General features: G+C 64.2%; 59 protein-coding genes (1 of these 59 cut by a window edge). 16 read left to right on the top strand and 43 right to left on the bottom strand.

Translation table 11 applies throughout. The features are described from left to right. From repA to ACO2RJ_RS20410, 5 genes are all read right to left on the bottom strand, one after another. A protein-coding gene (gene repA / locus ACO2RJ_RS20430; RefSeq protein ID WP_245479734.1) for a plasmid partitioning protein RepA crosses the window boundary here: on the bottom strand, positions 1 to 709 show its 5' portion. It extends 500 nt beyond the left edge of the window; only the first 709 of its 1209 coding nucleotides appear in the window; the start codon lies at positions 707 to 709; the stop codon falls past the left edge of the window. 286 nt (positions 710 to 995) lie between these two features. After that, positions 996 to 2165 carry a site-specific integrase gene (locus ACO2RJ_RS20425; RefSeq protein WP_423269976.1) on the bottom strand — a complete coding sequence of 390 codons (1170 nt, stop codon included), beginning with the start codon at positions 2163 to 2165 and terminating at the stop codon, positions 996 to 998. 85 nt (positions 2166 to 2250) lie between these two features. Further along, the gene (locus ACO2RJ_RS20420; protein ID WP_128778414.1) at positions 2251 to 3474 is read right to left on the bottom strand and encodes a helix-turn-helix domain-containing protein; all 1224 of its coding nucleotides are present in this window, start codon (positions 3472 to 3474) and stop codon (positions 2251 to 2253) included. Next, complete coding sequence (locus tag ACO2RJ_RS20415; RefSeq protein WP_128778413.1) at positions 3471 to 4685, bottom strand: DUF3800 domain-containing protein; 1215 nt, start codon at positions 4683 to 4685, stop codon at positions 3471 to 3473. Before ACO2RJ_RS20415 ends, ACO2RJ_RS20420 begins: the two co-directional genes overlap by 4 nt. Before the next feature lie 123 nt (positions 4686 to 4808). Beyond that, entirely contained in the window at positions 4809 to 4976 is a 168-nt protein-coding gene (locus ACO2RJ_RS20410; RefSeq protein ID WP_164919627.1) for a hypothetical protein, read from the bottom strand. 38 nt (positions 4977 to 5014) lie between these two features. Between ACO2RJ_RS20410 and ACO2RJ_RS20405 the strand changes: the two genes are divergently transcribed. The 5 genes from ACO2RJ_RS20405 (at position 5015) to ACO2RJ_RS20385 (ending at position 10515) form a co-directional block, all read left to right on the top strand. Then, complete coding sequence (locus ACO2RJ_RS20405) at positions 5015 to 6502, top strand: hypothetical protein (protein WP_128778412.1); 1488 nt, start codon at positions 5015 to 5017, stop codon at positions 6500 to 6502. A gap of 33 nt (positions 6503 to 6535) precedes the next feature. Further along, on the top strand, positions 6536 to 7594 hold the full coding sequence (locus ACO2RJ_RS20400) for a helix-turn-helix domain-containing protein (RefSeq protein ID WP_128778411.1): 1059 nt from the start codon (positions 6536 to 6538) through the stop codon (positions 7592 to 7594). Next, on the top strand, positions 7591 to 8700 hold the full coding sequence (locus ACO2RJ_RS20395; protein WP_342633787.1) for an RHE_PE00001 family protein: 1110 nt from the start codon (positions 7591 to 7593) through the stop codon (positions 8698 to 8700). Before ACO2RJ_RS20400 ends, ACO2RJ_RS20395 begins: the two co-directional genes overlap by 4 nt. Continuing rightward, on the top strand, positions 8685 to 9212 hold the full coding sequence (locus tag ACO2RJ_RS20390; RefSeq protein WP_164919626.1) for a hypothetical protein: 528 nt from the start codon (positions 8685 to 8687) through the stop codon (positions 9210 to 9212). Before ACO2RJ_RS20395 ends, ACO2RJ_RS20390 begins: the two co-directional genes overlap by 16 nt. A gap of 64 nt (positions 9213 to 9276) precedes the next feature. Further along, positions 9277 to 10515, top strand: coding sequence for an abortive infection family protein (locus ACO2RJ_RS20385; RefSeq protein ID WP_206659562.1), 1239 nt, complete (start codon positions 9277 to 9279; stop codon positions 10513 to 10515). A gap of 93 nt (positions 10516 to 10608) precedes the next feature. Here ACO2RJ_RS20385 and ACO2RJ_RS20380 read toward each other — a convergent pair whose 3' ends face one another. The 9 genes from ACO2RJ_RS20380 to ACO2RJ_RS20340 form a co-directional block, all read right to left on the bottom strand. Beyond that, on the bottom strand, positions 10609 to 11625 hold the full coding sequence (locus ACO2RJ_RS20380) for a hypothetical protein (protein WP_128778409.1): 1017 nt from the start codon (positions 11623 to 11625) through the stop codon (positions 10609 to 10611). 483 nt (positions 11626 to 12108) lie between these two features. Then, a complete protein-coding gene (locus tag ACO2RJ_RS20375; RefSeq protein WP_164919625.1) occupies positions 12109 to 13176 on the bottom strand; it encodes a glycosyltransferase family 2 protein in 1068 nt (355 codons plus the stop codon). Positions 13177 to 13210: 34 nt separating this feature from the next. Then, positions 13211 to 13663, bottom strand: a complete 453-nt coding sequence (locus ACO2RJ_RS20370) for a GNAT family N-acetyltransferase (RefSeq protein WP_423269975.1) — start codon at positions 13661 to 13663, stop codon at positions 13211 to 13213. 127 nt (positions 13664 to 13790) lie between these two features. Further along, the gene (locus ACO2RJ_RS20365) at positions 13791 to 14789 is read right to left on the bottom strand and encodes a hypothetical protein (protein WP_128778407.1); all 999 of its coding nucleotides are present in this window, start codon (positions 14787 to 14789) and stop codon (positions 13791 to 13793) included. 4 nt (positions 14790 to 14793) lie between these two features. Then, positions 14794 to 16938, bottom strand: coding sequence for a cyclophane-forming radical SAM/SPASM peptide maturase YhhB (yhhB, locus tag ACO2RJ_RS20360; RefSeq protein WP_128778406.1), 2145 nt, complete (start codon positions 16936 to 16938; stop codon positions 14794 to 14796). Positions 16939 to 16947: 9 nt separating this feature from the next. Continuing rightward, a complete protein-coding gene (gene yhhA, locus ACO2RJ_RS20355; protein WP_128778405.1) occupies positions 16948 to 17127 on the bottom strand; it encodes a YhhA family cyclophane-containing RiPP in 180 nt (59 codons plus the stop codon). Positions 17128 to 17678: 551 nt separating this feature from the next. Beyond that, the gene (locus ACO2RJ_RS20350; protein WP_128778404.1) at positions 17679 to 18038 is read right to left on the bottom strand and encodes a hypothetical protein; all 360 of its coding nucleotides are present in this window, start codon (positions 18036 to 18038) and stop codon (positions 17679 to 17681) included. Between the two features lie 67 nt (positions 18039 to 18105). Further along, the gene (locus ACO2RJ_RS20345; protein WP_128778403.1) at positions 18106 to 18336 is read right to left on the bottom strand and encodes a hypothetical protein; all 231 of its coding nucleotides are present in this window, start codon (positions 18334 to 18336) and stop codon (positions 18106 to 18108) included. Between the two features lie 193 nt (positions 18337 to 18529). Then, a complete protein-coding gene (locus ACO2RJ_RS20340; protein WP_128778402.1) occupies positions 18530 to 18790 on the bottom strand; it encodes an ArsR family transcriptional regulator in 261 nt (86 codons plus the stop codon). Positions 18791 to 18889: 99 nt separating this feature from the next. Between ACO2RJ_RS20340 and ACO2RJ_RS20335 the strand changes: the two genes are divergently transcribed. Further along, the gene (locus ACO2RJ_RS20335; RefSeq protein WP_164919623.1) at positions 18890 to 19114 is read left to right on the top strand and encodes a hypothetical protein; all 225 of its coding nucleotides are present in this window, start codon (positions 18890 to 18892) and stop codon (positions 19112 to 19114) included. Between the two features lie 41 nt (positions 19115 to 19155). Here the strand turns inward: ACO2RJ_RS20335 and ACO2RJ_RS20330 are convergent, their stop codons facing one another. The 9 genes from ACO2RJ_RS20330 to ACO2RJ_RS20290 form a co-directional block, all read right to left on the bottom strand. Continuing rightward, positions 19156 to 19701, bottom strand: a complete 546-nt coding sequence (locus ACO2RJ_RS20330) for a DUF6036 family nucleotidyltransferase (RefSeq protein ID WP_128778400.1) — start codon at positions 19699 to 19701, stop codon at positions 19156 to 19158. A gap of 284 nt (positions 19702 to 19985) precedes the next feature. After that, positions 19986 to 20507, bottom strand: a complete 522-nt coding sequence (locus tag ACO2RJ_RS20325) for a hypothetical protein (RefSeq protein ID WP_128778399.1) — start codon at positions 20505 to 20507, stop codon at positions 19986 to 19988. A 33-nt stretch (positions 20508 to 20540) separates the two neighbouring features. Beyond that, positions 20541 to 21038 (bottom strand): DUF305 domain-containing protein, encoded by a 498-nt coding sequence (locus ACO2RJ_RS20320; RefSeq protein ID WP_245479732.1) that lies wholly within the window; start codon positions 21036 to 21038, stop codon positions 20541 to 20543. A gap of 6 nt (positions 21039 to 21044) precedes the next feature. After that, positions 21045 to 21329, bottom strand: a complete 285-nt coding sequence (locus ACO2RJ_RS20315; RefSeq protein WP_128778398.1) for a copper-binding protein — start codon at positions 21327 to 21329, stop codon at positions 21045 to 21047. 25 nt (positions 21330 to 21354) lie between these two features. Next, a complete protein-coding gene (locus tag ACO2RJ_RS20310) occupies positions 21355 to 21831 on the bottom strand; it encodes a cupredoxin domain-containing protein (protein WP_128778397.1) in 477 nt (158 codons plus the stop codon). Between the two features lie 26 nt (positions 21832 to 21857). Next, complete coding sequence (locus tag ACO2RJ_RS20305) at positions 21858 to 23261, bottom strand: multicopper oxidase family protein (RefSeq protein ID WP_128778396.1); 1404 nt, start codon at positions 23259 to 23261, stop codon at positions 21858 to 21860. Between the two features lie 14 nt (positions 23262 to 23275). Beyond that, positions 23276 to 24712, bottom strand: coding sequence for a TolC family protein (locus ACO2RJ_RS20300; RefSeq protein WP_128778395.1), 1437 nt, complete (start codon positions 24710 to 24712; stop codon positions 23276 to 23278). 361 nt (positions 24713 to 25073) lie between these two features. Beyond that, positions 25074 to 25502, bottom strand: coding sequence for a hypothetical protein (locus ACO2RJ_RS20295; RefSeq protein ID WP_128778393.1), 429 nt, complete (start codon positions 25500 to 25502; stop codon positions 25074 to 25076). Further along, positions 25499 to 25774 (bottom strand): metal-sensitive transcriptional regulator, encoded by a 276-nt coding sequence (locus ACO2RJ_RS20290; RefSeq protein ID WP_128778442.1) that lies wholly within the window; start codon positions 25772 to 25774, stop codon positions 25499 to 25501. The genes ACO2RJ_RS20295 and ACO2RJ_RS20290 overlap by 4 nt, the downstream gene beginning before the upstream one ends. A 661-nt stretch (positions 25775 to 26435) precedes the next feature. Between ACO2RJ_RS20290 and ACO2RJ_RS20285 the strand changes: the two genes are divergently transcribed. Next, positions 26436 to 26687 carry a hypothetical protein gene (locus tag ACO2RJ_RS20285; RefSeq protein ID WP_128778392.1) on the top strand — a complete coding sequence of 84 codons (252 nt, stop codon included), beginning with the start codon at positions 26436 to 26438 and terminating at the stop codon, positions 26685 to 26687. 56 nt (positions 26688 to 26743) lie between these two features. Here ACO2RJ_RS20285 and ACO2RJ_RS20280 read toward each other — a convergent pair whose 3' ends face one another. Beyond that, positions 26744 to 27475 carry a Crp/Fnr family transcriptional regulator gene (locus ACO2RJ_RS20280; protein ID WP_423269974.1) on the bottom strand — a complete coding sequence of 244 codons (732 nt, stop codon included), beginning with the start codon at positions 27473 to 27475 and terminating at the stop codon, positions 26744 to 26746. A gap of 534 nt (positions 27476 to 28009) precedes the next feature. On the opposite strand from ACO2RJ_RS20280, the gene ACO2RJ_RS20275 reads away from it, so the two are divergent. The 4 genes from ACO2RJ_RS20275 (at position 28010) to ACO2RJ_RS20260 (ending at position 31742) form a co-directional block, all read left to right on the top strand. Beyond that, complete coding sequence (locus ACO2RJ_RS20275; RefSeq protein ID WP_423269973.1) at positions 28010 to 30430, top strand: heavy metal translocating P-type ATPase; 2421 nt, start codon at positions 28010 to 28012, stop codon at positions 30428 to 30430. Between the two features lie 59 nt (positions 30431 to 30489). Continuing rightward, positions 30490 to 30834, top strand: a complete 345-nt coding sequence (locus ACO2RJ_RS20270) for a hypothetical protein (RefSeq protein ID WP_128778389.1) — start codon at positions 30490 to 30492, stop codon at positions 30832 to 30834. A gap of 13 nt (positions 30835 to 30847) precedes the next feature. Further along, positions 30848 to 31234: a helix-turn-helix domain-containing protein gene (locus ACO2RJ_RS20265; RefSeq protein WP_128778388.1), complete on the top strand. Its 387-nt coding sequence runs from the start codon at positions 30848 to 30850 to the stop codon at positions 31232 to 31234. Between the two features lie 91 nt (positions 31235 to 31325). Continuing rightward, entirely contained in the window at positions 31326 to 31742 is a 417-nt protein-coding gene (locus ACO2RJ_RS20260) for a hypothetical protein (protein WP_206659559.1), read from the top strand. A gap of 184 nt (positions 31743 to 31926) precedes the next feature. Here the strand turns inward: ACO2RJ_RS20260 and ACO2RJ_RS20255 are convergent, their stop codons facing one another. From ACO2RJ_RS20255 to ACO2RJ_RS20230, 6 genes are all read right to left on the bottom strand, one after another. Continuing rightward, a complete protein-coding gene (locus ACO2RJ_RS20255) occupies positions 31927 to 32133 on the bottom strand; it encodes a type II toxin-antitoxin system RelE/ParE family toxin (RefSeq protein ID WP_128778387.1) in 207 nt (68 codons plus the stop codon). Next, entirely contained in the window at positions 32133 to 32393 is a 261-nt protein-coding gene (locus ACO2RJ_RS20250) for a CopG family ribbon-helix-helix protein (RefSeq protein ID WP_128778386.1), read from the bottom strand. Before ACO2RJ_RS20250 ends, ACO2RJ_RS20255 begins: the two co-directional genes overlap by 1 nt. 265 nt (positions 32394 to 32658) lie before the next feature. Continuing rightward, positions 32659 to 33822, bottom strand: coding sequence for a nucleotidyltransferase family protein (locus tag ACO2RJ_RS20245; RefSeq protein ID WP_128778385.1), 1164 nt, complete (start codon positions 33820 to 33822; stop codon positions 32659 to 32661). 107 nt (positions 33823 to 33929) lie between these two features. Beyond that, a complete protein-coding gene (locus tag ACO2RJ_RS20240) occupies positions 33930 to 34742 on the bottom strand; it encodes a YdcF family protein (protein WP_128778384.1) in 813 nt (270 codons plus the stop codon). 129 nt (positions 34743 to 34871) lie between these two features. Continuing rightward, positions 34872 to 35258, bottom strand: a complete 387-nt coding sequence (locus ACO2RJ_RS20235) for a DUF411 domain-containing protein (protein WP_342633786.1) — start codon at positions 35256 to 35258, stop codon at positions 34872 to 34874. A gap of 73 nt (positions 35259 to 35331) precedes the next feature. Continuing rightward, positions 35332 to 35781, bottom strand: coding sequence for a MerR family transcriptional regulator (locus tag ACO2RJ_RS20230; RefSeq protein WP_128778382.1), 450 nt, complete (start codon positions 35779 to 35781; stop codon positions 35332 to 35334). A 66-nt stretch (positions 35782 to 35847) separates the two neighbouring features. On the opposite strand from ACO2RJ_RS20230, the gene ACO2RJ_RS20225 reads away from it, so the two are divergent. The 3 genes from ACO2RJ_RS20225 to lspA all read left to right on the top strand — a co-directional run bounded on the left by ACO2RJ_RS20225 (position 35848) and on the right by lspA (position 39062). Continuing rightward, positions 35848 to 37983 (top strand): heavy metal translocating P-type ATPase, encoded by a 2136-nt coding sequence (locus ACO2RJ_RS20225; RefSeq protein ID WP_423269972.1) that lies wholly within the window; start codon positions 35848 to 35850, stop codon positions 37981 to 37983. Positions 37984 to 38110: 127 nt separating this feature from the next. Continuing rightward, positions 38111 to 38557 carry a DUF411 domain-containing protein gene (locus ACO2RJ_RS20220; RefSeq protein ID WP_245479729.1) on the top strand — a complete coding sequence of 149 codons (447 nt, stop codon included), beginning with the start codon at positions 38111 to 38113 and terminating at the stop codon, positions 38555 to 38557. Beyond that, entirely contained in the window at positions 38547 to 39062 is a 516-nt protein-coding gene (gene lspA, locus ACO2RJ_RS20215) for a signal peptidase II (RefSeq protein WP_128778441.1), read from the top strand. Before ACO2RJ_RS20220 ends, lspA begins: the two co-directional genes overlap by 11 nt. Here lspA and ACO2RJ_RS20210 read toward each other — a convergent pair. The 13 genes from ACO2RJ_RS20210 to ACO2RJ_RS20150 form a co-directional block, all read right to left on the bottom strand. Next, positions 39059 to 42211 (bottom strand): efflux RND transporter permease subunit, encoded by a 3153-nt coding sequence (locus ACO2RJ_RS20210; RefSeq protein ID WP_128778379.1) that lies wholly within the window; start codon positions 42209 to 42211, stop codon positions 39059 to 39061. The two genes, lspA and ACO2RJ_RS20210, sit on opposite strands and share 4 nt — an antisense overlap. Then, positions 42208 to 43638 carry an efflux RND transporter periplasmic adaptor subunit gene (locus ACO2RJ_RS20205; RefSeq protein WP_423269971.1) on the bottom strand — a complete coding sequence of 477 codons (1431 nt, stop codon included), beginning with the start codon at positions 43636 to 43638 and terminating at the stop codon, positions 42208 to 42210. The genes ACO2RJ_RS20210 and ACO2RJ_RS20205 overlap by 4 nt, the downstream gene beginning before the upstream one ends. Then, positions 43635 to 44039 (bottom strand): FixH family protein, encoded by a 405-nt coding sequence (locus ACO2RJ_RS20200; protein ID WP_128778378.1) that lies wholly within the window; start codon positions 44037 to 44039, stop codon positions 43635 to 43637. Before ACO2RJ_RS20200 ends, ACO2RJ_RS20205 begins: the two co-directional genes overlap by 4 nt. A 138-nt stretch (positions 44040 to 44177) precedes the next feature. Beyond that, positions 44178 to 44549: a hypothetical protein gene (locus tag ACO2RJ_RS20195; RefSeq protein WP_128778377.1), complete on the bottom strand. Its 372-nt coding sequence runs from the start codon at positions 44547 to 44549 to the stop codon at positions 44178 to 44180. Between the two features lie 67 nt (positions 44550 to 44616). Beyond that, on the bottom strand, positions 44617 to 45054 hold the full coding sequence (locus ACO2RJ_RS20190) for a hypothetical protein (protein ID WP_128778376.1): 438 nt from the start codon (positions 45052 to 45054) through the stop codon (positions 44617 to 44619). Next, positions 45044 to 47098: a hypothetical protein gene (locus ACO2RJ_RS20185; protein WP_128778375.1), complete on the bottom strand. Its 2055-nt coding sequence runs from the start codon at positions 47096 to 47098 to the stop codon at positions 45044 to 45046. Before ACO2RJ_RS20185 ends, ACO2RJ_RS20190 begins: the two co-directional genes overlap by 11 nt. An 11-nt stretch (positions 47099 to 47109) precedes the next feature. Beyond that, positions 47110 to 48786: a hypothetical protein gene (locus ACO2RJ_RS20180; protein WP_423269970.1), complete on the bottom strand. Its 1677-nt coding sequence runs from the start codon at positions 48784 to 48786 to the stop codon at positions 47110 to 47112. 193 nt (positions 48787 to 48979) lie between these two features. Further along, positions 48980 to 50398 carry a tyrosine-type recombinase/integrase gene (locus ACO2RJ_RS20175; protein ID WP_128778373.1) on the bottom strand — a complete coding sequence of 473 codons (1419 nt, stop codon included), beginning with the start codon at positions 50396 to 50398 and terminating at the stop codon, positions 48980 to 48982. Between the two features lie 435 nt (positions 50399 to 50833). Further along, positions 50834 to 51070, bottom strand: coding sequence for a hypothetical protein (locus ACO2RJ_RS20170; RefSeq protein ID WP_128778372.1), 237 nt, complete (start codon positions 51068 to 51070; stop codon positions 50834 to 50836). Between the two features lie 324 nt (positions 51071 to 51394). Further along, on the bottom strand, positions 51395 to 51718 hold the full coding sequence (locus tag ACO2RJ_RS20165) for a hypothetical protein (protein ID WP_423269969.1): 324 nt from the start codon (positions 51716 to 51718) through the stop codon (positions 51395 to 51397). Then, positions 51715 to 52152 carry a YqaA family protein gene (locus ACO2RJ_RS20160; protein ID WP_128778370.1) on the bottom strand — a complete coding sequence of 146 codons (438 nt, stop codon included), beginning with the start codon at positions 52150 to 52152 and terminating at the stop codon, positions 51715 to 51717. Before ACO2RJ_RS20160 ends, ACO2RJ_RS20165 begins: the two co-directional genes overlap by 4 nt. Before the next feature lie 3 nt (positions 52153 to 52155). Next, complete coding sequence (locus ACO2RJ_RS20155; RefSeq protein WP_128778369.1) at positions 52156 to 53484, bottom strand: MFS transporter; 1329 nt, start codon at positions 53482 to 53484, stop codon at positions 52156 to 52158. Between the two features lie 7 nt (positions 53485 to 53491). Continuing rightward, positions 53492 to 53770, bottom strand: a complete 279-nt coding sequence (locus ACO2RJ_RS20150; protein ID WP_128778368.1) for a metal-sensing transcriptional repressor — start codon at positions 53768 to 53770, stop codon at positions 53492 to 53494. A 93-nt stretch (positions 53771 to 53863) separates the two neighbouring features. Between ACO2RJ_RS20150 and ACO2RJ_RS20145 the strand changes: the two genes are divergently transcribed. Both ACO2RJ_RS20145 and ACO2RJ_RS20140 read left to right on the top strand, forming a co-directional pair. Continuing rightward, a complete protein-coding gene (locus ACO2RJ_RS20145) occupies positions 53864 to 54259 on the top strand; it encodes a hypothetical protein (protein ID WP_128778367.1) in 396 nt (131 codons plus the stop codon). Between the two features lie 52 nt (positions 54260 to 54311). Continuing rightward, on the top strand, positions 54312 to 54739 hold a 428-nt coding region (locus ACO2RJ_RS20140), incomplete at its 3' end, for a HupE/UreJ family protein (RefSeq protein ID WP_423269968.1).

Genomic DNA, 54739 nt, shown 5'->3' with positions numbered 1-54739 from the left:
GCGTGAAGAACATGCCGCCGCCGGCGCCTTGGTCGAGAAGAGCCTTCGGCGTTTCGTGCTCGAACTCCATGAGCTCGAGGTTTCCCGGGACCAGGTCGAGATTGGCGAAGTAGGTCTTGCGGATGATGTCCTTGAGCTCGCGCCGCCCGCCGCCGTAGCGGATCGCGCCATAGAGCGTTTCATTTTCGCCGACGTCGAACTCGGGCTGCACGCCGTGCAGCGCCGACAGCGAAGCCTGCGGATCGAGGTCGACCGCCAGGACACGGTAGCCTCGAAGCGCTAAGTGCTGCGCGAGATGGGCTGCCGTCGTCGTCTTGCCGGACCCGCCCTTGAAGTTCACGACCGTGATGACCTGGAGGCGCTCGTCGCCCTGTCGTTTAGGCACGTAGCGCCGATCCGACTTCCCGCTGGCGTCGAGAAAAGCCCTGAGGGCATGAATGTCCTCGATCGCATAGGAGCGGCGTCCGTGCGCGCCGACGTCGACCGCAGGCCCCTTGCCGTCGAGCGAGAGCTTTCTCAGATAACCGTCGTTGACGCCGATCAGCTTGGCCGCTTCGCCGGAGGAGAACCGTCGAAGCGTTTTGCGCGAGTCCGGAGGGAACAGCTGATGGCGATGCGCCTGGAGCTTCGCTGACAGCTCGCGAGCATGAGCGCCCACGAGCTCGTGGATCGCCCGCGGCGCCGAAGACAAGGTTGTGGCTGTATCCACGTGGTTCTCGCGTAAACACGGCAAACGGCGCGTTCTCGCCCTTTTGCCGTGCCTAGAGTGCCCGATTCCCGATTCTGCGCAAGAAATAAAGGGTTAACGAGACGTTACCTGCTCGACTTGCAATCCATGTGTCCCGTGGATTGTAAGTCTCAGACGAGGGAACGCGGCTTGTCCGATCCTCGGGTCGCGATCAGCCAATCCATCAACCGCCCTAGTCGGGAGGTTGCCGGCCGGCAACTCGTGTGGCTCCCCCGCAATTCCCACGCCAGTTGCCGGACGGCAACTGTCAGCCAAGCCTGGCCGACTCGCCTCGCTCGATCTCGACCTCATTGTAATACGATGAGGCCTGCTGCATCGAGCGATGCCGGGTTTGCCGCATGGCTTCCTGCAGGGGCACGCCGCGCCGCGCGGCCTCGGTCAAATAGCCCGATCGCAGGCCGTGTGCCGAATAGGCGGCCGGGTCCAGTCCCGCCTGACGGCAGCGTTTTTTGAGGATCGCGTTGACGCTTTGCGCGTCGATCGCCCCCTCCCCGATCCGATCCCAGCGATCAATCCGACGAAAGATCGGCCCGGCGGCGATGTCCGCCGCCGCAAGCCATGACAGCAAGGCGTCGACCGGCCGGCCGACCACCACGACGCGTTCGTCCTGGTCGGCCCCCGCGGTCTTGGTGCGGCCAAGCCTCAATCCAAGCGAACGCAGCATGACGCCTTGAGCGTCGCCGCGGCGCGCCGGAACCGGCGATCGCTCCATCAGGTCCTCCACCGTCAACCTCGCGACCTCCGATCGCCGACGTCCGCCGGACCCGAATGCGATCAGAAGGAGCGCGCGGTCGCGGGCGTCGATCAGCCGCCCCCCGCCGCAGGTCGTCAGCAGCCTGTCGAGGATGTCGCGCGTGACGGCGCGTGCGCTTTTGCGGCCACGCGGCCGGTCCGTCGCCATGGCCGCAAGTCGCATGGCGTTGCGGATGTTGGGGCTGGAGAACGGCCCCTCCAGGCCGCGCCAGCGATGAAACGTCGCCCAGAGCGCCATTCGGCGCCGTACGGTCGCCACCGCATGGGGGCCGTCGGAGCGCAACCGGCCGGTCGCGGCGAGAGCCTGTCGGACGCTGTCGGGCATGCCGTGTCCGGCGTTCCGCGCGCGCTCGGCCGGATCCCAGAGATGGTGGGCCACAAACCGAAGAACGATCGCTTCCGGCGCCGGCCAGGGGAGGGCGAAGCCGTCAGAGGCGCGCGACCAGGCTTCGAGATAGCCGAGATCGGACGCCATCGCCCGGAGCGTGTTGGCGCCCATGCCCTTCTGCGCGAGGTGGCGCAGCGTCGAGATTTCGTCGTCCGACAGGATTTCCGCCAGCCGCTCGCGCCGATCGAGCGGCAGGATCGCCGACAGCGTATCAAGCGCGATCGACCGCGACGGCTCATGATCGCGCGGCTGGAGCGGGGCTGGAAGATTGGTCACCGGCAAACCCTGATCGCCGTGGCGTCGCTGGCCTGCGCGTCCGCGCCGCCGCCCGAAAAGCCCCCTCCGGGAGACGCGCCCATCGTTAAAGGCCCCAGGCGCGACGCGCCGGCGCGAGATCGAACACGACGTCCTCGGTCGGTCCCGCCTGTCCCCCAAGATTGTAGAAATCCCTGACCGCCGCGTTAAGCAGACGGTCGACGTCGCCGGCGTCCCCGAACAGTCCAGGATCAGGGGCCTGGGCCCCGACGCTCATGGCGCCGATGTCGCCCTCGTAGCGCTGCCCCGCGTTGAGCGTCACACGCTCGTAGTCACAGGCCAGGAAATCGCCCAGGGCGAATTCGAGCTGTGGCTCTGCGACGGCTGCGCGGATCTTCTCGCACCACAGGATGCGCGCAGCCTGAAGGCCAACCAGCCAGTTCAGATAGAATGAGACGTCCTCGCCGGCGTCGTGCCTGACGATCGTCAGCGGCGACGCGCGAAAATGGATCTCGCATGCGCCGTCGGCGTGCAGCGTCGAGATGCACTCAAGGTCCTTGCGCGACGACTTCATCTGGAGGCCGCGATAGATTGGCCGCCAGTCGCCGTTGAGATGCCGGAACACAACCGGGCCGAACGGACCTTCGAAATTGATTTCGCCGGCCTGCAGCGTGCGATCCGCGTCGAGCCTGCCAAGCGAGACCGGCGTGACAGGCGCGGCGCACAAATGGATCTGGAAAGGCGGGCGGCGCCTCTGAAGCGGCTCGCTCAGCCTGCTCTCCTGAACAGGGCTTCGAAGCGCCGCTATCCGCGCAAACACCCGCTCCGCCTGGCTCGAGGCCGCAAGCGTCATATCCTGGACCTCCCGCATGCCGACCGCGCGGGTTTCCAGACCGCGCCGGACGAAGACGAAGAGCCCGTCTTTCTCACCTTGCCTTGATGTCGCGTGCGGCCGGCGAGGGGAGGCCGGCACGCGGGCGATGACGACGCCGGCGTCGCCCTCGACCGGGACGCCGCGGATCCGCAACCCGACCAGCGGCGGTGTGAACGCGTCGGCGACGCTCTGGCCGAGACGGTTGGCCTCCTCGACGCAGTCGGGCACGAGCTGCAGGGCGACCGCGACATGCGCCTCCTCGACCACGCCGATTACAAACGTACCGCCATAGGCGTTGGCGAGGGCCGCGATCGAACGGCGACGGGCGAAACTCGACGCCTCCTGCTTGAACTCGAGGGTCTGGCTTTCCGCGACGTTTCGACCGGCGACAAAATCGCGGACGTCGTCGGCCGTCAGCTCCTCGATCGGCGTGGTTTCCAGCGCCAGCACCGTCATGCCCGGCCTTTCGGACCGCCGGGGCCATCCTGACGAGGCTTCCGGCCGACGCGTCCGGCCGGTCGCGAAAACCGCTTCAGGGCGGCGTAATACTCGCGGTCCATGCCCTTGAGCGGATCCTGGCGCAGTTCGGCGCGCGCCGCCAGGAGACGCAGGATGTGCATGTGCGTGCGAACCATCGGATTGCTCGGATCTGGCGCGACCGCGTCGGGCAGCATGTGATCTTCATGAAGATGCCGGGCGACGAGCGGGGCGAGCTCGCCCAGCCGGTTCTTCGCCGGATCGCCGTAGATCTCGTAGGTCGCGCCGGCCACGACGTCGGCAAGCTGGAGCCCGGCATGGTCTATCGAGCGTTCGAAGCGGATCGGCCCGGCCATATCGAGCTTGAGCTGCACGAACCGCCCGCCGGGTCCTGGAATCGGGACGGCGTCCGGACGGTCGATCCAGGCCTCGAAATAGTCGTTCATCGCCTCGAGAGGCTCGGATTCGTCACAGTAGACCTGAACCTTGCCGTGGCGGCCGCCGAGGCCGCGCGCCAGCAGCGACTGGAACGAGGTTGCGGCGAGGTCGAGTATCCAATGGGCGATCCCGCTCGCCTCGAGATGAACCGATCGGGCCGCGATCTGGTCGCGGTAGCCGCGCGCGAAGCGCAACAGGAGCCCGAGCACGGCGGCGTCTGGCGGCAGCGTCGGCTCATTGCGAAACAGCAACGGCGCGTCGGCCGGCTTGAATGACGTCATGAAGGTTCGAAGCTCGGCCGCGACCGCCTCCGCCGGGCCGCCGGCGTCGCGAATCGTGCGCCCGATCGCCTCCATGACGAAGATGTGCAGGCCGCGGTCGTAGAAGATCCTGCTGCGGTCCTCGAGAACGGGCTCGAAGATGTACTCGAACGCCTTGGCGGCGAGCGCGAGGCGCTTGTCCATGACGGTGACGAGGAAATGGCCGTCGAGGGCCTCTAGCGTCAGCCTGGCGATTTCGGGCCAGTCGTCGCGCTTGCGCAGGCCGGTCTTGCCGCGCGCCTTCAGCTCGACCGCCTGGATCGGGCGCACGCGCGTCGAGCGGATGCGGTCGACGAGCGCGGCCGACTGGTCGGCGGTGAGGTCGTGCGCGGCGTAGGTGAAGATCGGCTGATCGGTGTTGGTGAGGTCGTTGCCGGTCGACCCGGACTCGTCGCACCAGATCGGGTGAGGCGGGGCCAAGGATTGCGACATCGGCGACCCTCCAATCCCTCAGGACGTCCAAGGATTGCGGCTTGCGAGGCCGCTTCGCCCGCCATCAGGATCTGATTTGCGGGCTCCTGTCGATAGGCATCGATAAACTTTTGTTATCGATGATCAGCAGAAGGCCACAACAGGATTCGCAGTGACGGAAGCGTAATCCTTGTTTGCTTCCGTTACGTTGAGGGATAGCTTGATATCCTTGATTGATTCGCGATCGCGCAAACGCTCGGCCGAGCGCATTTCGCCGAAGAATTCGCCACCTCGGCCGGCCGCCACGACCATCCGCCGACGCTTGGCGAACGTGTCCGACGGACCAACGCATGATCATCTTCCCCGACACCAACCTGTTCATCCATTTCCGCGACCTGCGCGAGCTGGAATGGAGCGACGTCACGTCGGATCCGACTGTCACGCTGATCGCCGGACGGACGGTCCAGAAAGAGCTTCAGAAGAAAAGGCACGAGCTTCGCGGCCGGTCGCAGGATCGCGCGCGACGCTACGCCAAGGCGCTCGGCGACATCGTCGCCGCGGGCGCGCCGGAGCTGCTGCGCGACGCCGGTCCTCGGCTTGTGCTCGACTACGTGGCGCGTCCGGTCGGATGGACGGCGCCGCGCGATCTCGCCGAAGGCTGGGGCGACGATCAGCTCGTGGCGGACGCTCTCGCCTATCGCGTCCAGCATCCGGACGCCTCGATCGCGGTGCTGAGCGACGACGCGGAAGTGATGGCGGTCGCCTACGCCCACAACATCGCCGTGCTGCGGCCTCCGACGCGGTGGGAGCTCCCGACCGAGGCCACGACGGAGCAAAGGGAGATCGCCCGGCTGACGCGCGAGGTGAGCGACCTCAAGCGTCGCGGCCCGGCGGTCGACTGCGCCCTCACCCATGCGGACGCTGAGATCAAGAATTTCCTGTCGCTGATCATCACCCGACGGGATGCGCTCACGGAAACCGAGATCGAGACGGTTCTGGCGCGCGCGACGGCGGCCAGGCCCCTGGCGACACAGTTCGACACGCCTCACGGTTCCGATCCGGACGCCTATGATCCGCCGTCAGAGAAAACAATCGCCGCCTACACCGGAGCTTACGAGCGCTGGCGCGCCGAGCTGCGGGCGGAGATCGAGCGCCGCGGACAGCGCTCGAAAATTGCTGTCGCCCGCGTCAGTCTCACGCTGACGGTTCAAAATCTCGGCGTCGAGCCCGCCGAGAACATGCGCGTGGTCATCCAGGCGTCCGACGGATTGAAACTCTATGAGCCGACCGAAACCGCGCCGCCGCCGCTCGAACCGGCGGCGTTCCGCGACCCGCCGCGACCGCCAAGACCGACGCGCAAACGCGTCCCGGGTCAAGGCTTCGACCTCAGCGAACTGGAAGGGCTCGAGGATTACGAAGATCCGTCGGCCCGCCGCCGCTCCGCGTTTGAGCAGGTGATCGCCCAATCCCACACGATGCGCGATCTCGATTCACTTTCGCGCCACACCCTTATGCCGATCCGGCCAATATCGGCGGAGCCGCGCGACCCTCAGGCCTTCTACCGGCGCATGCCGCACGAGAACCGCAAGGGGGGATCCTACTGGGACTATGAATGCGAAAGCTTCCCGCACCTGGCCGATCCCGAACCGTTCGAGTTCGACGTGGTCGCGATGCTGGCCGAAGACGGCCCGATCACGGGCGAGATCGGCGTCCGCGTCACCGCGAACAATCTCAGGACGCCGGTCGAAGCCACGCTGCGCCTGCGCCTCGACGTCCGCCGCGACGACGCCGTCGCGGAGATCGCCAGGCTGCTTGATCTGGAGCCGTCAGGTTCTTGACCGCGGCTCCGCACACCGCTCCAGGACAGTCGCATGCCAGATAAAATCACGCGTGAGATGATCGAATCCCGGGCCGTCGTCGAAGGCCCGGAGCTCGACTTCAAGCGGGAGATCGATCTCGCCGACGAAAAGGCCCGGGTGGGGTTTCTCGACGATATCGTGGCGTTCCTGAACGCGCGTGGCGGGGCTCTCGTGGTCGGCGTCGCCGAGAAGAAGGGCGGTTTTGAGCACTGGCGCCCGCTCCACGCCGATCCCGACGAGCTCGGTCGAAAAATCCAGAGCCTTGTTCAAACCGGCGTCGACCCGACGCCGCTCGGCGTGTCAACCTATGAGATCGCGCTCGACGGCGACGGATATGCGCTTGTCGTGGCGATCGCCGAGCACCGGATGCAGCCCTATCAAAACCGCCTCAACGGCGCGTTCCGGGTCCGGACCGACAAGCAGAACAAGGTTCTGCCGCGCACCGAGATCGGCGCCTACTTCAAGCGCTTCGAGGACTATCGCGCGACACTGTCGGACCTGTCGCAGCGCGAGAGCGAGGCGCTTGCGCAACGCGGCGTCATGGTCGAGGGCGCGCCGCGGCTCACGATCTCGATCCTGCCGCGCGAGCATTTTGACGACCATGCGCCGCTGCGCGTCGAGGAGAGGGGCCGGCTGTTTCCAGGCCCGACTTATAGCGGTCGATCAGACGTCTTTCGCGGCGCTCCGGGCGGATATGAAATCCTGACGCCCACAATGAACGGCGCGAACTATCACCGCCTGTTCGTCGCCGACGACTGGTTCGTCCAGGCCTCGATTGTCCACGCGCTTTACTCGACCCAAGGGGAGGGCCGGCTGGCGCTCTACGAAATGCGAGAGGAACTGACGCGCTATTTCGAAGGGCTCGTCGAGCTCTTCGCCGACAACACCGTGAGTGGGCCGTTCGCAATCGAGGCTGCTTTCACCGATCTTCGGATCGAGCCGGGGCTTGGCCGGTTCTTTCGTCACGACGGACCGGCGCGATGGGTGCCCCGGCAGCTCATCGAAACGCTTGATCCGGGCGAACTCGCAAAGGCCCTCTACGAGACCGCCTATAAGGCTTCGATCTATTGACCGTCTTGCAGAGCGAACCGCGCTACGAACTGTCGGAACGCCTGATATGGAGCCGGCTGGCTGGCCCGACCGCGAAGGCGGAGGACGCCCTGGCGCGGCTCGACGAGCGGCTCGCCAAGAGCGAGCTCCGCCAAGGCTGGATCGCGCGGGCCGATTTCACCGACGCCTGCGCCAGTCTCTGGCTCGAAGGCGAACTCGTGCATGTCGAAGATCTCGTCCTGCATGACGCGATGATGGACGTGCGCGCGCCCACCGCCGAACTGGTGCGCGCCCACGCCGTGCTGCGGGCGAGGCGCCGTATCCAGATGGCCACGTCGGGCTGGGCGCTGAAGCCGTCCGGCCTGGACGTCCTGCGAGGACGCGCGACCATCGACGACGCGCCTCAGAGCAAACTCGGGATCGACGAGGACTGGGAAGAGCCTGACGCGGACGACGAATGGGCCAAAAGCCTGGCGGCGATCGACGCCGTTGTGGCGCGCTCGGAAAAGCTGCTTTCAGGCGAGCGCGTCGAGCCCCGAGCGAGGAGCGAGCGTCCCAGCCTGATCTACGATCTGGACTGGGACGAGGACGCCCGACTGGCGGAATGGCGCCAGACTGTGGACGCCACGTCGGCGCTGCCGCCGACGCTCGCGGCCGCCATCGCTCTGGACGCCTGGAACCATATCGAGCCGCTGCAGGCGCAACCCTATCTAGGGCGGCTGCTCGCGGCGGAGCTGTTGCGCGCACGCGCCAAAACGCGCGCCTTCAACGTCGGCCTCAGCATCGGCCTCAAGGCGACGCCCCAGGAGAAGCGCTGGAAGCGCGATCCTGCGATCCAGATCGAAGTCGGTCTTGCGGCGCTCTCTGCGGCCGCCGAGGCCGGACTGAAGGAACACGACCGTCTGGCGATGGCGCAGAATGTGCTGTCGTTACGGGCCCGCGGACGGCGGTCGAGCTCGAGCCTGCCAAACCTCCTTGCGCTGGCGATCGAGACGCCTGTCGTCACCGCATCCTTGATCGCCGCCCGATTGGGCGTGACGCAGCGAGCGGCGACAACGCTCGCGCTCGAACTCGGCCTGCGGGAAACGACCGGGCGCAAACGCTATCGCGCATGGTCGGCGGCCTGACACGCCGGCCGCGCAAAGGCACGTCACCTCACGGCCGCGAGCGCGCGGCCGACAAGGTCGCGGCGCAGCTCAGGCGACGGATGATCGCTCAAGTAAAAACCGATCGGCTCTGCGTCCGCGTCGCGCGCCTGCAACGCCAGAAAGCCGCGCGCCGTCAGCCCAACCCGCTCGATCACGCGCGCTCCAAGCTGACCCGCCTCGAAAACGATCAGCCCCGCGGCGCCGAGCCAAAGCACCGTAGCTTCGACAAAAGCCTCCGGGGTTGCGCCCGTCGGATTGGCGCCATCGAGGGCCTCGTCGGCCAACATGTCGACTTCAACGTCGACCGGCACCGGAAACGCCGCCCGGAGTCTGACAAACAGCGCCGCCGCGACGTCGGCGAACAGGTCGACATTGTCCGTCATCGCATGCTCTCGGCCACCGTCCGCGCCCAGGATCGCGCAGACGCGGCCACCTGTCGACGCTCGTGGAAGGACGCGTTCAACAGCCGATCGACCGGCTCCGGTCGATGATGACCGCAGGCGCTGCTACAGGTCGTATCTGCTCCGTCGCAGTAGAGCCGCTCTGCCGACTGGCATGATCGAGGACGTCGTTATGGCCGGCCCGAAGCTCGGTGATCTACGCAAAGCGATCGCCAGCACTCTTACGGAGGTGAAGGCATACGACCTGCCGACCGTGTGCGCCCGTGTCGGTCTCGACGAGGGATCCAGCGAGGAAGCTTTCTCGAGCAAGTTCACCTACGTCCACACCCGGCTGCTGCGACTTGAAAGGGATGCGCTGCTGGCCGTCGCCGAACGCGTCCTGAACGAGTTTCAGAGCCCCGGCCTCGAAGAGTGCGCCGCCGCGATCGACGAGGAGGTCGGGCGGCCCCTGACCCAAATTATACGGCGTCGTCTGATCGACTATCTCCAGACCATTGATCTCGCCGGCCAGCTTCGCGACGATCTCGAGCTGCTCGAGCCGATCTTTCCGCTCGAAGACATGCCGACGATCTATCCCGAGTTGCGCCGGTCCCAGAAGACGCTCAGGGCCGATATCGAGCGGCACCGGGTCGAGCACGACGACTGGACCAACGCCGAACTCCTCACCCATCTCGGCGTGACGACGTGCTCCCGCCGGCGCGTCTTCGCCCTGCTGGAACGGATCGTCGATCCGATGGTGCGAGCGGACGAGGCGCAGGCCGAGATCGTAGAGAGGCTCAACGAATTTCTGCAGCGCGACGGCTATGAACTCGCCCAGACGCGCAAGGTCTCGGGTTACGCGGTCTATGCCGTCAGGCTCTGTTCAGCGACCGGCGAGTCGCCGGCGGATCGAGAACTGACGGCGCAGTTCCAGAAGCTCGACAACGCCGGCGTCGACAGGCTGTGGGCGAAGGCGCTGGAGCGCCGCACCAGCGATCCCGAAGGCGCAATCACGATAGCCCGAACCCTGCTTGAGCGAAGCTGCAAGCATATCCTCGATGAAGCGCGCCTCGATTACACCGACAAGGACGACTTGCCGCGACTTTGGGCCCTTGCCGCGGAGCATCTCAACCTCGCCCCCAGCCAACACACCGAGGTCGCCTTCAAAACCATCTTGGGGAGCTGCCAGAACGTCGTGAACACGATTGGCACGCTCAGAAACCGGCTGGGCGATTCTCATGCTCAGAAAGGTCGGCCGGTGCGCCCCCAGCCCCGGCACGCCGAGCTTGTCGTCAATCTGGCGGGATCGATGGCGAAGTTCCTGATGGCGACGTGGCTCGATCAGGCGCGAGCGACCCGCTCCACCGCCCCCGACGCGGCCGCCGAGGACAATGCCGACAGCTCCGCCGGCTGAACGCACGTTCTCCGTTTGCGACGCCGGCGGGCGAAGACGCCGGTCCGGCGCCCTTGATTTTCGATAGAGCCGGGCCGCGTCGCCACTTTTGCGCTAGGGCGCTCGCGCCCCTTCATGCTGAGGAGAGCCGGCTTCGGCGTCGCGGTCGGTCAGTCGCACCGCCTGCAGCTTGGCCCGCCGTTCGCCTGACATGCCGGCGATCGATTTAGCGATCGCATCGCCTCCGGTCATCGCGGTCACCTCCGCTTCCACGGGATCGCGCCCCTGTTGGACAGTCTCGATACGGAACGACCGGTCGACCGCGCAGAGCGCCAGATGACGCGCGTCCACCCTGACGCCTGAGGCCTGGACCTTGGGCGCCAGCTGCGCGGCGTGATCGACGACCGACCCGAGATGGACGTCAATCAGGTCCAGAAGCTCCTCGGCCAGCGCGACGATCTCGGCGCGGCGGCCGACCTCGCGGTGATGATAGGCCTCGTTGCGGGCGTCTCTGACACGCTTGAACTTGGCCTTGAACGTGGCCGGCTCGACAGGCGAACCGTTTGAGAACTGCCCGCGGAGCTCCTTCTTGAAGTTTGGCCAATGCTCGAAAATCAGCTCTTCGATGTCCGACATTTTGGCCCGGGCGAGAACGCCGTGCCCGTCCGCCTGGGCGAGCACGCCACGGTCATAGCGGTCACCCTCGACGTTCTTGATCAGGTTCTGGAGAGCCCGCAGAGCGCTGTGCGTGACCGCGACGCCATTGACCTCGGTCAAGTCCCGATCATGGCGAAGTTCCGCCAGGATCGGCTCCCACCATCGATCGACGCCGTAGTGGTTCTCCAGCCAGAACCCGAGCTTGGCCCGGTAGGCTGATTCCAGAATGTGAAAAACGGGATAGAGGCTCGCCTGTTCGGCAAGCTTGCGATGATAGCTGCGGTGCAGCTGCTCGAGCAGTCGGCTCGTATCCGTTCTCTTTGCCGCGCCCCGCACTTCCTTTAACGAATGCCGCAGCAGCTCGATGTTCGCGCCGGGCATAAAGGCGAGGATCGCCTCGAAATTCGGCCGAGACAGTTCGCAGTTCAGATCGGCTTTGACGTAGGCCGTTAACGAACGTTCGCGAGAGGGCATGATAGGGACGCAACCAGGAAAGACAGTCAGCCTTATCAGTCTTGACTAGGCCGGCCGCAAGCGCCACACTCTGATCACTCCGGTCGCGATGCCCTTTGGGGGGCTGTGCCTTCACTCGTGAGGACGTGTCGGGAGTCTAAACAAATCGCACGAGCTTTGGGCCCCTTACGGGGCTCAATTCGTTTTAAGGCTCGACCCGGCTGCGCTTCAGCGGCGCGCATACGATCCACGGACGGCGCGTCAGCGCCGGCCGAGCCGGCTGAGCCTTCAGGCCTGCCAAAATCGCCTAGGGAACGCCTGGCGCGCCTACCGCGTGTTACGGAGCAGACGCGCGCTTGATGGCAGCCGACAGTTCAGGCGACACGCGCCTTGTTCGACAACGCGCGATCCGTAAAGCTCAGCCAGGTCATTTTCGTCCGAGCCGCAGCCGCGGTGAACGCCATTCCTTCAGATCAGACCGCCTGGCCAAACCCGCCGTCCAGACTAAAGCAGCGCGTCCCAGCCATCGATGGCGCCCAACGCAAGATCGAACACGGCAGCGACGTCGTCGGCGCGAGGCGGGGCGTGAAGCCCCAGAAAGAACGTATCGACCAGCGGATGAAGCCGTGCGCGCCGTCGCTCGATCTCGACCTGCTGCGGCCCGGCGACCAAGAGAGGCAGGGCGGACATCAACGCAAGCAGATGCGCCTTGCGCGTGGCGATGGCGCGATCGAGCGGCGGTCCCGGATCCGGCCCCTCGAACGCCGCCAGGTCGCGCGGCCCTTGATAGTCCCGGCTCCATTTCCGCCACCACGCCTCGTCACGTGGAAATCCGGCGGTGGCGAAATGACGAATCGAGTTCCTGAGAATCTTGCGTCGGGACGGCATAGCCTGAGCGAGAGGCGCCCGCACATGAGCCGCTCCCATGCGCTTTCCCCGCAGAAACAATCTTGAGGTCTCGGCGTGGATCTCCTTGCCGTCGGCACGATACTGCCGCTGGTGCCCGCCCCAGGCCACGTAACTCGCTAGGAAATAGCCGCTGACCTTGTCGTCGACGATCACGTCGAGAGAGTCGTCGACGAGAAAGGGAGCCATTTCGGCGTCGACCGTGTCCGCGAGACGCTGAAAGCCGGGATGGCCGTCCAGGAAGCGGCCCGGGGCATGCGTCAGCCCCTCAATAAGAGCAGGGCCGGTTGCGCTCTCCGCCGCCTGCCGGAACGCATCGACGTAACCCGGCTCGTATCGCGTGTCGGCGTCGGCCTGCAAGATGAGAACACGTTCAGGCGAAACGCCCATCGATCTCGTCAGCCGCGCGGCGACGGTCACGCCTTTGGCGCGCGGCGGGACATAGCCTCGCTCGGCCTCGCTCGTGACGACGACGGCGCCCTTGCGCGAGAACCCTCTGATCGCACGCAGCGACGCCGGCGTGCCGTCGGTCGAGCCATTGTCGACCAGCACGAGATGAGTGTCCTTCGGCGTCGTCTCCTCGCCCAGCCCGAAACCGAACGATTTCGCGGCAAGGAAAATCTCGTCGCGCTCGTTGAAGCAGGGGATCACGATCACCGTCAGCATGCCGGTCCATCCGTCGGATCGCAGAAGATGCCGGTCAGGACTTCTCAGGTTCGGTCGGCGGTGATTCAGGAGCCCGCTGAGCGTCGGACTTGGTTTGCGAAGACTGCAGCTCGACGGTCGGCGGCTCGACTGAAGCCGCCGCCGACTGACGTCGCCAGACGAGAAGCCGCTGCCGTTCCTCGGGAAGCGCCGCGTCGACGAACCCGGCCGCTTCCGCGGCGCGCGCGGACGCCAGATTGGATTTCTGCATGTGCGCATAGATGACGTCGTAACGGCTTTGCACACAGGCGAGATGATAGCCGAGACGTCCGATGCCGCGCCCCTGGCTCGCCTGATTCAGATAGATCTGGATCGAGGCGTGAGGTCCAACCGGCGGCTGATCGATCCGGTTGATGAAGACCTGGCCGGCGCGTCGCCCCTTATGTTCGATGCGCCAAGCCTCGCCGTCCGCGCCACCGCCGCGTCCTTTCGTTCCCTTCGTCGACACAAGCCGAACATCCTGCGCGGACACAGGGTCTCTAGCGACCCTCGGCTTGGGCGTCGTGGTCTTGGTCGATGCGGGCTTGGGCGACGAGCGCTGCTTGCGCCGGCGCTTCGCCGCGACCTTTCGGGCGTCATCCGCGGCCGGCATCGAGCCCGAGGCCTCGCGTCAGCCGCTCGTCCGTCCGCCCCCAGAACTCGGCTGGAAAGAAGCCGGGAGAATACGCGACCACTATGTCTTCGAGCCGGCCAATCAGCCCGCGCTTGTTAAGCGCGGCCACGACCTCGTCTACACGGCGCTCGATCGCTTCCATGGGCGGATCAAGAGGCAAAACCCGGCTCCGCCAGTCGCTGTCGCCATCGTAGCGGTTGCAGAAGTAATCCATGTCGACATGGAGCAGCAGACGACGGCCGTCGAGATCGCTCAGCCAGTCGTCGAGAGAGGGCGTCATCCGATATCGGCGAGGTCCCGTCCCCGCCCCGGTTGGGACGAGCTCTACCGCCGGCCGTGGCGCGCCCGGCTCGATGAGATCGTCCCCGACGACGCCGTGTCGGATCTCGAAATCGAGCGTCCGCTGTCCCTTCGGAGGCTGGATCAGATGCCGGACTTCAGCCTGCGGCGCAGCGGCGAGGAACGGCGTCATGAAACTGCCCATCCCGATCGCGCCGCTCTCGATCGCAGCCATAACGGAGCGCGGATCGTTCAAGTCGCAGGCGGCGCCCGAAATCAGGTCGCGCCACCCGTCTGCGCCTACGGACAGCCGCGGAGCGTCGAGATCGCGGTGATCGTCGACATGAAGGATCGTCACATGTTCGAGCGCTCCGGAGCCGCTACGCTCGAGCCATTCGGCCCAGCTCGCAAGCGTCCAGCTGTCGTAGAGACACCGCAGCAGCCTGGATGATCGCCGACGCGCCGTCGCCATCTCCTGGCGACGCAAATCCCCGCCCCACCAGGCGAGCCCCTCGTCGAGGGCAGTGTCGACATGTCGCTCGGGGTCGCTGGGCCAAGCAAGCTCCAACGCCCACCCTTCGAGCGTGCGCGTCGCCGTCGCGTCCTTGTCGCAAAAATAGCCGCGCAGCCGCCCGTGGCGCTCGGCCGCGTCCTCGGGCAGGAGGTCGGCCGCGACCAGCATGGCGTCAGGCGGCGACGGGCTGCTGGCGCCTCGCCCGGTCGAGCGTTTCGATCAACGCGTCGCCGAGCGGCGTCATCTCGCAAGTCCGCAAAGTCGAAAAACCAAGCTCGAGATTGCGCTCGGTGTCCCTGAGCTGGTTGAGCGCCCGATCGCGCATGTGGCGCGGACCGGCCTCCAGCACGTGAGCCCAATAGCGCTTCAGTTCGACGAACACGAACACCGCGTGCAGCAGGCCGGACGGCGGCCTGAGATCGGCGCGCCACGGCGAGACCACGCGCGGCGCCGTTGGGCTCACCGTCGGGCCGAAGCGCTCGAGCAGGTAAAGCTTCTGGTGGCGATATTCGTGGATCAGCGAGTCGGCGAGGTCGTAAGGGTCAATCAGGCCTTCGCCCTGCCAGACCGACACGAACAGCGCGCCGGGCACAGAATCGTCGCTGAACGACACGATTTTTGCGGGATCCGCGGATGGATCGCGCACGAACTGGATCGCGCGGCAGGTCTTGCGCATTTCCTCGTAAAGCGCCGGCCGCCACCGCTGCACGATGGCGAGCGCCTGTTCGACGACGGGCGCGGCTCGGCTGGCGACGTCCTCGCCCTCGAAATAGATCTGGTCTCCGAAGGGCCCCCTAAGCCAGGCGTCGTCGCCGGCCACGACGATGTTTTCGCCGGACAGCTCGCGGCCGGCAAGCACGATGAGATAGGCGGCGTCGGCGCGCAGCGGCTTGCCGTCGACGTCGTGCACCAGTCCTCCTGCCGCCTGCGCGAGCATCGCCCGCGTCCAGGCGGCGACGCCCGGCTCGATCGCCAGATCCGCAAGCTCTGCATCGGAGCGTCCTGCAAGGCTTTCGACAGCCTGCGCGACCGATCCGCCGACACCCGAGGCGGCCTCGAGCGCCGACCTGAACCGCGCCAGCGCGCCTGCGCGCGCATCCTCGCTCAGCAGTCGCGTGGCCTCGGCTGACGTTTCGGCCAGCTCGAACCGCGCCAGATCAAAATCCGCCGGCAGCCTCGAGCTGAGGTTCTCCCGTTCCCCTGCCAGCCCGTCTTCCAGGCGCGCCTTCACATGCGAGATCAGCGCGTAAAGCTCGCCGCAATAGACCGAGGGGTTTTTGAAGCCGTCTTCGCCGTGACGGTGAGGGACGGATCCGCCGCCACAGATGTCGACGACCGTGCAACTCAGGCACTTTGCGCAGAGGCCGTCCTTGCGCAACAGGGCCCGGTGCGCCTCCAGTCCAGGCGAGGCAGCCACCGCTGAAATCGCGGCGTCACGCACCGTCCCTGACAGCGCGGTCGCCCCGTCACGGACGATCTTGAGCACGTCGAGATCATGATAGCTGCCGTCGGTCTCGATCGACAGCAGGTTGACGTCCCCGAACCCAAACGCGTCGGTCGCCGACGGCAGGCCGGCCGCGACATCCAGAAGCGACTCGAACGTTCTGAGCGGCAGGTGAGGATAGCGATCGAACCAGAGGTCGAAGGCGCGGATCAGCCAGGCGCTGTAGCGCTCGGGTTCGGCGTCGCGACCGGGCGGAGGCCGGAGGTGGTGGGCGTCGGGTAGCAGAAAATCGAGCTTGGGCGGCTGGAGCTCGTCGAAGAAGGCGAAGAGGTCGTCCGGTGCGATCGAAGGATCGATTACGGCGATCACGCCGGCGAAGATCGCCGGCCGTTCCCGGAGCCGCCGGTAAGCCGCCATCACGCGGTCGAAGCTCGATCGCCCTTTCCTGCTGGTGCGATGGAGGTCGTTGGCCTCCCGCGGACCGTCGAGGCTCAGGGAGATCGAGATGTCGGCCTCTTCCAGAGCGTCGAGCGCATCCTCGTCCAGCAGCAGCCCGTTGGTCTGCATCGCGACGTCGAGCTTGACGTCCGGCCCGACAGCCGCACGAAGCTCGCGGGCGAACTCTACGAGCGGCTCGACGCCTGCAAGCAAGGGCTCGCCGCCGTGAAACACGACGACGGCGCGCTTGAGGTCGACCTCTCGCGCATAATCAGCAAGCCGAGATGCGAATGCGTTTCGCACCTCGGCCGACATCGTCTTGGGCATCGATCGCCAGCCTTGGTCGGCGTGGTGATACACGTAGCAGTAGTCGCAATCGAGGTTGCACCGGGAGGCGACCTTGACCAGGAACGACGTGATCCGAGCCGCCGCCAAGGGTTGGACTCAGGAGCGATTGTGCCGGTGGTGCATCCGGTCGTAGCTGGTGATCACTTCGCTCGCTTCGGCGCTGGCGAGAACACGGCTGCGAAGCCGCTGGATCGCCGGATTTACCGACTGGCTCCTCAAGACAGCGATCTTGAGCGCGTCCTCGGGCTGCGTGGCGGTCTGACTGACAGGGGGCATGGGAAAGCTCCTGTTTTCTGTTTGTTCTGATCAGATAAGGGAAATTTCTAGGGTTTGCAATCTTTGGATAGGCTATCATCCAGGATCGATGCGCACCTTACTTACCGTCGATTTCGGCGCCCGGCAGATGTTCCGCCGATCACCGCCCATCGCGGGCCGTAACCCCCGCCGCCAAGCGCGCCGTGAAATTCTCTCGACAGTATAGCCTGACATCGCTATCGCATGAATTAAGCTAAATCTTTAGCTATTCGTTCAATTGATCGAAAGAAACGAATATTATGCGCTTCAACTTGGCCTGTTTGTCTTAATTTAACTTGATCGACAGCAAATATCGCTGCGCCCACGATGATCGCAACGTAAGGCGATCACGACAGTGTGACATGAGCGGCCGGATGGAAATTCGCCGCCGCCGTCATCCCAGGCAGCCCAATTTATCGCTATCAACGCGAGCACCCTTCAAAAAGAGCCGGGTGAACATGGCGCACGGCTTCGATTCGATGGCGGACGGGCGCTCGCTCATGCGTGTTTAAGGCGTCACCGCTGGCCAGGCTTCACGGCTTGAGGCGCCAGTGTCGCTCCAGCGGGACCGGCGTCGCTTCACGGACTTGGATCACGGCGCACTTTGGCTTCATCTGATACCCCTTGAAGTTGTGACGAATCCAGTGAACCGATTGCTCGTGGCGGACCGCGGCGTCGTCGGTCATCGTCTTCACCACTACCCTTCTGGAGTCGTCGCACGACGGAGGCGTCAGCCCTATCCGTCTGAATGCCGGCTTTTGAGCTGCCGCGGCGCCATCCGTCGCCGCGGCCGGCGTATTCGCCTGTGTCGGCGCGACGAGAAGAAGACCCGACAGCCCCAAGCTGGCCGCCACCGCGGCGATCCTGAGCGGCATACCTGCGTTATCGCGCATTCCCTTGTCTCCAGATCGGCTCCGGCCCGGCCAGTCGCACCAGGCCGAAGCGCTACCGTCGTCCGCGTCAGCGAGTGACGACGCCGCGATGATCATGAGAGTTCTCGGACAGCTGACCGATCGCCTGGTCGCGGGTCTGCGACTCTCCGGTCAGCATCGAAAAATCGGGAACACTGGCGTAAAAGTCCGCCCGGTCTCGACCATGCTGGTTGGTGGAGTTCGGGATGGTGGCGTCGTCCGCAAGCGCCGCCCCCATTGAGCTGATCACGACCAAGCTCGCCACCAGAAGAGTCTTCATTTCATTCACTCCATCTGTTCTGCTCGAACTGAGCTGGAGTGAAGTTAAGGCATCACACGGTTCTGCGATGTGGCGGTCGCCACATCGACATTCACCGCTGGTGATGCTTGTCGACGATGTTCCAAAACCAGCTTCATCGACTGGGCGTCGCGTAACACCGTCTTTACGCAAGCGCCCGCGCACTGCGAACGTCTTATTCGGCCTTCAAGTCATGCAAGCTGATCGTGACACAGGCCGTAGCAAGATGCGGTCGTTTCGGCCTTCCCCCGACCAGTGACACCAGTCCGACCTTCCCGAGAGCTGCAAGCGAGCGCGAGACGTTCGACTGGGGCCGTCCTGCCAGGCTGCACAACTCGGTGACGCTGGATGGCCGATGCCTGTGGATGAGAGCAATCAGCCTGCAGTTCTCTGGCGTAAGCGCTCTTAGCACGTCCTCGCTCGACGGCGCGGTCATCGCTTTGGGAATGCGTCTTCGGTTGATGGGCAAATGCGCGAATGACCACTACTTTTTGCGTGGTCAGCACTTAAGCGCTGCGTCTCAGAGAGTTGTGGCATGCTGCTCGCTGAGACGCCGGACGATTTGATCAATGCGTTCTGGGGTCATTGCGCTCCAGCCGGCGACATGAAATCGCGTAACGGCCGCTCGCCAGCTTTGGAACAATGCAGGATCGGTCGCCGCAAGTTCAATCGGGGCATCGGAGGCCGCGAGCCGAGAGATTTCACGAAGCAGCTCCCAATCGCGACTATGGGCGATCCGAGCGGTTTCACCGCGCAATAGAACGTCGAGCGCAGACACATAAAGTTCTCTTGGAGACCTATTCATTTTCGTTCGCGGCCAGCAGTAAGTTCTACAAAAATGAGGTTCTCCGTTGCAGCCTCTCTATCAGACGGTCGCGGCAAATTCTTGATCGCCATCTCAATGTCGGACAGATCAATTCCTCTTTGATTAACCCACCATACGACGTCTTGGACATCAGTGGCGCTTGATCTGACAAGCTTTGCCGCAGCAAGTAAATCCGGCGTCGGCATCAAAACTGTAAGATTTCCATATCTACCGATAGTTTCCGTCTCGAACTCCTTCGGCAACTGAACAACACCAGGTCTAATTATCTGGATATATATCTTATCCGGAGCCACCTCTCCCTTTGGATCGTAGAGCACGCCAATCTGAGCGCAAACGCGGGATAGCTCAGCCGCGTCGAAATCAGAGCTGGCGAACCACACGTCGATGTCAGGCGTCTGACGCTCCTTCTGGCCGGTAGCGATGCCAGGAGTGCTGCCTATCACGCAAAGTGTCGCCGAGGTTTTCAGCGCCGCGCCGATCTCGGCGAAGAGAGCCTCTATCATCGATGCGTCAATCGGCATTCATCGCTCCTTCACTCCTAGCTATTTATATCATAGAATGATATTTTTCAACGTTGCTAATGGTGACGGCGGTCCGATAGCCTTTTCAGACATGACTGTATTTGAGCGCCTCGGTACGCGGGCCGCGATTGGGGTCGGCCCTTAATCCGCACAAGCTTACCCAACAGCGGTTCGAACCATCCACCTCCACCGAGGGCAAGCCGCGGGGCGCCCGATCAGGCAGCCGCCGGTCTCGACTCGCAGACCGGTCTTTGCGCTAATCAGACGGGACGCGACCCGACGGGCTATTGCTTGGCTCGGGAGAGCATCCGGTCATAGAGATCATGCCGGATGTCGTGTTGCGCCAAGATGCCCCTGACGAGCGGTTTGGCGGTGGTCTCGCACCAGGCGGCCATGCGCTGCTCCTCAGCCGCCGTGGACTCGTCTTGCATGACGTGGATCAGACCGAGCGAGACGGCTCGCGCAGCATTGGCGGCTCTGATGACGACGACGCCGGCGTCGCCTTCGTTCAAGCTCGAGAGGACCTCTTCCTTGATGTGCTCGGCGAATGTGCGGCCATCGCCCGCAGCGCTTTTCGTGTCCTCCAGAAACCATTGGTTCTGCTCCGCGCAGACACGGCTCAGATTTGCGGCGAGGAACGCGGTCGACAGCACGTTGGCGAGAACGTCGGTGTCGACCGCGCTTTTTGCCGGACCCGTTCCCGTCGCCCCGGCTGGACCAGTCAACCCTACGGCCATCAGGGAAGCTCCGATGATGACGCTTCGACGGCGGAATTGTCCTGGCGTTCGCGCCGTCGAACCGACCATGACTCCCTCCCTACCAGCGGTCTCTGAGCGGCTTTACTGACCGCGCTTGTTCGCCCAGGCCTCGAACTCCGCGATCTCCTTTTCCTGGTCCTCGATGATCTTTTTGGCCCAGGTCTTGGCCTGATCGTCCTTGCCGCTCTGCAGCTCGATCTTGCTCATCGCCACCGCGCCGCGATGATGCGCGATCATCCCGCAGACGAAAGCGAGGTCAGGGTCTTTGATCCCGTGCGTCGCCCTCATAGTCCGGTTCATCTCCTGCATAGCTTTCATCGACGCCATCTGGGGTTCGCCCATGTCCGACATCGAGTGAGCCGCCATGTCGCCCATCTCCATCGCCTTGCCCGTCACGCCCTGGCCTGGAGAAGCAACCTGGCAGGCCTTGGGGAGACTTTCCGTTCCCTGCGGAGGCGACTTGGCATCTTCGGCCATCGCAGCCGCCGTCGTGAGGATGAAGGCCGCCGTGAGCACGAGTTTAAGCATGTTCTTCTCCTGAAAGCTTTCAGGGCGGGCGCAGTGGCCGCGCCCGCCCATGACAACTTATTTTTTCTGGATTTTGGTGACGGTGATCTGACCGTTCACGCGATCAGCTTCGAATGACACCTTATCGCCGACTTTGACCGACTTCAGCATCGTCGGATCGCCGGCCTTGAAGACCATCGTCATTCCCTCGTCCATGCCGAGGTTCTTGATCGGACCATGCTCAAGCGTGACCTTGCCTGCGCTCTCATCGATTTTCTTGACGGTGCCTTCCGCCGCCGACGCTGCGGTCGCAGCGAGCAACGAGAGCGCGAAAGCGCCCGCGACGATCTTGAAAGTCTTCATTGTTCTCTCCTTCGGATTCTTGGGTTCACTTGACGGCGACCGAGCCGTCCATCCCGGATTCACGATGGCCCGGGATCAGGCAGGCGAAGTTGAATTCGCCAGACTTTGAAAATTTCCAGACGATTTCCTCGGTTTTACCCGGAGCGATGCGTCGTCCATTCGGGTCGTCGTGCTCCATGTCGGGAGCTTTCTGCATCGCAATTGCGTGCTTGTCGTTTTCCGCCCGCGTCGCAAGCATGAATTCGTGGTCGATCTGACCCTCGTTCTTGAGAACGAAGCGGATCTGTTCGCCTTTGCTCGCCGAAACCGAGTTGGGCTCGAACAGCATCTTACCGTCGTCGGTTTCCTTCATGACGATCTCGACCGTTCGAGTCGGCTTTTTCGGATCTCCGGGTTCGCCATAGGCACGCGAACCGCCGTGATCGTGACCGGCGTCCGCAAGAACGAACGTCGGAAGCAGCGTCGCGCCGAGAACCGCGGCGAACTTGAACATCTGTTTCATGCCCTATGGTCCAATCTTGTTGGGGATCAGTGATTTGCGTGTCCGCCGGCGCCCGCCTTGGGCTTCACGACGTTCATTTCCATGTCGCCTGATTTCGCCTTGGCGGCCGGCTGACTGGTCGCGGCCTGCTGCGGTCCTTTCCACTCGAAGGCGACCTGTCCTTCGGGATGCTTGAACCAGCCCGGATCCTTGTAGTCGCCGCGCACAAGCCCCTCGCGGACCTTCACCACCGTGAACATCCCGCCCATTTCGATGGGACCGAACTGGCCAAAGCCCGTCATCATCGGCAGCGTGTTGTCGGGGAGAGGCATCTCCATCTCACCCATGTCGGCCATGCCAGCGCTGCCCATCGGCATGTAGCCGGGGACGACCGCTTTGATCTTCTTCGCGATGTCCTTCTTGTTCACGCCAATGAAGTTCGCGACCTCATGGCCCATGGCGTTCATGGTGTGGTGCGACTTGTGGCAGTGGATCGCCCAGTCGCCGGGAACGTCTGCGACGAAGTCGAAGGCGCGCATCTGCCCGACCGCGCAGTCGATCGTCACTTCGGGCCAGGCGGCCGCCTCCGGCACCCAGCCGCCGTCGGTGCACGACACCTTGAAGTCGTAGCCGTGCATGTGGATCGGGTGGTTGGTCATGGTGAGGTTACCGAAGCGGATCCTCACCTTGTCGCCTTTGCCCGCGACGATCGGGTCGATGCCCGGAAAGACCCGGGTGTTCCAGGTCCAGAGGTTGAAGTCGGTCATCTCCGCGACGCGCGGCACGTAGGTTCCCGGATCGATGTCGTAGGCCGACATCAAGAACACGAAGTCGCGGTCGACGCGCCGGAACGCCGGATCCTTCGGATGAACGACGAAGAAGCCCATCATGCCCATGGCCATCTGGACCATCTCGTCGGCGTGCGGGTGGTACATGAAGGTCCCGCTCTTCCGGAGCTGGAACTCGTAGACGAACGTCTGGCCGGGCTTGATGTGCGGCTGGGTGAGCCCTCCGACGCCGTCCATGCCGGACGGCAGCAGCTGACCGTGCCAATGCACCGTGGTGTGCTCCGGCAGGCGGTTGGTGACGAAGATCCGGACCTTGTCGCCTTCGACGGCCTCGATGGTCGGGCCCGGAGACTGGCCGTTGTAGCCCCAGAGATGCGCGACCATGCCCGGTGCGAGCTCACGGATCACAGGCTCGGCGACGAGGTGGAATTCCTTCCAGTCGCCGTTCATGCGCCAGGGCGCGGTCCAGCCGTTGAGCGTGACGACGGGGTTGTAATCGGGGCCGGTCGTCGGAACGAGCGGCGGCTGCATCGTCGCGTCCTTCATGGTCGCAGCCTCGGGGATGGAGGCGGCCTGGACGCGGCCGGAGACGGCGGACGCCGCGACGAGCGACGTAGCGCCCGCCGCGGAGGCGGACAGGAACGATCTGCGTGAGACGGTCATGGTGCCTCTCCCGGTCACTGTGGTGATGCTGCAGACGCCGAAGCGGCTGAAGCGAGCTTGGGCTCGGGCGAAGCCTCCTCGGCGGCGGCGCCGCCGATCAGGGCCGCCTGGAAGTCCACGTCGGCGATGAAGAAGTCGCGCTTGGCCCGGATCGCCGCGACGTTGGAAGCGACGTTTTCGCGGGCGTTGGTGAGCAGCTCGAACGCGTCGACAAGCATGCCGTTGTATTGGAGCTGCGATTCGTCGGTGATGATCTTGCGAAGCGGAAGAACACGGGTCTGAAACGCTCGCGCGATGTCGTAGCGGCCGCGATAGGTCGCATAGGCCTCGCGCGCTTCAGAGCGTGCATTGACAGCCTTTTCCAGCAATCGGTTGACCGCGCCCATGTAGGTTTCCTGGGCCTTGACCGAACGCGCCTTTCCGAAGTCGAAGATCGGGATCTGGACCGCGACCTCGAACCCTTTCGGATTGGCCTTGTCGCCTTCCGCCGACTTTGAATGGTTGGCGATGCCGGTGACCTCGAGCATCGAGATCGCACGGGTCTGCTCCGTGAGGCCGTAGCTCTGCGCCAGTGCGTCGAGCTCGAACCGATCGCCGATGAGATCAACCCGCCGGCGAAGCGCTACGGCTTCGACGTCGCCCTGAGTTCTGAGCTTGGGAAACCCCGGAAGCCGAGACGGCAGCTTGTAGTCGAGTTCACGGCCCCACAGGCCGAGCTCCCGGGTTAAAGCCTCGCGCTCCTTCGCGGCGTCCAGCCGCGCCTCAGCGAGCTCGGTCGCGACTTCCGCATAAAGCGCCCCGGAGCGCGCCTGATTGAGCTTTGTGGTCGCGCCGGTCTCGCCCAGCTTTTTGGTCAGTTCGGCCGACGCCGCCGCGGAGGCCCTTGCCGTCTCCAAGAAGGCGGCCGTCTCACGCGCCGCGACCGCCTGGTAGTAAGCGCGTCGCGCCTTCGTCGCGGTCCGGAAGGTGGCCTGGATCGTTTTGTACTGCGCCGCGCGAAACTCGGTCTCGGCGATCTTGGCGCGCTTCGGCAGCGTGAGAAGCTGCAACAGGTCGGCGATCAGCCGGCGCTCGATGTCGAGCTCCCCCTGATAGGTCACACGCTCGATCGAGACCGTCGGCGACGGCGGGAGGCTGGCCTCCACATACTCCGCCTCGGACACGCCCAGGGCGTTGTATTCCGCCTGAAGGCCGCGATTGTTCAAAAGCGCGATCTGGACTGCGGCGTCAGCCGTCAGAGGCTTGGCGAGCAAGCGCGCGACGCGGGATTGGACGGCGGCCGCGTCGGCCGGCGTCACGATCTTCGCCGTCTCCTTTCCAAGATCGAGAGAGACGCGCGAGACGACGGGCGTCATGCCGCGGTCGGCGGAAATCGAGGCGCAGGCGCCGAGCGTGGCGGACAAGGCGACGACGGCCGAGACACGCAAGATGCGGGAGCGAGGAAGGTTCATCACATCCCCTCCATCGGCTTGGAGGTCACGGCCTTGTTCTGCTCAAGCCAAGGCTTGGGCTCGACAGGGCGGTAGTCAGCCATTCCGGCTGTGACCGGCACATATCGGGCCGAGGGCGCAGCGGCGGATGGATCGGCCGGATTTCGGCCTGCGATGGGCGATGGCGGCAGCGCCGAACAGGCGCTCAAGAGCGCAGCGAACGATGCTGCAACGGCCGGGACAAGCGGCTTCATTTAGTACCCCGAGATCTGACGAACGGACGCGATGGCGCTTGCGGCGCCGGCGAGCGCGGTCGATCAGACGTCTGGGGAACAGTTCACGATGTCCGGATGATCATCCGGGCGCGAACCTTCTCTTGGCGTCAGCCGACCAGCGCGGCGAGACGTCTGGGAGGGCGCTTGATGAAGATCGTCGGGCCCTGCAGTTCGGACGGCTCGGTCGCCGAAGACACGACCGCCAAGACAACCGACAGGGCTGCGGGAAGCGCAAGATCACTCGCCAAGACAGCGTGGCAAGTGTTGCTGCAGCAGGTTTTGCTGGATCCGTCCGGAGCCGAAGCGTGTCCGGCGCAGTCCGGCTCGGCCGCGCTTACTGTCGGCGGGGCCTGATGGTCGCCTTGGGCGACGTCTTGCGCCGCGAATGATGCAGCCTTCACCGGCTCCTGATGCGGCTGCGAGGCCATGGCGGCGTCGTGGCCGCCATGAGCCTGGCTCGGCGTGGTCCAGCCGACAAACAACGTCATCGCCAAAACCAGACCAGCCAACAGGCGGAGCAGCGTTTGGGGGCTCATCCGCGCACTCTTCCGAGCACATCGACGAGCTCTGCTACCTTCTTACGCTGCTCGTCCTTGTCGCCGCTTTCGATGGCGTGCTCCACGCAACAACCCACGTGATCTTGGAGGATGACCTCCTCGACCTTCTTCAGCGCAGCGCGCACCGCCGTGATCTGGGTGACGACATCGATGCAGTAGCGGTCCTCTTCCACCATGCGCGCAATTCCGCGAACCTGACCTTCGATCCGGTTCAGGCGCTTTGCGCAGGAGGTTTTGGTAGCCGCCATCATCGTCCCCATAATACCCAGTCCGGGTATCAATGCAACGTCATTCCACTGGACCGGGACGGCCGCCGCAGCGCATCCGTCCCGGTCCAGGGGCGGTCAGTGATCGTGACCGCTTGTCTGTGTCGGGGTGACCTTTTTGCCGTCGCCCGCCTGGTCCGCGGGCCGGCTGTCATTCGCTCCCTGTCGAGCAGGGCCGGCCTTGGAGGACGGGACTTCGACATGGGTCGAATTGCTCCCCGACTCGCGAGCCGGCCCATTGTTCTGGGTCGCGTTTTTGTCTTCTGCGTACGCCGCCGACGAAGTCGCCAAGCCGATAGCGAACACTGCGCCAAGGACCGCACGATTAAGGTGAAACACGTCAAACTCCTGGATCAGAACTGTTAAAACACACGCGAACCGCTTTGATCGCCGGCTCGGCGCTTTGCTTGCTCCCCCGTGTAGGCGTCGTCCCGAACCATCGAGACTGACCACCAGGGGCGTCTGTTCTTGGGCGTCCCGCAGCCTCAATCAGGCCATCGCATGAGACCGCGAGATCGCCCAAGGAACGAGGCCAAGGTATCGAGAGAAAAAGATGGGGCATGTGGCGATCGCCACATGCCGAACGCGTGATCCGTCAGATTCTCCCCCCACACCGGCGCAAAGCCGGCAGCTCGAGGAGAGGATCATGTTCAGGACTTTCGGTTTTGGCCTTTTTCTGGCAAGCGCGATGGCCGCGACCGTCTCCGCGCATCCTTTGACCACATCGCAGACCTGGCTATCGACGCCCGACGCCGATGGCCGCTGGGTGATGCGCACCATCCCGCCGAACAAATTGCCCACGAAGAGCTGGGAGCACGCCAAGGCGTCGTCTGAAGCGACTGGCGAGATCGACGCGATCAGAAGCGCCAGTGGAGCTTCTCACTGGGTGAAGAACTAATCTTCATCTTGTGAGAAAGAGGGCCGCGGCAACCCCCACTGTCGCGGCCCTCGCAGTCACAGCGCATCTTTGGACCAGGACGGCCCCACCAGAGCCAGCCGATGTCCCTTCCTGCGTATTGCGCCGACGCGTTCCAGCCGGCTGAGCTCCTTGGTCACGGCCTCGCGATGACTGGCGATTCGAACCGCAAGTTCCCGGTGGGTCGGGAGGTCGTCGATGTGATCTCCGTCGGCGCTTGACTGCGCCAGCCTGAGCAGTTCCGCCGCGAGACGGTCGGCGACATGCATGGTCACGCTTTCGGCCATGCGCAGGTTTGTGCGGCACTGGCGCCGACACATCGCGTCCATCGCCGCGACCGTGAACTCGGGGACGCTTGAAAGCGCGCGCAGATATGCCGTCCTTCGCAACGCCCAGACTTCCGTCTGCTCGACGGCGGTCACCGCAAGCGGAACGCTATCGTTACCCAATGCGAAGGCCTCGCCGACCATTTCGCCCGGGCGGACGTCGGACAAGAACGCTTCCTTGCCATCGACTGTCGGCGTGACGACGGAGAGCATTCCTTTGATCACGATGAGCACGCAGCATTCGCCGTCAGGTATGTCGACAGACTGGCCTCTTTGGAGAGTGCGCCTGCGCGCGCCGAGTTCGGCCGCACGAAGCTCGAGCAGATCCGGGATGAAGTTGACGCGATGCGGCGCCGCCGCCGCGATGCGTGACGATTGAATCATGACTGAAACCACTGACGGCGCGCGAAACGCGATCGCGTTTGGACGCTGTCGCCGCCCCAAAAAGGATGACCTCGCCGCCCCACCCGAGGGGTTGGTCGGCTGCGCGAACTGTTGCGGTCAGATGCGCCGGGGCGGCGGCGTCGCGCGATCCGTCATCGCGCCAAGCGCGTCAGTCTCCAAGACCGTAAACGTCAGCGCGTGGGTCAGAGCGAGACGCATCAAAACTTTTAGCTCTGGCGCCGGAATCGCTGCGCAGACGGAAGGGCCACAAAGCTCGGTCGCTCCGGCCCTCGCCTCGCTCTGGCATCCCGCGCCGTCTGAGGAAGAACACGCGGCCTCGGCGCTCTCGTCATGGTGGACCGCCCCGACGCCGGCGTTCGCGTGCAGTCCCATAAGACCGATCGCCATGAACGTCACGAACAACACCCGCGCCAGGCAAGCGAAAATGCCGGCCGGCCGGCGTTTTCCAATCCGACGTGAAGATGAAACAGCGTGCACGTGGCGCGGTCCGAATCCAGTGGCTTGCCAGCCTACCCCTACAGGGTATAGAGAGCAACACCACATATACCCCACCTTGGTATCTGGGAGATTAAGATGGCGGACCACGCGCATCACTCGTCAGGATCGTGCTGCGGAGGCCATGATGGTCGTCAAAAGGCCGCTCAGGTCGAGGGCGCACACGGCGCGCCTCTCCATCCGAGCGAAAAACATGACCAAGGCGCCGGCGCCGCCATTGATCCGGTTTGCGGCATGACGGTCCAGATCGCGACAGCAAAGCATCGGTCGGAGGCAGGCGGAAGCTTACATTATTTCTGCTCCGCCGGCTGCAAGGCGAAGTTCGAGGCCGATCCCGCGAAATACTCCGAGGGGCGCAAAGCCGACCGCGAAGAAGCGCCGGCGGGCGCGACTTACACCTGCCCGATGCACCCTCAGATCCGGCAGGACGGACCGGGCTCCTGCCCGATATGCGGCATGGCGCTCGAGCCGGAGCTGGTCAGCGCCCAAGCCGAGCCGAACCACGAACTGATGGATATGACCCGGCGCTTCTGGATCGGGTTGGCGCTTGCCGCGCCGATCCTCGTCCTGGAGATGGGCGGGCATCTCTTCCCCGCGATCCACCATGTCGTGCCTCCTGCGACTTCCATATGGATCCAGTTCGCCCTGGCGACGCCGGTGGTGCTCTGGGCCGGATGGCCTTTCTTTCAGCGGGGCTGGGCGTCGATCGTTTCGCGCAACCTCAATATGTTCACGCTCATCGCGATGGGCGTCGGCGTCGCCTATGCCTACAGTATCGTCGCGACGCTCGCGCCTTCACTGTTCCCCCCGGCCTTTCGCGGACAGGACGGCGTCGTGGCGGTCTATTTCGAAGCGGCCGCCGTCATAACGGTGCTCGTGCTGCTCGGTCAGGTGATGGAGTTGCGCGCGCGCGACCAGACCTCCGGCGCGATCCGCGCGCTCATCAATCTCGCGCCGAAGACCGCGCGCCGCACGCGTGCGGACGGCGCTGAAGAGGAGGTCGCCATTGACGACATCGCGGTCGGCGACGAGCTGCGCGTTCGTCCCGGCGAGCGGATCCCCGTGGACGCGGAGGTTACGGACGGAAGATCGAATGTCGATCAGTCGATGGTCACGGGCGAGCCGATGCCTGTGGCCAAGACGGCCGGCGACGCCGTCATCGGCGGGACCATCAATCAATCAGGCGCTTTGACGATCCGAGCGCAGAAGGTCGGCCGCGACACCATGCTCGCCCGCATCGTCCAGATGGTGTCTGAAGCGCAGCGCTCGCGCGCGCCGATACAGAAGCTGGCGGACCAGGTCTCCGGATGGTTCGTCCCGGCCGTGATCGCCATCGCGGCGCTCTCTTTCACCGCCTGGGCTGCGTTCGGCCCCGAGCCTCGCTTCGCTTATGCGCTCGTCGCAGCCGTCGCTGTGCTGATCATCGCATGTCCGTGCGCGCTCGGTCTCGCCACACCGATGTCGATCATGGTCGGCGTCGGCAAGGGCGCGTCGCTGGGCGTTCTAATCAAAAACGCCGAGGCGCTCGAACGCCTCGAAAAGGTCGACGCTTTGGTCGTCGACAAGACTGGCACCCTTACCGAAGGCCGTCCGGCAGTGACGGAAATCGCCCTGGCTGACGGCGTCTCGGAAACCGATCTGCTCTGCCTGGCGGCCGCAGTCGAGCGCGCCTCCGAACATCCGCTCGGCCGCGCCGTGGTTGAGGCGGCCGAAAAGAGGGGCCTGACGATCCCGCCTGTCGAGAATTTCGACGCGCCGAGCGGAAAGGGCGTTCAAGGTACGGTCGGTGACCGCAAAGTCCTGCTCGGAAAGGCTCAATATCTCGAAGACGCCGGCGTCAACCTTGGCGCGCTGGCGGACAAAGCCGAAGCGCTCCGTCGTTCCGGCGCAACCGCGATCTTCGTCGCCGTCGATGGTCGCGTCGCAGGCGTCGTCGCGATCGCCGACCCGATCAAGCCGAGTACGCTGTTCGCCGTCAAGGCGCTGAAGTCAGAAGGCATTCGGATCGTGATGCTGACCGGCGACAACCGGACGACGGCCGAGGCCGTGGCGCGGTCTCTCTCGATCGATGAGGTCGTGGCCGACGTCTTGCCCGACGAGAAGCACGCTGTCGTAGAACGGCTGAAGCGCGAGGGGCGCGTGGTCGCGATGGCCGGCGACGGCGTCAACGACGCGCCAGCGCTCGCGGCCGCCGACGTCGGGATTGCGATGGGAACCGGAACCGACGTGGCGATCGAGAGCGCAGGAGTGACGCTCGTGCGCGGCGATCTTATGGGGATCGTCAAGGCGCGCACGCTTTCCAAGGCCACGATGTCGAACATCCGGCAGAACCTGGCGCTCGCATTCGTCTACAACGCTGCAGGCGTGCCGATCGCCGCCGGCGTGCTCTATCCGATCTTCGGCCTCTTGCTGTCGCCGATCGTGGCTGCCGCAGCCATGGCGCTGTCGTCTGTGAGCGTCATCGGCAACGCCCTGAGGCTTCGCGCGACAAGAATCTGATGAGCAGAGCGTTTCAATGATCGACGCAGTTGTGTCTATACGCAATTTGCGCATATAATATGCGTGTCGAGATCACGATAGACGACGATGGAACGGAAGATTCCGTCGTCACTGCTCACATTGAGACGCCATTCGGCGAACTCTCCGTGATGGCCGATGTCGAGATCTCGGACCGAAGCATTCGCCTGGAAGGCCTCCATATCGGCGGCGTCGGCGCCAATTCATTTGGGCACGCCAGCCTGCGCGATCTGGTCCGGTCTATCATGGAGCAGCTCGATGTCGATGAAATCATCGTTGAAGGAGCGGTTCGGACCACGGGTGCAAATCCGGGACGTCGACCGCGTTCCCTCAGGTTCACCCGTGCGGTTCGTGCTGCGTCTTCGTCCTGGAACGAACAGTCCTAAGGCGGCGCTCGCCATGGCGCGGCGGCACCTTCCGTTGAGGGCCGCGCATGCGGCGCTCACTGAGCTCATGAGCAGCGGGCAGATCTGGATCGAGTTGCCGGTCGTCGAGGACATGCGGGCTGTGATCCGAGACCTGGCCGAGGTCGGCGTCGCAGCCAAGGTGTACGAGCCGACCGCGGTGAACGTGCGAAAGCTTCGCACGGAGCTCGGACTGTCGCAGGACGCGTTCGCGATCCAGTACGGGCTGGACGTGGCGACAGTGCGAAATTGGGAACAGGCCCGGTCTACGCCGGACCGAGCGGCGCGATCCTATCTTCAGACGATCGCCCGAAACCCGAAGGCTGTGCGCGCCTCGCTGGAGGTCGAGCCTGACGACGAGTTTTCCTACATCGGGAATTGATCGCCATCGGGGATAGGTCTGCGCGGCATCCGGCAGCAAACGCACCTCGTGATCCGTTCCAGGCTCCAGACTTCTGAGGCATCCTCAGGGCATGGAAACGACGATCTCGGACGGCTGCGACCACACCATTTCCGGACTGCTGAGAAAGCGTGCGGAGCTTTTCAACGAGGCCGAGCGAATCCGCGATCGGATGGCCGAAATCTGGAATGACATCGATGCTCTGGATCGGACGCTAGGGTCGTTCGGCTACATGGGCGACCTGGACGCCGTCATGCCGCGTCAGAAGCGACAGGTCATGTTTGGAACAGGCGAGCTCACAAGGGCTTTGATGCGCACGATCGCTGACGCTGGCGGGCCGATGACGTCTCGAGAGCTTGCCCAGACCGTGATCTCGCTGCGCGGCGACGACGCTCGCGATCGGAGGCTTCTGTCGGAGGCCACTCCGCCGGGCGTCAAAGGCCTTGCGGAAGCAAAGGGACGCTGGCCGCGAGCGCTCGGCTCCGGATGAGAACGGCAACCTGCTATGGTCGAACGCTGAGATCAGGTCAGACTTGGCTAGGTCTATGGTCCCGGCTTGTCTGATGAATTCTCTTCAAAATCGAAATCGTCTTCAATAGCGGGATCTAGAGGCCGGTTCCGGCCGTGCTCTATCGACGAGATGAATATTTCGTCGGCTGCAACATCGTAATTAATCAAATAATCGCCAGTGATGAGGCATTGAGAGCCCTTCGCCTGCAACGCGTGTCCTCGTGACCGATGTTCGGAAACTGCGCCAAATTACGGCGAGCGGCATTCATTCTCTCTTGGAACTCAGCTGCGGCCTGCGAGCTGTTCTTTTTGAGATATGCAGCTTCCTTCCGCAGATAGGTGCGCGCCATTTCCGATATGCGAACCTTCATCACGCGGCCTTGCCGCTGACGATGTCGGTGATCTCGCTGAGGACGTCATCGAAGTCGTGGACGTCGCCTTGGGCGATTTGCTCGCGTCCTTGCTTCACCGCAAGAATGCTGCCGCCTTCGTTGGCCAGGTAGATGCGAAGTGCTCGGACCATCACCCAGCTGCGCGAGCGGTCGGTGACCTCTGCGATCGACTCGATCTGAGCCAATACGTCGACTGGGATCCGCAGCGTGATGGGATCGGACAGCTCGGGTTTAGCCATTGTCATCGCTCCTTGCGTATAATGTAATACATAGTATTACAAAACGGCGATTGTCAATCTTCAGGTGCCGGCGCTTAGGACGGTCTGGGCGGAATTCTCGATTTTGATCTCTGCAAGTAGCCCTTCCAGATCGCTGACGGCTTGTGGCCGATCTCGGCCAGCGCCATCAGCAGAAATGAGGGGCGCAATGCACCGTGCGTTTGCTACCAGATGCCGGGTCTGCGCCTTCGACAGGTCGAGCGACTGCGATTACAAAAAGTGGATTCTAGGCGGCGCCGTCGCCTTTGTTTGAAGCAGGCGTCACCGGCTCGATCTGCCTTCGCCCTTGGTCCTCCAGGCCATATTCGGTCTCCTCACCGCCGAGAGCGCGCACGCCTGCGCCAAGGTTTTTTCGCAAGTGAGCGGCTGAGTCGGCGTCAAATGTCCTCATGCTTGCGAGGATCGCTTCTTTCCAGGCGGGCCCGCGGTCCCAGGCCTCCATGTAGGCCTCCGCTAGATCTTCCTTTTGGCGGAGCTCGATCATCGCGGTCATCAGCGTCATCGCCTGCAGGCGGTCCTTGGCGCTCTTCGCCGTGCCGTCTCGATCGACGCGGCGCCGTGAACCCACAATGAGCTTGTGGATCGCGAAGCGTTCCGGCGCCGGAACCAGGATCGGCACGCCTGCGCCATGCAGGAGCACCGCACGCTCGGGCTGGTAGATCAGAAAGTCGAGGAAACGAAGCGGTTGCGCAGAGGCTCCGCCAAGCGCCGGCATGGGGGCCGGCCCGCCGGAATTGTCGTCGGATCCGCGGTTCGGCGTCAGGAATTCAACCTTGTATCCAGATCTGGCGACGAACTGGGTCGTCATCCGCCCATCGTTCATATGGGGGATCTCGCGAAAGGTCGGATCGACGGCTTTCAGAACGTCGACGACGGGCGGAAGCTGGTCTCCCACCGCCGCCGAGATCGAATGAAACTGAGCGAAGTCGGCGTCGGACGTCAGCATGGCCGTGTTGTCGAGCCGAGCGCCGAGCATGGCTGAATAGGCCTGGAACGCAACGGTCCCGACAAGAACGCCTCTCAGCCTGAAGAAGCCGGCGTCAGCCAACGCCTGAACGATGTCGCCCGCCATCTTGTCGGGGCGCGGCAGATAGGCTTCTCGCGTCAGGGTCGACACGATTTTTCTTCGCTCACGGACGTCCGCCTTCAGATCCCTGAAGGCTTCGACGCGCTTGCTGATCTCCTCGTCGTCGGCTGGTCCGACATAACTGCGGTCCTGCCGGCCTGATCCGTCTGCCGCAGGGCGATCGAAGTACCAGTATTTCCGGTCTTTGACCGTTACGGGCACGAAACGTCCGTCCGCCGGGAAGTCGCTCGCAAAACGCGCGTCGAGGCTGCGTTGGGCGAGCTCGGAATAGAGTGTCCGATAAACGTGGCCGATGGTTTTCACTGGAAGATCGTTATACTAGTTTCGCGAAAATAATATAACTCGATTTTTGGTGCGGATCAAGATCGTTATACTAATTTTGCGATTTTAGTATATGGCCTGAAATCTCCTTATTTTGCAATGGCTTCATCGGCCGTGGGAAATGCCTCATTGGTCCGGCCCAAGGCCCAATACGCCAACAATCCAACCCACTCATGGGCGGCGAGATCAGACAGCTCAAGGCCCTCCGAAATCGACCGGGTCGGCCGAGATAGGTCCGCAGAACCCTGCGTCCGGTAGTCGACGGGATAGGGGATCACAGCGAACCCGGCGGCCCTAAACGACGCCACCGCTCGAGGCATCTGGGAGGCTGAAGTGACCAGCAGCCAGCGCTCTCCAGAGACCGGCTTGAGCGCCTCGGCGCTTCTGGCGCCGTTCTCAAGAGTCGTGCGCGACAGCTCTTCCGAAAAGATCCGGTCGGGTGGAACCCCGATCGCGACAAGAAGCTCACGCGCAATCCGGGACTCGGTCAGCGGTTGCGACTGAAGCAGATGATTGGCGCCGCCTGACAGAAAAATCTTCGCCTGAGGATGAAGGCGCGCGAGCGCCGCGGTGGCGGTCAGACGCTCGGCCCCTTCATTCAAGGCGGCGGCCCGACGATCGGCTGAAATATGCGTGTCGACTGCGCCGCCGAGCATGATCACGCCCGTGATCGGCTCCTCGATCCGCGGCTGCGGGAATCTGTTTTCGAGCACGAGTACGCCCGCAGCGCCGACCGGCGCCCAACCGAACGCAAGAAGCAAAGTCGCTGAGACAGCAAGCGCACCGACGCCGAGCCGGCGACGCCTCAAAACCAACATCACAAGCCCAAAAAGAGCGAACACGCCGACGATGTTCGACGGCAACAACAAAGACTCCACGAGCTTCGAAATCACAAAAAACATGATCGCCTCTTCATGGGCCTCAGGCGGCGTCGCAGCCGCGCTGTGTCGACGCGGGACGCTTGTCGGTACAAGAGGCTTGTACGTCGGCCCTGGTACCCGAAGTTGGGCCTTAGCCCATAAAGACGTCCTTTAGCGCAAGTGCGCGACGCCTCCGCTGAATCTCATAAAGGCCCTGGGTTCACCGTCGCCGAAAGCAATCACGTCGTAGGATTCAGGATCGCGACCCTCAACCTCCATGCCGGGCGAGCCGATCGGCATCCCGGGCACCGCGAGACCCCGCACCTTCGGACGCTCAGCGAACAGCCTCGCGATCGCAGTCGCAGGCACATGACCCTCGAGCACGTAGCCGTCGATCTCGGCCGTGTGGCAGGACCTCAGGCCCGGCGGCACGCCGAGCTTCGCCTTGATGGCGTTGATGGCCGCGACCTCGATGACCCGCGCCTCGTAGCCCGCGGCACGGACGTGCGCGACCCAGGCCTCGCAGCAGCCGCAGGTCGGATCCTTGTGGACGGTCATAATCGGCGCCGCGCGGACTGAGCCAGAGACGACGAAGGACGCGCCAACCACGAGTACGCCCAACGTTCTTCGGTCAATGGCTCGCATCAGAGGTCCCTCCAGTGGTTGCAGTTCCGGCGACGTGGTCCGGCGACAGCGTCTCGATAATGCGACAGTCGCGGACCACGCCGCTTCCACATTGGTGGATCATGGTCTCCAGTTCGCCTTTTAGCGCAGTGAGGTCGGCGATCTTCCGCTCGACCTCCGCGAGGTGTCCTCGCGCTATTTGGTCGACCGCCTCGCACGAACGGTCCTTCTGGTCCGCGAGACCGAGCAAGGCCCGCACCTGCTCAAGCGAGAAGCCGAGATCGCGAGAGCGACGGATGAAGCTGAGGCGGTTCAGGTGGGATCCGTCGTAAGCGCGGTAGTTGCCCGAGGTGCGGCGCGGGGCCGCCAGCAGACCGATGCGCTCGTAGTAGCGGATGGTCTCGACCTTGGTGTGGGTGGCCCGACCCAGTTCGCCGATCGCGAGGATGTCCGACATCGCTTGACCCTGTAGCTGCTACAGGGTCCATATCGGGCGTCACATCAGGTTTGTCGAGGTGACGACATGGCGGCCGCCAGCACGTTGAAGCTCCGAATCGAGGGCATGGACTGCGGATCCTGCGCCTCGAAGATCGAGACCGCGATGCGTCGCCTGCCGGGGGTCGCCGAGGTCGATGTCCGCGTCGCCGCTTCCACGATGTCGATCACCGTCGACGAGGACCGCACCAGCCGCGAGACAATTCGCACCAAGATCGACAGCCTTGGCTTCAAGGCGTCCGACTCGGCCTCTCCTGGCGAGACCTCCAGCGAAAATGACGGCCACGACGGCGCCTGGCACGCCTCCTCAAAGGGGAGGCTCGTGCTCGCGGCCGGGGCGCTGCTCGCCGCTGCCTGGGGCCTGTCGTTCGCCGAGCCCGGCTGGGCGGAATGGCCTTACGTGGCGGCCGCCGCCCTCGGCCTCGTTCCCATCGTCCGCCGCGCTGTCATGGGCGCGATCAACGGCACCCCTTTCAGTATCGAGACGCTCATGTCCGTCGCTGCCATCGGCGCCATCGCGATCGGCGAGGCGCCGGAGGCCGCCGTCGTGGTGTTCCTGTTCGCCGTCGGCGAGCTGCTCGAGGGAGTGGCGGCGAGCCGCGCGCGGGCCGGCGTCCGGGCGCTCGTCGACCTGATCCCGCGCTCCGCCCGGCGCATCCGCGGCGGCGCGATCGAGACGGTACCGGCCTCCGACCTCGAGGTCGGCGACCTCGTGCTGGTCCGGCCCGGTGACCGCATCCCGTCGGACGGCACGGTTGCGAGCGGGACCTCCGAGGTGAACGAGGCGCCCATCACGGGCGAGTCCCGGGCAGTCCTCAAGGAGGCTGGATCCGACGTCTATGCGGGCAGCGTCAACGCCAACGGCGAGCTACACGTGACGATCACCAAAGCGGCCGCCGACAACACGATCGCCCGCATCGTCCACATGGTCGAGGAGGCGCAAGGATCGAAGGCTCCGACGGCGCGCTTCATCGAGCGCTTCAGTCGCTGGTACACTCCCTCCGCCATGGCGTTCGCGCTCGCCGTCATCGTGGTTCCGCCATTGTTGGTGGACGGCGATTGGCAGACCTGGATCTACCGCGGCCTTGCCGTTCTGCTGATCGCGTGCCCTTGCGCTCTGGTGATCTCGACGCCTGCGGCGGTCGCGTCGGGTCTTGCTTCCGGCGCGCGGCGCGGGCTGCTGATCAAGGGAGGGGTGGCGCTCGAGGCCCTTGGGCGCGTCAAGACGGTCGCGTTCGACAAGACGGGCACGCTGACCGAGGGAAGGCCGAAGGTGGTCGACGTCGTGGCGCTGGATGGCGCGATGGAGACGGTCCTCGCCAAGGCCGCGGCGGTTGAGCGCAGCTCCAGCCACCCGCTCGGGGTTGCGATAGTCGAGGAGGCCGAGGCGCGGGCGATCGAGATCCCCCGCGCCTTCGGTGGCGGGACCGCGGTCCCGGGCAAGGCGGTGACTGCCCGGCTGTCGTCCGGCTTCGTCTCGGTAGGCTCGCCTCGGCACGCCTCCGAGCAAGGGCTCCTGACCCCCGAGGCGACCGAACGCGTCGCAGCTCTCGAGACCGAGGGTGCGACCGTGGTGGTCGTCAGCGACGGCAAGCGGGCGCTCGGCCTGATCGCGCTGAAGGACCGCCCCCGCGAGGACGCCAGGGAAGGCTTGGCGCGGCTGCGCGACCTTGGCCTGCACACCGTCATGCTCACCGGCGACAACGCCCGTGCAGCGGCCGCCATCGCTGCGGACCTCGGCGTGGCCCACAGCTCCGAACTCCTTCCGGACGCTAAGCTCAAGGCCATCGCCTCCCTGAGGGTCGGCGGTCCGGTCGCGATGGTGGGCGACGGCGTGAACGACGCCCCGGCGCTCGCCGCAGCCTCGGTCGGCGTGGCGATGGGCGGCGGCACGGACGTCGCGCTCGAGACCGCGGACGCGGCGCTGCTCAAGGATCGAGTCGGCGGCGTTGCGGAGCTCGTCGTCCTTTCGCGCGCCACATTGTCGAACATCTGGGTGAACGTGGCGCTGTCGCTCGGGCTGAAGGGCGCGTTCCTGGTCGCGACCCTGATCGGCGCCACCCCGCTCTGGATGGCGATCCTCGCCGACACCGGGGCGACGGTGCTGGTCACCGCGAACGCGCTCCGTCTGCTGCGCTTCGATCCCTCGGCGCCGGCTCGATGAGGGTGAACGCCGAAAAGACCTTCATGGGTTCGCTCGACCTGCACGAGGCCGAGGAAATTCAGATCCAAAAGCTGCGGCGGCTCATCGCCGACTGGACGACAGGGGCGCTGCAATGAAGCGGAGTGGATTGATCGCGGGCTTGGTGGTTGCGGCCGCGCTAAATCATGCCGCGGCGGCCGCCGACGAACTCGCCGTCAAGAAGACCTCCGGTTGCGGGTGCTGCATAGGCTGGATCCGCCACATGGAGGAGAACGGCTTCACGGTGAAGGCCGAAGATGTGCCGATGGGCGCCTTGATGCAGGACAAGCTCGCGGCGGGACTGCGGGTCGGTCAGACCTCGTGCCACACGGGCAGGATCGGGGGCTATATTGTCGAGGGACACGTGCCCGCCCGGGAGGTGCGCCGCCTTCTCGCCGAGCGTCCGGATGCGCTTGGACTGGCGGTCCCGGACATGCCGATAGGTTCGCCCGGCATGCCGGGGAAGGCCGAGGCATATGAGGTCCTGCTGCTAAAGCGAGGTGGCGACGCCGAGGTGTTCGCGAGCTATCCGGCGAGCCGCATCGATGGGGATTGACGGGCGTCGGAAAGCGCACGCGTTCGAACGTCGGCATGCAAAGATCGTCGGATCTGTTTTCGCCGCGGCCGCCTCGGACCTGCTACTGAAGGGCGTGGCGAAGGCCGGGATCGGCGATGGGTCGACGCCGTTCCTGCCATTCCTCAGTCTTCACCTGCAGGAGAACACCGGGATCAGCTTCAGCCTGTTTCCGGCGGAAGCGAATGGCGCCCTCCTGCTGCTGATCCTCGTCCAGTTCGCCGGAACGCTGTTCGTCGGCTGGCTTCTCGTAAGGGCGACCACCACGCCCGAGCGCCTCGGTTTCTCGCTGATCGTCGGAGGGGCGATCGGAAATCTGGTCGACCGCATCGCGAACGGTGCGGTGACCGATTTCCTTCACCTTCACCCCTTTGACGTCAGCCTCTTCACGTTTAATTTCGCCGACGTCCTCATCACCCTCGGCGTGTGCCTGGTCTTGTTCGACGCGGTCGCCGGACGAAGCCCAGCCGCCGACGGCGACGTCTAATCCAATCCTTGAGGCAGATGGGTCATGCGCCCAGCCTCCGTAGCGAGCCCATACCCCTTCACCAATCCATAGACCGCGGGAATCACCACCAGCGTCAGCACGGTCGACGAGACCATGCCGCCGATCATCGGGACAGCGATGCGCTGCATGACCTCGGAGCCGGCCCCGGTGCTCCAGAGGATTGGCAGCAGCCCGGCCATGATGGCGACGACCGTCATCAGCTTGGGACGCACACGCTCGACCGCTCCGACCATGATCGCCTCGGTCAGGTCGTTGCGCGTGAGCGCCTTGCCCTCGGCGGCGCGACGCGCCTTCAGCTCCGCGAGCGCGTGGTCGAGGTAGATCAGCATGATCACGCCGGTCTCGGCCGCGACGCCCGCGAGCGCGATGAAGCCGACCGCGACCGCGACCGACAGGTTAAAGCCGAGCCACCACATCAGCCAGAGCCCGCCCACCAGCGCGAAGGGGAGCGACAGCATGACGATCAGCGTTTCGGTCAGGCGGCGGAAGTTGAGGTAGAGCAGCAGGAAGATGAGGCCGAGCGTCAGCGGCACGACGATCTTCAGCCGCGCCTCGGCGCGCTCGAGATATTCGAACTGCCCGCTCCACTCGACCGACGATCCGGTCGGCAGCGTGACCTTCTCCGCCACGGCCTTCCGCGCGTCGTCGACATAGCCGCCGAGGTCGCGGCCGACGATGTCGACGAAGATGTAGATCGCGAGCCGGCCGTTCTCGGTGCGGATCGAGGTCGGTCCGCGGGTGCGCTTGATGCTCGCGACCTCAGCGAGCGGCACCGTGCCGCCTGAGGCCATCGGCACGAGCACCTCGCGGCCGATCGACTGCGGGTCGCTTCGCAGATCCCTGGGGTAGCGGATGTTGACGGCGTAGCGCTCGCGGCCCTCCACGGTGGTGGTCACGGTCTCGCCGCCGAGCGCGGTCGCGATCACGTCCTGCACGTCGCTCACCATCAGCCCATAGCGGGCGAGCGCCGAGCGGTCAGGCGTGATGTCGAGATAGTAACCGCCGATGACGCGCTCGGCGTAGGCGCTCGACGTCCCCGGCACGGTCTTGACCGCCTGCTCGACCTCGCGCGCGAGCTTTTCCATCGCGACGAGATCCGATCCGAACACCTTGATCCCGACCGGCGTGCGGATGCCGGTCGCGAGCATGTCGATGCGGGCGCGGATCGGCATCGTCCACGCGTTGGAGACGCCGGGGAACTGCAGCGCCTTGTCCATCTCGGCCTTGAGGCTCTCGGTCGTGACGCCCGGCCGCCATTCGGCCTTGGGCTTCAGGTTGATGATGGTCTCGGTCATTTCGCTGGGCGCCGGGTCGGTCGCGGTCGCAGCGCGGCCGGCCTTGCCGTAGACGGATGAGACCTCCGGGAACGACTTGATGATCCGGTCCTGCGTCTGCAGCAGTTCCGTGGAGCGCGAGACCGAGATGCCGGGCAGCGTGGTCGGCATGTACATCAGCGTGCCCTCGTCGAGCGGGGGCATGAACTCCGAGCCGAGCTGCATCGCAGGCCACCACGATGCGCCGAGCGCGGCCACGGCGAGCAGGATCGTCAGCGTCTTGGCCCGGAGCACGCCGCGGATGACCGGCCGGTAGAGCCAGATCAGCGCTCGGTTCAAGGGGTTCTTGTGTTCAGGCACGATGCGGCCGCGGACAAAAATCACCATCAGCGCGGGGACGAGCGTGACCGACAGCAGCGCTGCGGCCGCCATCGCGAAGGTCTTGGTGAAGGCGAGCGGCCCGAACAGCCGTCCCTCCTGGCTCTCCAGCGTGAAGATCGGCAGGAACGAGACCGTGATGATCAGGAGGCTGAAGAACAGCGACGGCCCAACCTCCTGGGCCGCCTCGATCAGCGTCTCCACCCGCGGCTTGCCCGGAGACGCGCGCTCGAGATGCTTGTGGGCGTTCTCGATCATGACGATCGCGGCGTCGATCATCGCTCCGACCGCGATCGCGATGCCGCCGAGGCTCATGATATTGGCCCCGATGCCGAGCGCCTTCATGGCTCCGAACGCCATCAGGATGCCGACCGGCAGCATCAGGATCGCGACCAAGGCGCTGCGGACGTGAGCCAAGAACACGATCGTCACCAGCGCGACGACGATGCTTTCCTCGACGAGCGTCGACTTCAGCGTCTCGATCGCGGCCTCGATAAGCTGCGAGCGGTCGTAGACCGGCACGATCTCGGTGCCGGCCGGCAGGCTTGGCATGAGGGCCGCGATCTTCGCCTTGACGTTGTCGATGACGTCGAGGGCGTTGGCGCCGAAGCGCTGCAGCACGATGCCGCTCGCGACCTCGCCCTCGCCGTTGAGTTCGGCGATCCCGCGCCGCTCGTCGGGCCCGAGTTCGACACGGGCGACGTCCTTCACGAGGACCGGCGCGCCGCCGTCGACCTTCAGGACCGCGTTCTCGATGTCGGAGACGCTCTTCAGGTAGCCGCGGCCCCGGACCATGAACTCGAACTCGCTGAGCTCGAGCGTCCGGCCGCCCGTGTCCATGTTGCTGCCGCGGACGACGTCGCGGACTTTTGACAATGGGACGCCGAGCGCCCGCAGGCGCTGCGGGTCGACCACCACGTTGTACTGCTTGGCGAACCCGCCGACGCTCGCGACCTCGGCGACGCCCTCGGCGGCCGACGCCCCGAAGCGCACCTGCCAGTCCTGGGTCGAGCGGGTCTCGGCGAGCGTCTGGTTCTTCGCCATGACGGCGTATTGGTAGACCCAGCCGACGCCGGTCGCGTCCGGCCCGAGCGTCGGCGTGACGTTCGATGGGAGGCGCGGGGCGGCGGCGCTCAGGAACTCCAGCACCCGGGAGCGCGCCCAGTAGGGGTCCGTGCCGTCCTGGAAGATGACGTAGACGAAGGACACGCCGAAGAACGAGAAGCCCCGCACGACCCTCGATTTCGGCACGGTCAGCATGGCGGTCGTGAGCGGATAGGTGACCTGGTCCTCGACCACCTGCGGCCCCTGTCCGGGGACTTCGGTGTAGACGATGACCTGGACGTCGGAGAGGTCCGGGATGGCGTCGAGCGGCAGGGTCTTCAGCGCGTACAGACCTCCGGCGACGGCGAAGGCGGTCGCGACCAGCACCAGCACGAGGTTGCGTGCCGACCACGCGATGAGCCGGGCGATCACTTCGGGTTCTCCGGCGCGGTCAGGCCCGAAAGCGCGGCCTTGAGGTTGCTCTCGGCGTCGATGAGGAAGTTGGCGCCGACCACGACGGTTTCGCCCTCGGCAAGACCCTCCCTGATCTCGACGAAGCCCTCGCTCCTCAGACCGAGCCTGACGGGTCGCGGCTCGAACCTGCCGTCGCTCGTCTCGACGAGCACGACCTGCCGGTCTCCGCTGTCGAGGACCGCGCTGTCGGGCGCCGCGAGCACCGCGCCGCCGTCTCCGGTCGCGATCTCGGCCTCGACATACATGTCGGGCAACAGCGCGCGATCCGGGTTCGAGAGCTCCACGCGGACGCGGGCGGTGCGGGTCTCGCGGTTGACGCCGGGGTAGATCAGGGCGACGCGCCCGGTCATCGTCCCGTCGGCGCCGCGCGGCCGGACGCTCGCCGGTTGGCCGACCGCCACCTTGGACAGGTCGCGCTCGGCGACGTCGAGCAGCGCCCAGACGACGGACATGTCGGCGAGCCGGAACATCTCGTCGCCTGGCATCGCCTGCATGCCGTCGACCGCATTGCGCGACAGGATCAGCCCGTCGCGCGGGGCCGGCCAGGCGATCGTCGCAGGCACCTTTCCGGAGGCGGCGATGGCGTCGATCACCGCGGCGGGCACGTCGAGGTTCTCGAGCCGGCGCCGCGCCCCGTCGACGACCGCGCGCCCGGCCCCGGAGGGCTGGCCGACCACGGACAGAAACTGCGCCGCGGCCGCCGCGACCTCGGGCGAATAGACCTGCATCAGGACCTGGCCCTTGCGGACGGGCTCGCCGGTCGTGACCTGCTCGACCTTCTGGACGAAGGACTGGGAGCGAACCGACACCACCGACACACGGCGCTCGTCGAGCTGGATCGACCCGCTCGCCCGGAGCGGCGCGCCGAGCGTCCGGCGCTCGAGCCTCTCCGTGCGCACGCCCGAGCGTTGCCGCTTGCCCTGGCTGACGATGACCGCGCCGCCATCGTCCTCGCCCTCCCGGACGGGGATGTAGTCCATCCCCATCGAGTCCTTCTTCGGAACGGGAGAGGTGTCCGGCAGGCCCATCGGGTTGCGGTAATAGAGGATGCGGTCCCCGGACGGCCCCGAAGCGGCGGCGGGCGCCGCCGCCGACGTCGCCGCGACGGTCTCGCCCGTGGAGGGATCGAAGCCGACGTCCTCGCCCACGCGCACGACGGCGAACGGTTTGCCGTCCGGGGTTGTCCGGGGCGCGGCCGAGTAGACCGGGCGGCCGTCCGGGTCGCGGTAGTAGAGGATCGGGCCGGCCGCGGCGGTCGCAGCGGATCGATCTTCCGCCTGAACCATCGTTGCGCCCGGCGCCATGCCGCGCTGCCCCGCCCAGTAGCCGCCGCCCGCGAGGGCTGCGGCCAGCAGGATCCCGCCGACGGAGGCCGCCGCCTTCATGGCTTGGCCTGCAGCACGAGCTTGCCCTCGACCGTGCCGGTCTCGCCCTGCACCTTGGCCGCGAGCGACAGCCGCCAGCCGCCCTCCATCGTGAGCTTGGTCTTGAACCGATAGACGCCGAGCTGGTCGGAGGGCGTGGAGGCGATAGCGGAGGACATGGTGGGCATGCCGTCCGGCGCCATGTCGATCCGGGTCGCGTAGATCACGGCGTCCGGAACGGGCTTTGAGGTCCGCGTGTCGACGAGGCGCACCGCCACAACGGCCTCACCCACTTTGGCGACGCTTTCTACGAGCTGAAACTCATAATCGGCGGCGTCGCCGAGCGCGGGAGACAGAGAGGCGGCCGAGATGACGGCGGCCAGCATCGCGGCGCGCGAGCGCCGACCTTGGAGCCTGGACATTGCTGAAATCCGAAGTGCGTCGGCGTCCGGCGTTCGGCCGGACTTGTCTCCCGTAGCCTTGCGGCCACAGGTTCGAGACCGCGCGGGCTTTCAAACCCGCACGGCGCGATACGGCGCCTGAGGCGCCGCGGACGGACTTCAGATTCGGGGAGGTCGGGCCGGCGGTCCCGGAACCGGTCCGGCGCGGGCGGCGTCGTCACCAGGGCGGACGACTGACAGAGCCAAGGTCTGATGCGATCTGGTCATGGCCGCCATCGGCGCGGCGGGGGCGCACTTCGTCATGCAGGTCGCGAGCAACGGACAGCTCTTCTGGCAGTCCGGCATCACCGGAGCGTCGTCCGGGCAGCAGGGCATTTCGGCCACGCCGGGTTCGACGGCGACCATAGCGGCAAACATCGCAGCACCGGCCACGGCGGTCTGCGGCGCAAGCGAAACCGCGCCGACGCCGATCATCAGCATCAACACCAGCAATCGCCGCAACCAGACGCGCGTATTCATGCCGATGAGCATGCGCCAAAATTCCGCCCGCGGGAAGACGACTGAACCAAATCCACTCTCATATTGGCGGACTTGTCGATCAGGCTCGCGCCGCACCGTCGACAGCCGATTGGTTCCTCAGCCTGCCCTCGAGCCGACGGAGCTCGATTTGATGCCTTTCCCGCAACTTTGTGACGACGCCCATCGCCTCGACCAGTTTTGTGGCCAGAAGACGATTCTCCGCCTCGAGTTCTCCATTGGTTTCCCGCAGTGCCTTGATCGCGTCCAGAGCAGTGACACGGCCAGCGGGCGACTTCTTGACCCGAGCCATACTTGCCAGGATCGCGGTGCGCGCCGCAGGAAATCGACAGCCGGCGTGACCGATCAAAGTCCTGCTATGTCCCGCTTCGATGGCGACCGATACGATGTTGATCTTCAATCTGCCGCGCGCCGCACGCTGAATCAGAGCCCTGTTGGTCGGCCGGCCCGCCTCCAGCCGCGCCAACGCCGCCATGAAATCATTTTCGTCAGCAGCCATGAGGAACCTCCTTCGCTTCGAGAGCCGCGACATCGACGCCAAGCTTGCGCAGCACGGCCGACGATGTCTTCAGCCGCTCTTCCGCGACCAGGACCATGCCGCCTCCACCTGCAGAACCGTGTTCGCGCTTCACTTCGAGATTTTTGAGATGTCTTTTGCGCCAGAATTCGACCTGATCTTGTGTCACCATCAGATTTGCGCAGCCGGAGCAAATCTCCGGACGCCGAATGACGTAGTTTGGTGAGCGTTGTGACAGCTGGAAGCTTCCTTCAGCCTGATAATGACAACGGGCCGTCTCAGGACGAAAGAAACACTCCCCCCACTCTGCTGGATAGAGGCGAAGGTTCTCTTGCCGAATGAGCTGATGAAAGGCCTCGATCCGGTCCTTGGCCTCTATAAACGTCGCCAGATAAGCCTCAATCTCATTTTTCCGTTCGGTGAACATCTTGGCCATCGGGCCGGCCGCGACGGCGTCGCCGTCAAAAATACCGGCCAATCTTCGCGCGCCCATCATCGCGTCGACGTCGTCGATAATGCCGAGCAGTTCCGGGTCCGTGTCCAGATATCCCTGCTCGGTGACGGCGATGCTGACATGCTTGAAGTGATCCGAGACGGCAGCCAACAACCGTTCATCCGTCCGCACCATGAACATCGCAAAAGCTCGCCGCCATTGCGCAGGCATGATGCTCCAATCGCTATTCTCTCCAGGTATCTCCACGTATTTCGCGACAAACGCTTTCTGTCCGCGCAAGAGCGCCCAAATCTGGAACGGACCTGACTTGAAATCACGGAGCGAGTTCGACTCATTGAGCGACAGAAAGAGCTCTTTTGCCTCCTGGCCGTTGCGCCAAGAACCAAGGATCTTATCGAGCGCAAGTATCGCGCCGACCGCCGGCGGAACGTATTCCGTCCCTGCCGCTCGTGCTCCTGCAATCCATCGGACTTCGCGGAAACTGCTCTCGCTCTTGTAGACGCGCCCCTTGAGGTAGAAAATCTCCTGCAAGCCAGTGTCGGAGGTCTCCATGGTGAGGCAGGCTGGCCAACCTGCGTCAGAGTCGCGCGGCTCGGAGCACAGCCCGCAGATCTCAGTGCTACGAATCCCGATCAATCCCTGAAGGACCAGCGAGCATGCGATCGTAAATTCCTTGATCAACCCAAAAAGTATTCGTCTGGGCGTGGCCTTCGTCTTGTAATTGTCGGGCCTCTGCAGGCCGCCGCGATCTTGATAGGTCTCGTCTGCGAAACCAGGTCGCCATGGCTCGGGCAACGATCCGCCGTCATCGAAGACAAAGTCTCGGATTGCGTCATCGCCCGCCTCGTATCTGTCCTGCTTCCCGGCGCTTCCGATCGCCAACAGGTACAGATCCAGAACTCGCTGCAGGTCGCGCGCCGGCGCCTCAAGCCACGAACAGGCCCGGTTCAGCACCGCAAGCACGACGTCGTCAGGCGTCAATCGGCGCTTTTGTGACGGACGTGTCGCGCCCAATTCCCGCACGACTTTATGGGTCGACTCTCCGCCATAAGGGTGACGTGGCATCACGTCTTCAGGATTCCCTGACAACGCAAACCGTTGTTCGTATATTCGCGGCAATATATCGAACGAATTGACTACGTTCTGAGTAGTCTTGACCGACGACGTTTGCATGAACTTTCGTTCAGTCAGCCACGACTTGAAATCGACGACCGCGAGATCATCAATCGCAGCAAAGTTTGGCGTGCCGCTCTCAGCCATCCATTGTATGACAGCGCGAAGGGCGATCGAGATCTTCGGCATCGTCAACGCCTTCGGTGGCGCTCCACGACTGTTCTGAACCATCAAGCTCCAAACGAATTTCTTGCAGCTTTCGACAATGTTTCGCCACTGCTCATCGGTGCTGCAGGAACCGTCCGTCATCGGAAATTTCCAGTTGACGGCAGTAAATTTGTAGCCTGCCGTCTCGACGACATAAGTCCAGACGTCGTCAGACCAGGCGCTGAATTTGGTGACCTGCTGAGGCCAGCTTTCAATGGCGCTGCCGCCTGAGTAAGCTTGTTCTTGCGTCATGTCGGAGCGCCTCAATCGAGCGTGGGAAGAGACGGCAGCAACATGCTGTCGGCTTCGGCTTCGACATGAGCGTTGAACTTGGGAAACCACCCTTCATTCAAAGCTTTCAGCTGGGGCGCCCACTCGACGAGCCAGCGCTGGGGCGCGACTTCCGAGCGCGCCTCGACAATCCTCTGCCGCAGCTGCCGCAGCCGCACCAAAGCGACGGGGTCATTGAGATCCACCCAGCTCAATGGGCAGGCGGGGCAATACCCGTAGGCTGAACACGCCTTTCCTTCTTCTTGTCCGACGACCGGCGAATATGCTGGTTCCAAGCAATTGAACCCGAGCGTCGCTGCGCTGCGCGGGCCGCCCATATGGACCGGATTTCGCGCGTCCGACTTACCTCCTGAGGCGAGATACCGCTCCCGCCACTCCATCGCGCGCGCCAACGCCTCCAAAGCCAGCTTCCGCGACCCATCAGAGCTATAATGTGTATATGCGGTGTTGACCGAGCTGTGGTTCATGACATCCCGAACAGCGAGCATGTCACCCCCTGAAAGAAAGTAGGTAATCTCAGCGCCGCTTTTTCTCAGGCCGGACAGACCAAAACTTTCAATCCCTTTATGGCGGTCGCAAAACTCCTGAAGAGTTCCAGGCCAATGTTTATTATTGAGACGGTTGCCGTCATGCAGAAACGTCGCCGCATATCGGGTCTTCGACTCATAGGCGAAGACATAGTCATTCTGAGATGCGGGTAGCCGCTTATAGACTGTATTGTTGTATTCACGAAGTATGAGCAACAGACGAACGGGGCTGGATAGATCAGTCAACCCCGAAGCGAATGACCGCTCCTGCCTTTTCCCGGCTCTGGGCTTCTCGCCTCCGACCACCCAACGCCTTTCTCCGAAAAAGACATGGTCTTCCCGAATATCGCTCCACTTCAAACTTAGAACGGTGGTCGCGTTGAAGAAGGTGTCCATAGCGATCATGATTACAAAAGGCGCAATCATGCGTCTATTAAAGTACAGATATGCAGTCACGTCGTCCGTCGAGTAGTAGTGACGCATCGCTCTTTCGAGACCCGGGCGCTCTTTCTTAAGTTGTTCACCGGCAATAATAAGCCCACCATATGCAACGAAAATGGTTTTGATAGCGGTCTTTATATCCTTATAGGCAGTCATCGGCGCGTTGGCCGGCGGCACACTTATAGAATTGTCGATCTTGATATCTTGACCTCGCTTCAGCAAAGCGACAGTCGATCTTATCTCCTGTAGACACGCCGATCGCACAAGGGCGAGCTGGCTGATGGAAAGCGGATCTCTGGGCTGAATCTTATGGTGGCGAAGCCGTGCGACAGTTCGGTTGAGATCGATCGTAGGGTTTAGTTCGAACCTGGTTTCCGACCGACACCACCTGAGAAACTGACGGATCGCGTTGTATCGAATACCGACAGTTTGCGGCGAAAGAGATTTGACGATCTTCGCTTTGTCTTCGTATCTGTATTCCAGCAGCCAACGTTCATAATCTCTCATCACGCTCACTGAAAGATGAGATACGCCGAAATCGCTTTGTGTCCCGCCATAATAATCGACAATAAAGTTCGTAAAAAACTCAAAATAATCAGCCATCTTGTGAATAGACGACTGCTGTCGGGCCCGAGTGCCGCCTTTGGACAAGTAGTCTCCAAAAGCTTGCGCAAGTGACATGCACTCAAGCCTTCGCGTTAGAAATGCTTCAAACAGGACGCCGTTAATATCGCGTATCTTGCAAACTGCAACACCGTCACGCGCTTCCACGTGCGATATAAACGGATCGGGTGAGACCGCCGCTCTGCGAAGAGCTACAGCCGAAGCCGCCCGCTTAAAATGAGCTCCCGGGACAATCTTTCGAGCCTGATTACTAGCGACGCTCATCCGCCAACCCCAACATGAACGCGTGATACTTATCGGCCATCTCTGCTTCTTGTGATTGCAAGCCGCGCAAATATTTCTCCGTCGTCCCGCGGGTGCTGTGTCTCATGCGAGACTGAACCTTGCGGATCGCCGCGCTCGGATTCACCGACTTGTTGACGCTGTAGGAAGTCACCGCGAAGGTGTGGCGCAACTGATGGAACGAATACGCAGGGACCAGCACGGTCTCGATGACGTTCTCGCCGGTTTTTTCGTCTGTGATCGGATGACCGGTTTCGGGATCGAGGACGAACCTGGCGCGAGGCACAAGTAGGCCGGCGCGTCGAACCGCCTTCGTAAAGGCGCGCATCGCCGTGTCGGTCTTGATGGGGCTACCTATGTCACGACTGTTGGCGTGGAGGTCGTTGAGAAACAACGCCGTCGGCTCAGCCTTGCTGAACTTCCCAAGGTTTCGGGCCGCATTCACGATCTCCTGGCGCTGTCCGAGCATGAAGGAATGCAACGCCCGGACAAGGATCACCGGCATGAGGATCGTGCCGCTCTTGTTGCCTTTCGTTACCGGCAAAAATATTCCGACAAGCTCCCAGTCGTCCTTTCCGGAGGCCTTCTGAAACGCATGCTCGACCTGATGGATCGTCAGAGAGCAGACCTCCTCGACTCGCATGCCAGACTGCAGAGCACATTCCACCATGAGCCTGTCGCGGGTCGGCTTCTCACCACAGTCCTGGTAGGGAGAGGGACCGAGAGCGCTGCGGAGCGCGACCAAATGCTCCGGCTCGATCAACGTCTGGTCCTTTGTCCGTTTGGCGAACCCCGACACTGCGTCGGCCAATTCGCCTCTGGATGGATCATGATTTGATCCTGCTCCAAGCAATCGCCGGGGCACGAAACCGGGATCCCAATGGGTGAGGCCCTGCCGAAAGGCCCATCGATAAAATTCGAGAACCGTCCCTACCCGCCGGGCGATGGTCTTCCCCGCGTAGTGAACGCGCGTGATCTGCGAAACCGCCTCCTCGAGCGTGGAGGCATAGAAAGCCACCTCGTCCTTCTCGACGGCGTTCCAGGCGATCTCCGTCACCGCCAAAAACGTCCACCACTGAGCCAGATCGTCGGCGTATGCCGCCTGCGTATTTTTCCAGCGCTCCCCCTTATGAGCTTGAACGCAGCGATTGCGCATGAATTGGTTCGCCGGCGTGATCGGAACCAAGTCACTGTCGAAGAGCATGACGAAGCCTGTCGGCATCGAAACTCCGCGCATCAGCGCGGCGTCAAAAACGGCTTCGTCGTTGGCGACCGAACGGATGCGCCTGACGAGGGTTTGCGGAAGTGACATCAGCTGTCGCTTGGCCTTGAACGAATAGGCGGTCTGGCTAGCCGCTCGGCCGGGCAATACCGGTGGTGTAGGCATAAGCGTACCCCTCCGCAGGTTGCGGAATCCTTGCCGATCGGAAAGGCGGAAAAATCGATCGAGGGATACGCCGCGCAGGCGGCGATCATTCTCGAACCGATCTCCACACGCTTCTTGCTGAGGGACAGCCCGTCTTCCGGATCGCTAAACGATGCGCGGATTACCCGCGCTCGGAAGGGCGTAGCGCCTGTATCCAGACGCACGAAGGGACCACGCTTTTGCGAAGCCCGACTGAGCGGAGGTGATCGTTCGCCTCTCCAGATGCGATGTCAAGTCGCCAAGCGAGGCAGAAGGCATGCGCTCAGGAGCCGCGGGTCAAGTTTTAGAAGTATATTCCGCTTCGTCGAGCTTCTGAAAAGCCATTTCAATTTATGTTTAGGCGCTCTATAATATCTTTATGCCGTAACATTTCGAAAATGTATTTTTATATCTTTGTTATAAAAAATCAACAATGTGTTCTTCTCTGTCGCTTGTGACATGCCAGCTATCAGCAGTATGAGCGTCAAACTTTTTCAATTTCCAGAGGGAAGAACAGATTTTATGAGCCCCAATGGCCAATTCGGCGATTAGCGGGCCTTTCGCTGGTTTTTGTATATGGATACTCAAATTCAAATGCCAATCAGCAATAGCGATAGCGCCGAAAATCTGACGTGAACGTTTTGGTGTGTCCATATAGTGAACCCTATATGGGGTGTATGTGTTCAGTGTTCAATTTTTAGAGTATAGACGTCGCGCCCGTATCGGCGTAGCGGCCTGACGAGAAAGAGACCAAAATGACGTTCGCCGGCCCAGCTTTGTCGTTCGGCCGCCCGACCTCTCCAGGCTTGACGCTTCGCGCTCGACGCCCCAGTAGGCGTGTTGCAAGCTCCTACGGCTCTCACCGGCCCGGCCTTCTACAGACGCCAACTGATGCTCGAGGCTGAGCGCGCCGCGACGACCGCAGGCCGCCCATTCGTACCATCAGCTGAAATTGGCTCTTGACCCGAAAGCCGACGTTCAGTGCCGCGTTAGAAGCGAATATTCAGCTCGATGGGTTGCGTGGACGAGGATCAGCAACGCCGTCGACGCGATCGCGCCGAGCGCGCCGCCTTCGCCCGCGTAGCGCGCCGTCATCACGGCCTTGCCGTGGCCCGGCGAGAAGGCGTGGAGTAAGCCGAAGCCGAACGCGGCGGCGACCAGTAACGGGGTGCCCGTCAGCCCTTCGGTCGCGAGGCCGTTCAGCGCGGCGACCACCTCGCCGTAAAGCCACCTCTGGCGCTCGACGATCGATCCCATGGATGAGGCCTCGCCCACGACCGTGACAGGCGCATGGCGGCTCATGCGACGGCCGTTGTGATCGCGGCGAGCGAGACGTAGCGGCCGACCTTGGCGAGGGTGACGAGGGCGAGAAACGACCACAGCGGTTCGCGCAGCACGCCCGCCACCAGTGTCAGCGGATCGCCGACGATCGGCGCCCAGCTCAAAAGCAGCGACCAGCGCCCCCATCTTCCATACCAGCCCTTGGCGCGCTCGAGCGCCGCGTCCGAGACCGGGAACCAGCGCCGCCCGCGGAAGCGCTCGACCTGTCGGCCCAGGATCCAGTTCACGATCGAGCCGAGGACGTTGCCGACGCTCGCGACAGCAACCAGCGCCCAGACGGGCTGCGCTTCGGACAGCACGAGCCCGACCAGCAGCGCTTCCGACTGTGCGGGCAAGATGGTGGCTGCGGCGAACGCCGAGGCGAACAGCCCAAGATAGGCGACGAGGTCGGCCACGGCTCAGGAGCGCCCGGCGTCGGGCCATTGCGGATGCAGGCGGTCGATGACGATCGGGTGCGTGTGGACGTGGGTGTGCCCGGCGGCCGGCGCTTCGCGGAGATGCGGATGGTCGGGGTCGAGGCCGGGATGGGCGTGCTCGACCGCGTCGTCCTCCGCCTTGGGCCACAGGATGAACGTCGCGACGACGGCGGCCGCAGCGACGCCTGCGAGCGCGAGGAACGCGACGGACATTCCCGCCCTCGCACCGACCCAGCCCGCGACCGGGTACGTTAGCAACCAGCAGGCGTGCGACAGGGCGAACTGCGCGGCGAACACCGCGGGGCGATCCTCGGCATGGGCGGAACGGCGAAGCAGCCGACCGCCCGGCGTCTGCGTCACCGAGGTCCCGACGCCGAGGGCCAACCAGAGCGCCAGCAGCGCGCCGAAGGATTGGACGACCGGGCCGAGCGCGAGGGCGATGGCGAGCAGCGTGGCGCCGAGCAGCATCACCGGCCGGTCAGGCATCCGGTCGAGCGCCTTGGGCAGAGAAAGGGCGGCCGCCATCGAGCCGGCGCCGTAAGCCCCGAGCGCGAGCGCGGTCTGGGACTGGCCGAGGCCAAGCCCGGCCTGGACGATGACGACGGTGTTGACGATGACCATGGCGCTCGCCGCGGCCACCGCGAGCGTCAGCGCCAGCAATCCACGCAGCCGCGGCGTCGCGAGGTAGATCCGCGCGCCGCGGGTCGTCCGGTCGTAGATCCCGCGTCGCTCGGCGGACTTGGGCGTCGGCAGCGCGACCGAGACCACCAGCGCGGCCGAGGCGAGGAAGCCGACCACGGTCCCTGCAAACAGCGCGTGGAAGCCGACGACGGTCAGCAGCGCGGCCGCAAGCATGGGGCTGACGATGCTCTCCATGTCGTAGGCGAGCCGCGAGAGCGACAGCGCGCGGGTGTAGTCGCGCTCGTCCGGCAGCACGTCCGGGATCGTCGCCTGAAAGGTCGGGGTGAAGGCGGCGGAGGCCGACTGCAGGCAGAAGATCAGGACGTAGATCTGCCAGATCTCCGTCACGAACGGCAGCGAGACCGCGACCGCGGCGCGCACGAGGTCGAGCGCGACCAGCATGGTCCGACGCGGCAGGCGGTAGGCGAAGGCTGCGGCGACCGGCGCGACCACGACATAGGCCAGCATCTTGATCGCGAGCGCGGTCCCGAGCACGGCGCCCGCGTCCTTGCCCGCAAGCTCGTAGGCGAGCAGCCCGAGCGCGACCGTGGCGAGCCCGGTCCCGATCAGAGCGATCGCCTGCGCGAGGAACAGGCGTCGGTAGGTGCGGTTCGACAGTACGCTCAGCACGGCGCGCTCACAGGTATTTGGTGATCGCCTTGAACTCGTCGAGCGAGCGGCGCTGCTCGCGGCCTTGCGTCCCGGCCGCGTCCTCGAGGCAGTGGTCGACGTGGTCCTGGATAAGCGCGCGCTTGGCCTGCGCCACGGCCTTCTCGACCGCGTAGAGCTGCTGGGCGACATCGACGCACGGCTTCCCGGACTCGATCATCTCGATGACGCTGCGCAGGTGCCCCAGCGCCCGCTTCAGGCGCGCGACGACTTGCGGGTGGCTCTCGTGAAGATGCGGCTCGGACATGAACTCTGTCCTATCCCCCTGGAGGGGATATGGCAACGCGTCGCGGGGCGCGGCCTCGACGGGCGGACGGCGACGCAGCTATGGTCCGGCCCGATGACGATCAAGCGCCTCCTCGACCGGACGCTGCGCATCGCGACCGTGCTCGCGATCGCGCTGGCCGTCCTGTCGGCGCCGACCGGGCATTCCGCCTCGCACGACCCGCTGGCGCTGGCCGCCGCCGAGGCCGAACGGCACGCGGCGCTCGCCGCCGAGATCGCCGAGCACGGCCATGCCCACGAAGAGGGCGACGCCGACGAGCAGAGCCCGGGACACACCCACGGGCACGACTCCGCCGACCACCTCCACGACAAGGCGGGCGCGCCCCCGTCCTTCCTCGCCCAGGCCTTGCCCGCGACCCGGTCGGTTACGCTGTCAGCCGTCGCTCAGACCGGGGGCGACTCGCTCACCTCCGGCCTGAAGCGTCCACCGAGACCGTCCTTCGCCGCTTGAGCTCCAGCCGTCGCAGCGCGGCCGGCCCCATCGACGAACAACGGATCCTCACATGCACCTACCTCCAAGAGGGGGCGGGCCAAACGCGCACGCGTCGCGCCGCCTCGCCCTCGCGCGCCTGTTTGGCGTCTCCGCCGCCCTGATCGTCCCCGCCTCCGCGCTCGCCCATGCGGTCGCGGAGGGCGACAAGGGCTACATCCAGGAGATCTCTGGCGTGAACCTGATCTCCTTCGCGTATCTCGGCGCCAAGCACATGGTGACCGGGTACGACCACCTGCTGTTTCTGGCCGGAGTGATCTTCTTCCTCTACCGAATGAAGGACATTGGCCTCTACGTCAGCCTGTTCGCGCTCGGCCACTCCACGACCATGCTGCTCGGCGTCTACCTCAACGTCGGGATCAACAGTTATCTCATCGACGCGATCATCGGCCTGTCGGTCGTCTACAAGGCGCTCGACAACATGGGCGCGTTCCAGCGCTG

Origin of the sequence: Hansschlegelia sp. KR7-227, from assembly GCF_049446035.1 — a bacterium.
GTDB lineage: Bacteria > Pseudomonadota > Alphaproteobacteria > Rhizobiales > Methylopilaceae > Methylopila.
This window is presented reverse-complemented; position numbering and strand designations above follow the sequence as displayed.

What these genes read in the sequence shown, in the direction of transcription:
- ACO2RJ_RS20420 (WP_128778414.1), bottom strand. Translation starts at nt 3,474, where the DNA reads ATGACGGTGCTGGCGCTGGAAACCACGCCGATCGAGGAGCTGACGGCC.
- ACO2RJ_RS20415 (WP_128778413.1), bottom strand. Translation starts at nt 4,685, where the DNA reads ATGTCGCAATCCTTGGCCCCGCCTCACCCGATCTGGTGCGACGAGTCC.
- ACO2RJ_RS20410 (WP_164919627.1), bottom strand. Translation starts at nt 4,976, where the DNA reads ATGGTCGTGGCGGCCGGCCGAGGTGGCGAATTCTTCGGCGAAATGCGC.
- ACO2RJ_RS20405 (WP_128778412.1), top strand. Translation starts at nt 5,015, where the DNA reads ATGATCATCTTCCCCGACACCAACCTGTTCATCCATTTCCGCGACCTG.
- ACO2RJ_RS20400 (WP_128778411.1), top strand. Translation starts at nt 6,536, where the DNA reads ATGCCAGATAAAATCACGCGTGAGATGATCGAATCCCGGGCCGTCGTC.
- ACO2RJ_RS20390 (WP_164919626.1), top strand. Translation starts at nt 8,685, where the DNA reads ATGGTCGGCGGCCTGACACGCCGGCCGCGCAAAGGCACGTCACCTCAC.
- ACO2RJ_RS20385 (WP_206659562.1), top strand. Translation starts at nt 9,277, where the DNA reads ATGATCGAGGACGTCGTTATGGCCGGCCCGAAGCTCGGTGATCTACGC.
- ACO2RJ_RS20380 (WP_128778409.1), bottom strand. Translation starts at nt 11,625, where the DNA reads ATGCCCTCTCGCGAACGTTCGTTAACGGCCTACGTCAAAGCCGATCTG.
- ACO2RJ_RS20375 (WP_164919625.1), bottom strand. Translation starts at nt 13,176, where the DNA reads ATGCTGACGGTGATCGTGATCCCCTGCTTCAACGAGCGCGACGAGATT.
- ACO2RJ_RS20365 (WP_128778407.1), bottom strand. Translation starts at nt 14,789, where the DNA reads ATGCTGGTCGCGGCCGACCTCCTGCCCGAGGACGCGGCCGAGCGCCAC.
- yhhA (WP_128778405.1), bottom strand. Translation starts at nt 17,127, where the DNA reads ATGCCCCCTGTCAGTCAGACCGCCACGCAGCCCGAGGACGCGCTCAAG.
- ACO2RJ_RS20350 (WP_128778404.1), bottom strand. Translation starts at nt 18,038, where the DNA reads ATGCGCGATAACGCAGGTATGCCGCTCAGGATCGCCGCGGTGGCGGCC.
- ACO2RJ_RS20345 (WP_128778403.1), bottom strand. Translation starts at nt 18,336, where the DNA reads ATGAAGACTCTTCTGGTGGCGAGCTTGGTCGTGATCAGCTCAATGGGG.
- ACO2RJ_RS20340 (WP_128778402.1), bottom strand. Translation starts at nt 18,790, where the DNA reads ATGACCGCGCCGTCGAGCGAGGACGTGCTAAGAGCGCTTACGCCAGAG.
- ACO2RJ_RS20335 (WP_164919623.1), top strand. Translation starts at nt 18,890, where the DNA reads ATGCTGCTCGCTGAGACGCCGGACGATTTGATCAATGCGTTCTGGGGT.
- ACO2RJ_RS20330 (WP_128778400.1), bottom strand. Translation starts at nt 19,701, where the DNA reads ATGCCGATTGACGCATCGATGATAGAGGCTCTCTTCGCCGAGATCGGC.
- ACO2RJ_RS20325 (WP_128778399.1), bottom strand. Translation starts at nt 20,507, where the DNA reads ATGGTCGGTTCGACGGCGCGAACGCCAGGACAATTCCGCCGTCGAAGC.
- ACO2RJ_RS20320 (WP_245479732.1), bottom strand. Translation starts at nt 21,038, where the DNA reads ATGGGCGGGCGCGGCCACTGCGCCCGCCCTGAAAGCTTTCAGGAGAAG.
- ACO2RJ_RS20315 (WP_128778398.1), bottom strand. Translation starts at nt 21,329, where the DNA reads ATGAAGACTTTCAAGATCGTCGCGGGCGCTTTCGCGCTCTCGTTGCTC.
- ACO2RJ_RS20310 (WP_128778397.1), bottom strand. Translation starts at nt 21,831, where the DNA reads ATGAAACAGATGTTCAAGTTCGCCGCGGTTCTCGGCGCGACGCTGCTT.
- ACO2RJ_RS20305 (WP_128778396.1), bottom strand. Translation starts at nt 23,261, where the DNA reads ATGACCGTCTCACGCAGATCGTTCCTGTCCGCCTCCGCGGCGGGCGCT.
- ACO2RJ_RS20300 (WP_128778395.1), bottom strand. Translation starts at nt 24,712, where the DNA reads ATGAACCTTCCTCGCTCCCGCATCTTGCGTGTCTCGGCCGTCGTCGCC.
- ACO2RJ_RS20295 (WP_128778393.1), bottom strand. Translation starts at nt 25,502, where the DNA reads ATGAGCCCCCAAACGCTGCTCCGCCTGTTGGCTGGTCTGGTTTTGGCG.
- ACO2RJ_RS20290 (WP_128778442.1), bottom strand. Translation starts at nt 25,774, where the DNA reads ATGATGGCGGCTACCAAAACCTCCTGCGCAAAGCGCCTGAACCGGATC.
- ACO2RJ_RS20285 (WP_128778392.1), top strand. Translation starts at nt 26,436, where the DNA reads ATGTTCAGGACTTTCGGTTTTGGCCTTTTTCTGGCAAGCGCGATGGCC.
- ACO2RJ_RS20275 (WP_423269973.1), top strand. Translation starts at nt 28,010, where the DNA reads ATGGCGGACCACGCGCATCACTCGTCAGGATCGTGCTGCGGAGGCCAT.
- ACO2RJ_RS20270 (WP_128778389.1), top strand. Translation starts at nt 30,490, where the DNA reads ATGCGTGTCGAGATCACGATAGACGACGATGGAACGGAAGATTCCGTC.
- ACO2RJ_RS20265 (WP_128778388.1), top strand. Translation starts at nt 30,848, where the DNA reads ATGGCGCGGCGGCACCTTCCGTTGAGGGCCGCGCATGCGGCGCTCACT.
- ACO2RJ_RS20260 (WP_206659559.1), top strand. Translation starts at nt 31,326, where the DNA reads ATGGAAACGACGATCTCGGACGGCTGCGACCACACCATTTCCGGACTG.
- ACO2RJ_RS20255 (WP_128778387.1), bottom strand. Translation starts at nt 32,133, where the DNA reads ATGAAGGTTCGCATATCGGAAATGGCGCGCACCTATCTGCGGAAGGAA.
- ACO2RJ_RS20250 (WP_128778386.1), bottom strand. Translation starts at nt 32,393, where the DNA reads ATGGCTAAACCCGAGCTGTCCGATCCCATCACGCTGCGGATCCCAGTC.
- ACO2RJ_RS20240 (WP_128778384.1), bottom strand. Translation starts at nt 34,742, where the DNA reads ATGTTTTTTGTGATTTCGAAGCTCGTGGAGTCTTTGTTGTTGCCGTCG.
- ACO2RJ_RS20235 (WP_342633786.1), bottom strand. Translation starts at nt 35,258, where the DNA reads ATGACCGTCCACAAGGATCCGACCTGCGGCTGCTGCGAGGCCTGGGTC.
- ACO2RJ_RS20230 (WP_128778382.1), bottom strand. Translation starts at nt 35,781, where the DNA reads ATGTCGGACATCCTCGCGATCGGCGAACTGGGTCGGGCCACCCACACC.
- ACO2RJ_RS20225 (WP_423269972.1), top strand. Translation starts at nt 35,848, where the DNA reads ATGGCGGCCGCCAGCACGTTGAAGCTCCGAATCGAGGGCATGGACTGC.
- lspA (WP_128778441.1), top strand. Translation starts at nt 38,547, where the DNA reads ATGGGGATTGACGGGCGTCGGAAAGCGCACGCGTTCGAACGTCGGCAT.
- ACO2RJ_RS20205 (WP_423269971.1), bottom strand. Translation starts at nt 43,638, where the DNA reads ATGAAGGCGGCGGCCTCCGTCGGCGGGATCCTGCTGGCCGCAGCCCTC.
- ACO2RJ_RS20200 (WP_128778378.1), bottom strand. Translation starts at nt 44,039, where the DNA reads ATGTCCAGGCTCCAAGGTCGGCGCTCGCGCGCCGCGATGCTGGCCGCC.
- ACO2RJ_RS20195 (WP_128778377.1), bottom strand. Translation starts at nt 44,549, where the DNA reads ATGCTCATCGGCATGAATACGCGCGTCTGGTTGCGGCGATTGCTGGTG.
- ACO2RJ_RS20190 (WP_128778376.1), bottom strand. Translation starts at nt 45,054, where the DNA reads ATGGCTGCTGACGAAAATGATTTCATGGCGGCGTTGGCGCGGCTGGAG.
- ACO2RJ_RS20185 (WP_128778375.1), bottom strand. Translation starts at nt 47,098, where the DNA reads ATGACGCAAGAACAAGCTTACTCAGGCGGCAGCGCCATTGAAAGCTGG.
- ACO2RJ_RS20180 (WP_423269970.1), bottom strand. Translation starts at nt 48,786, where the DNA reads ATGTCACTTGCGCAAGCTTTTGGAGACTACTTGTCCAAAGGCGGCACT.
- ACO2RJ_RS20175 (WP_128778373.1), bottom strand. Translation starts at nt 50,398, where the DNA reads ATGCCTACACCACCGGTATTGCCCGGCCGAGCGGCTAGCCAGACCGCC.
- ACO2RJ_RS20170 (WP_128778372.1), bottom strand. Translation starts at nt 51,070, where the DNA reads ATGGACACACCAAAACGTTCACGTCAGATTTTCGGCGCTATCGCTATT.
- ACO2RJ_RS20165 (WP_423269969.1), bottom strand. Translation starts at nt 51,718, where the DNA reads ATGAGCCGCCATGCGCCTGTCACGGTCGTGGGCGAGGCCTCATCCATG.
- ACO2RJ_RS20150 (WP_128778368.1), bottom strand. Translation starts at nt 53,770, where the DNA reads ATGTCCGAGCCGCATCTTCACGAGAGCCACCCGCAAGTCGTCGCGCGC.
- ACO2RJ_RS20145 (WP_128778367.1), top strand. Translation starts at nt 53,864, where the DNA reads ATGACGATCAAGCGCCTCCTCGACCGGACGCTGCGCATCGCGACCGTG.